Below are 57,671 nucleotides of genomic sequence, written 5' to 3' on the forward strand. Positions count from 1 at the left end.
TATGTGGTTAGGCAGGGGATCACCGAAAAGCCGGAGCTGGATTTTATTTCAAAACTAGCTAATAAAAAGCAGCTGCTGAACCTGCAGATCGTATTCAACGGCGTGAAAGGATCCAAATATGGCTACGGTTATGCCTACGATTACAGCTACTACAGTCCCGGCAAAAAAGAATCTGTTTTTAGTGATTTCTGGCACCGCTTCTAGGCGGCTTCTACGCTTAGGCCGTGCTTCTGCATGGAGCCGTGTCTTCAAATATGTAATTGATTAATGATACATCTGAAAAGTTATAACAGTTTTTTTCGAAACATTCTACTAAGGATCAACCGCAGCGACGAAAGATCGAAGGAGATTATCTTGAATATCGTTAAGTCGCTGGTGGTCAAAATCATAAGTATGGTGGTAACGCTTGCGCTCATTCCGGTTTCGCTGCACTATGTCGAAAAGGAGAGTTACGGCGTCTGGCTGACGATCGCTTCGGTGATCACCTGGTTCAGTGTTTTCGATTTCGGCTTATCAACCGGATTGACTAACCGCCTTACGGAAGCTTTCGCGACAAAAAAGGACGATTTGGTAACCGTTTATTTGTCCACAACTTATTTTATTCTGCTGATTATCACGGCTGTACTCGTGATGGTTTACCTGCTGGTTTCGCCCTGGATTGATTGGAACAGTGTTTTCAGCACAAAAATGGATTCCACGACTCTTCGTTCGACGGTCAACATTGCATTTGCCTCTTTCGGGATGCTTTTTGTTTTGAAACCGGTCTTATCCTTACTGATGGCCCGGCAGAAACATTTCCTTGCCAGCATTATCCTCGTGTCCGGCAATTTGGCTGCGCTGGTATTGGTTTACTTTCTGGGACCCGCGATCACCAATAACAAGCTTATATTTTTTAGCAGCGTACTGGCTTTTTCTTATCCTGTTTTTATTCTTCTTTTTTCGATTTATCTCTTCGCTTTCGAGTACCGGGAATTTTGTCCGCGAATCAGTAAGATCGATATGTCGCACGGCAAGAACCTGTTTGGTCTCAGTGCAAAGTTTTTCATTATACAGGTAAGTGTGATTGTGGTACTTACGGCCAACAATTTCCTGATCGCGCATTTTGTGGACAATGACCATGTCACTTATTACAACATTGCTTTTCGGTTATACAGCATTGTTTCGATTTTTCAATTAATGTTTTTGCAGCCACTCTGGTCAGGTTTTACACATGCATATTCTCTCAAAGATTTTGAATGGATCAGAGGTGTGATTATCAAGATCAATAAAATGAATCTCGGTTTATGCGTAGTTTTGTCTTTGTTTTTCCTGCTTCATAAAACCATTTACGATCTCTGGATCGGTAAGGATATTATCATTCCTTTTGAAATCGATTTGCTGTTGTTTATCTATTTTGCCTGCTATTTGTATATGCAAACTTATGTATATTTTATCAATGGAATCGGCTCGTTGAATTTGCAAACCTTACTCAGCATTCTCATCATCGCTGTTCAGTTTCCCATGGCATATTTGCTTATTGAGAAAATGGATCTCGGAATATCAGGTTTGTTGATGCTGAACATTTTCTGGGTAATCGTGTCGACGATTTTATGGAAGATGCAGTACAAAAAGGTCATGTCCGGGGAAGTGCTAAGAAGAATATGGCAATAATGCTGAACCGGAAGAAATAAAAAATGTTTAAAATACTTTCTGCCCGCATACTGCTTCTGATCTTTTTCGCCAATTTCTTTTATGAAGAGAATGGGCTCTTCATTTACAAAAGAATTATTTATTCCATCCTGACTTACTGGGCGATTTTTGATTTGGGAAGGTTTACGTGGAACTGGATTCAGGAGCGTCGAATGCGTGAAATGCCCTCATTTTATCAGACACATCTTGTTACTATCATCGTTTTCACATTGTTTAATGTGTTTGTTGATCTGCGAAATCCCAGGTTGAACCTCGTCACCCTGATAAATAATCCGCAGGCAATGTTATCGGTTGTGCCTGTATTCCTTTTTCTGATAGGCCGTTATGCCGAGGATTTTACCGGTGTTTTCAAAGTGCTGCGTTTGGCTTGTATCTTCTTTCTCATGACCTGGGTAATCACGCTTCCCGGGCGGCTACCTTTTTATCCGGGATACATTGCCTCGCACGCAATCCTGCCGTTTTTTCTGATCTCTTTCGTCGATAAGAAGAAAATGGCATTTGCCATCACATTGCTGGCGGCCGCTGCTGTTTTTAGTATGTTTTCCAATTACAGGATCGTTCTATTACAACTGCTGTTTTTCTTTGGGTTATTCTTTTCGCTGGGTGCTGTTAAAAATAATAATTATCTGAAATTTCTGATTATCCTGCTGGCGTGTGGGTTGGTTTTTATTGCTTTGAACAATTTACAGGATGTCCTTGCCATGTTCAAAGGGATTCTTGGTAAAAAGGATTTTGACGGAGACGATACGCGCTCATTTCTCTATCAGGAGCTTTTCGCCGATTTCAGTACGACCGAACTGTTCTTTGGCCGTGGATTCTTGGGGACATATTTCAGCGACTATTTTTTAATGCTGATGGAGAACCTGGATGACACCGGAGATTTTTATCAGCGATTTGGAATAGAAGTGGGCGTGTTACAATTGATATTGAAGGGTGGATTTGTCTATTATTTCCTCTACACATTTCCACTCTGGTTCATAGCGGTTCGCGGGATATTCTGGCATTCTGAATTGACGATTGCATTTTATATCAGTATATACATTTTGACAGAGTTGCTTCTCATGTTCTTTGAGAACATACCTTATTTCAATTTTCAATTTTCCTTATTGTTTCTGTTTGCAGGCTTTGCATACAGAGTTATATATTTCAGGAAAAAATCCATTGTTCCAGATACACTTGTAAGTGTTGAATGATAGGTAATAACCTGTCAAAAACCGATTGATAGCATAGTTAATATTTTACGGAATGATTAAGTTAATTTGTGACCTGAACATTTCTCTCCGCGGACATAATGCCGGGTATGTGCAATACATTGTCGATCACGTTCAGGAAAAGGAAGGAGATACTATTTATTTTTTGTTCAATAAACAGGCCAGAGAACTTATCGATATTCAAAAGTCGGCGTTGGATGCTACACATTTCTATTTTTCAGACCGAGATTTCAGTGAGGAACAGTGGTCGAGCCGGCTTAAATTCGATGAATGGAAAGTAATCACTGCGCACGCCGCGCAACTGCGTGTGGAGGAGGTCTTCATCATGGAATTAACCCGGTACGAAATACAGATTGGTTTAAAAAAATCACCATTTCTCATTTCGGGAATTGAGTTTCGTCCTTCGCACCGGATCATTATCAAGGAAGGAAAATTATCAAACCGGTTGTCTGCCAGGTACCAACACTTTAAAAGGTTTTTCTTCGAATCCCTGTTTTTGAGGTCGTCTTCTCTGCATCGCATATTTATTTTAAACGATCCGGAAGGTGCGCAAATATTAAACCACCAATACAAATCCAGCGTATTCCAATATACCCGCGACCCCATATTTGACTACATTGAACCGGGAGGCCAGGAACTTGAAAAGCTTGTGAGGTTTGACAAGAAAAAAGTGGTTTTCACCGTGTTCGGCTCGCTGGACTGGCGGAAAAATATCAACAATATTCTCGCCGCTTTCGGTACGATCGATAAAACCCTGCACAAACATTTCATTCTCCTGATCGTCGGGAAGATACCCAAACATTTTTCGGAACAGTTTGCCGGGCTGGTTCGGAATTTTAAAACGGATAACCCGGACGTTGAGCTGGTCATGATCAATGAATTCGTGACGGACGGGCAAATGGAGTATTATTTTCGGAACACGCACGTATCCCTGGTCATTTATCCAAAATTTTACGGTTCCAGTGGCTTGCTCGGCCGGGCCGCGAAATATAATGTGATATCTTTAACGCCGAATGTGGGGCTGATGTCGGAACTATGCAGGGATTACGGCCTCGGCTACACCTGCGACCCATATTCTCCGGCGGAGATCGGCCGTAAAATGGTTGCGGCGTTTCAGGATGTCAGGGCCGACAGAAAAATAGATGGGAACCGGTTCTACCGTGAACATTCACCGGACTGTTTTCTCACATTGCTTGATTTTTAGATTTTCCATTAAATACTGCATCGTGTCAAAACCCAAAATACTCTTTATTCTGCACCTTCCTCCACCGGTTCATGGCGCCGCAATGATGGGGAGTTTTATCAAAAACAGTGCGCTGGTGAATGAAGAGATAGATTCATTTTTTGTCAATTTATCTACTACTAAAAAGCTCGACGAAACAGGAAAAGGTGGCCTTGGAAAAGCGGTCACATTTCTGAAAATGATCGCCAGCGTTTTCTCCGCATTATCACAAAAGCGGTGGGATGCCTGTTACATGACATTGACTTCCAGCGGGGCAGGGTTTTACAAGGATTTAGTCATTGTGGCGCTGATCAAATTGTTTGGCGTTAAGCTGGTTTATCATTTTCATAATAAAGGTGTGGCCAATGCAAGTGCGAGTGTGATCAATCGATTGCTTTATCAATTTGTTTTTAAGAATACAAAAACAATTCTTTTATCGCCGCATTTATATCCTGATATCCGGAATTTTGTGAAGGAAGAAAATGTGTTTTATTGTCCGAATGGAATTCCTTTGGTGACAAATATCAGGCATAAACAAATGTCGGAGCAAGGTGTGTGCGAATTGCTTTATTTGTCGAATATGTTGCAGGAAAAAGGTGCCTATGTTTTGCTGGATGCACTGATTGAATTGAAAAAGCGCGGCATTCTTTTTAAAGCGAATTTTGTAGGCGGCTGGTCCGACATTACCGAAAGCGAATTTAATAACCGCATTGTAAATGCTGGTTTAACCGACATGGCTATTGCGCACGGCCCTAAATATGGGAGCGATAAAGACCAGTTCTGGAATGCCGCCGACGTATTTATTTTCCCCACTTTTTATCACTATGAAGCTTTCCCGCTTGTACTTCTGGAAGCCATGCAGCACCAGCTGCCTATTATTTCGACAACTGAGGGCGGTATCCCTGACATTGTTTTAAATGGTGAAACCGGCTTTTTGGTGCCGCAAAAAAATGCCGCGGCCCTCGCGGATCAACTTGAAATATTGATCAAAAATCCTGAGCTGAGAATGAAAATGGGCGCGCTCGGAAAAGAACGGTTTAACCAACATTTCACACTGTCACACTTTGAGAAACAGATGGTTAGCATTTTGAAACAAGTCACAATACGGTAAGATCGGTCGGAACATCATGACATTAGGCAGGAAGCGGACAATATTAGTTTTATTCTGCATGTTCATTGCGGAATGCTCCTATGCCTCAACGTTTTACGTCAAGTCGGGCGGCGGATCGGGCAGTGGTCTCGACGATGCCAACGCCTGGAACCTCACAAAACTGAATGCAACCCGACTCGCGCCCGGCGACCGTGTGCTTTTTAAAAGAGGGGATGTTTTTTACGGTATCATTACCTGCAACAGCGGCGGTAACTCAGATAATCCGATTATTTATGATGCTTACGGAAACGGCGAAAATCCGGTCATTTCGGGTTTTTCACAACATTCGGGCTGGAAGCAGCTGCGTGGAAATATTTATTACGTACCGCTTGATGTGCCTTCGTTGAACCTGGTCACGGTAGATGGTGCGGTGAAAGGTATGGGGCGCTTTCCCGATACCGGTTATCTGCCTTACACCTCACATATCGGCAATGAAGCCATTGGCGGCGCGGCCGTCGCGGAGCTGCCATTTGACCCGGCGGGTGGTGAGGTGGTGATCAGAAAGACGCGCTGGATCTTAGACAGGCATTTAGTTAAGTCGCGGAATGCTAGTACCTTAACTTATACTACCAGTAGTGATTATGGCAGCAATGCATCATATAGTCCTGTGGATGGAAACGGCTTTTTTATTCAAAACCACCTGGAAACTTTGAGCAGTGACGGCGAGTGGTTCTATGATAAGGCGGCCAAAAGGCTCTACGTATATTTCGAAGGGGCAGTGGAAAGCCGGGTAGTGAAAGCCAGCGCGCAGATGCAAAATGTGTATCTGAACTACTGGACCAATATTCAGTTCAGGAATCTGGATTTTGAAGGAGGGAATATTCACGGGATTTACCTGATCGGTACGAGTAATGTCAAAATCGATCACTGCAATGTGCGTAACCAGGGCGGAAATGGCATTTGGGGCAGCTACATAACCAATCTCAGCATTACGAATTCGACGATTCATCATAGTCTTAACAATGGTATCCACCTGGAACAGGAAGGAAAATCCATTTTGGTTGACCAGGTAAAGATTAGCGATACGGGCAACATTGCCGGAGCTGCAAAATCGGGCGATGGAGCGCAGGAAGGTATTTTTTTGGTGGGGGAGGGACTTACAGTGACCAATAGTTCCATCGTCAACAGTGGCTATATCGGAATTAATTTTGAAGGAAATAATGTGCTGATCGAGCGAAATTACGTAGATACTTTTTCGAACGTGAAGGACGACGGGGCGGGCATTTACACTTATAATCCGGGCGACCGGTCGTATAATCGGATCGTCAGAAAAAACATTGTTTTGAATGCAAAAGGAGCCTTTGCAGGTGCCGAGGGGCATTTCTGGGAACCGTTTGGCAAGGCGGCGGGCATTTACCTGGACGACCGGAGCCGGGGAACGATCATCGACCAGAATACGGTGGCCAATGGTAACTGGGGCGGAATTTTTCTGCATAACACCGGCGACGTGCAAGTGACGAGCAACCTGGTGTATAATTTTGCGCAGCAACTGCTTTTTGTCGTGGAGTCTGCCGACATAAACCGGAATTTTATAATTACAGGTAACCGGTTTATTGCACGGACAGCTTCGCAGAAAACAGCACAGATCAACCTGGCAGTAAAAGACGATATCAAAAAGATGGGTGTTTTTGATAATAACATTTACGCAAGGCCAATAGATGATAATCAGACATTTACGGTTTTTAAAGGCTACGAAGGCGGGATGGAAACCAACTTATCACTCGATGAATGGAAGGCCGGTTTTGCGATGGATGCCAATTCTGTCAAATCAAAAGTGAAGACCGATCAGGATTCGAACATCCGGTTTGAGTACAATTATTCGGATCAGGAATCGACTGTACCGATCAGCTCGCTTTACTCTGATGTTGCCGTGAAACGTTATTCTTCCAATGTGAAAATCCCCGCGTACAGCGGCGTGGTGCTGGTGAGCATTCCTAAGCTAAGCGTTGTTGAAAGCACGGGTTCAGGCGACTGGGACCAGCCTGGTTTATGGTCGGGCGGGTATGTGCCGGGGCCAGAGGATGCAGTGCGAATTAACAAAGAACACATCATTCAAGTTGACGAAGACATTGTTACCAGAAAAATTGACGTAAGTGCAGGTGCTGAGCTACATTTCCTTGGAAATCACAAGGTTCAGAAAGCCGAATGACGCTTGATCAAAAAATACTAGCCCTTTTCCCGCTAAGCCAAGTATAACTGGTAGCCCCCGGTTGGGCGTGCACCGGTTATATATTACTACTCCCATGAAATTCACATTTTACTGGCTTCTGTTCTGCCCGCTCTACTTGTTTGCGCAACCCGTGGCAGACCAGAAATTTATCCAGGAAACCGCTACGATACATGCGTCCGCTCAGGGCCTTCCGGAGGGTAAAGTTTCGCGTATTACATTTATTGGCAGCTCTCCCGTGGCTGACATTGCGGGAAAATCAGTCCGGCTGGCAGACAGTCGCTGGATTGCGGCTTCGTCCGCAAAACCTGCTGCTGCTCCCGCTTTTCCGAACATTCCGGGTACCAAAATATTGAGCTTTACCAGCTTCCAGGATGGGTATGCGCTGGGTTGCGATGATGGTTTGTATTTGTATAAAGCCGGTTCAAAACCGGTGCGGGTTTTTCCTGAAAATGAGAAATATAGCTGGTCGCTGCGCAATGTTGGTGCGCTGGTAACGGATGCGAAAGGCGGGCTTTGGATTGGCGCGAAAGAGGGGATTGGTTGCCTGAATGCAGGAAAATGGAAGCTGTTCACCGGAAATGAAGGCGTGCCTTATAACAAATTTACCTGCGCCGCGCTCGGGCCTGACGGGGTTATTTGGTTTGGTACAGAAAGGGGCGTAATTGAAGTGGAGAAAGACCAGTTCAGGTACCGGTTTAGCCGACGCTGGCTGCCCGATGATCATGTGAATACGATCGCAGTCCAGGCTGATAATGGTACTGCCTGGATCGGAACCGACAAAGGCATCAGCCAGATCAGTCGCACACCGATTTCTTTGGAACAAAAAGCTGCTTTATTTACCAAACAAGTTGAAGAAAGGCACAACCGCATGGGTTTTGTTGCCCAAAGCCACATGACGGAACAGTTCAACATTGCGACTTCGCAATTGGCGATTTCTGATAATGATGGCATGTACACCTCGATGTACGGCGCTGCGCAGGCATTTCGCTACGCTGCTACCGGCGATCCCGAGGCGAAGATGCTGGCCGACAGAAGTTTCAAAGCGTGCAAATGGCTGGTCGACATTACGCATGAAAAAGGTTTCCCGGCGAGGGTGATCGTCCCGGTCGACTGGCACCAGGATGTGAATGCGGAGAACAGCCACGAAAACAATCTCCGCCGCCAGGAGGAAGACCCGATGTGGAAGGACATTTACCCGCGTTTTCCCAAAAGCAAGGATGGTAAATATTACTGGAAATGCGATACCAGTTCTGATGAGCTGGCAGGCCATTTTTTCTTCTATGGTATTTATTATGACCTGGTTGCAAAAACCGAAGCAGAAAAACAGGCGGTACGCGAAGTGGTTGGCGACATTACTGATCACCTCGTGCGGCATGGATACAAGCTGGTGGACCATGACAGAAAAGTAACCCGCTGGGGCGATTTTTCTCCCGAGTACCTCAATTCAGTTTATGGATATGATCAAAAAGGGCTTAACTCCATGCTGATGCTTTCATTCCTGAATGTGGCAAAGCATGTGACGGGCGACAAAAAGTACGATCGTGAAGCGCAAGTCCTTCGGGATAAGTACAGTTACCACATCAATGCCATGCATCCCAAAGAATTTTTCCCGCCCGAAAATGTGGTTCCCTGGGATAACAATTTGTGCCTGATGAGTTTGTATGGTTTGATCAATTATGAGACGGATCCTTCACTGCTGCTTATGTACCGTCAAGGTCTTGAAGTGGCGTGGCAGCACATCAGCAAACAGAAAAATGCTTTCTGGGATATCATTTATGCGGCGCTTGCAGATGGTTTTACCAAACAAGCCGACCAGAAAATGTTTGATAACAAAGGTCTTTTTCCTGAAAACCGGCTGTACGCATCCAAAGTGGTGAAGGCACATTATAAAGGAAATTACCGGACAGATTTTATTCTCGATAACCTGCAAAAAGTCCCGCTGGACCTGATTGGCTACACGATGGACAACACGCACCGGCTGGATGTGGTATTTGACAGGTCGCCGATGCAGGAAAAAAATATGGGCTGGCGGGTAGACGGATATGCGCTGCCGATTGACGAGCGCGGGCATGTGCGGCAGGACCGCGATGCATTTGCGTTGCTGGCGTCGGAAGGTGACGGGCATGACGAGCATGAGGGTACGTTTTTCCTTTTGCCGTATTACATGGCTTACTACCACGGTTTGCTGGGCAATTCGACCACGGTACCCACCGGTAAGTAGGTTTCACTCCTGCCGGGCAAATTGCAGGTCAAACTTCCGGAGCTCACTTTTTAAGTGTTCCTTCACGATGGGTTTAGTGATGAATGCGTCCATACCCGCCTGAAAACATCTCTCGGCCTCACCGTCGGTAGCATTGGCGGTGACGGCGATGATCGGTACCCGGCGCCCTGCCTTTTCCACATTGCGAATAGCCCGGGTGCAATCGTAGCCGTTCATTTCGGGCATTTGAATGTCCATTAAAATCATGTCCGGAATGTGCTGCCTGTACTTTTCAAAACCATCGATCCCATCTTTCGCCTCGATGATTTGTAAATCAGGATAAAGCAGGCTGATCATTCTTTTCGTCACGATCATATTCACCGGGTTATCCTCCACAATCATAACGGAACGCAGGCTTTTTGGTAGCGATATCGGCTCAGGTTCAGGAATTTGCTTTTTGGTCAAAGTATGAAGATCATTCAGATTATTTCTTTTGATCTTTCCGCCATTTTCAGCTTTCAGGTTTATTATAAAGGAAAATGTACTTCCCGCGCCGGGCCGGCTTTTCAGTTCCAGCTTACTGTTCATCAATCCCAGTAAATGGTTTGAAATGGCCAGTCCCAGTCCGGTACCTTCATAGCGCTTGCTTGCCGAAAGATCTTCCTGGATAAAAGCATCAAAGATCCGTTTCCGATTTTTATAGGCCACGCCAATGCCCGTATCCACCACCGCAAACTGTAATGTTGCCTGGTCGTCACCCGCCGAGATCGTTTCTATCAGCAGCTCAGCTTTTCCGGTATTGGTAAATTTGACTGCATTGCTGAGGAGATTGATCAAAATTTGCTTCAAACGGATTTTGTCCACCCAAACAAAATCGGGCGCCGCAGCCGAAAGATTCAGCAGCAACTGAATGTTCTTTTTCTGCGCCAGCGGCCGGATCACGTCAATACATTGTCCCGCAATTTCTTCCAGATCCGTTTTCTGCTCGGCGAGCTGAATTTTACCTGCTTCGAGTTTGGAAAAATCGAGAATGTCGGTCACAATGTCCAGCAGCAGCTGCGATGAGTTCGAAAGCATCTGGCAATATTCCTTTTGTGTTTTGTCCAGATCCGTACCTTCCAACATTTCCACGATTCCCAAAATACCGTTCAGCGGCGTCCGGATCTCGTGGCTCATATTGGCCATAAAACCCGATTTTGCTTTGCTGGCAGATTCGGCCAGAATGCGTGCTTTTTCGATATTCTGCTCAATTTTCTTCCGGTCGGTCACATCCTGCAAAGTGCCGTAGAGCCGCACACAAATCCCATGTTCGATCTGCGGCTTGCCAATATTCCTGACCCAGCGGTAGTTGCCTTTTGCCGTTTTGATCTGTCCTTCGATATCCCAGGGAATGCCGGTGCGCGCAAGTTGCCCGGCATCGAGCAACCGGTCGCGGTCTTCTTTCGAAATGTACATCTGCATCGCCCAGTCCAGCGAAATGTCCGCGTCGGGCTCCTCTTCATGGATTTCCCGCGCAATTTTCGACCAGTAGAGCTTTTTCTTCAACACGTCATATTCCCAGCCACCTACGCGCGCAATCTCCGAAGTTTGTTCCAGCATCTGACTGGTACGAACCAACTGATTTTGCGTCAGCTTTTTATCTGTAATATCATAACTGTTGAAATGCAGCTCGGACGTCAGTTCATTCTTTTTAATGTGTGTCAAACACCAGATCCACGAACCATTTCCATGCTGTAAACGGTGCTCCACCTGCGAAGTATGGTCTTTGATTGCCCTGCCCACTGCCTGGATAGTCCGCCCGATATCGCCTGCGTGGACGAAATTTTCGAGCATATCACCCGCTATCTGCGGAAAGCTGTGCCCGAGATGGTACTCCCAAGAAGGCGAAACCGATTTGACATTACCATCGAAAGAAATCGTCCACAACATTAAGCCCGCCGAGTGTACCGGCTTGTCGTCCGCCATCCTATTTCCCTGGGACAGCTCGCGGCCCAGGCAGAGAATTTCGTTGACCACGCCATGCACATCTTTCAATCCGCAGAACGTCCATTCCTGTACGTTGGCCGATTCGTGGTTGTTTTTCGGATACAAAATCACCGTATGCGGCCGTTCGGGATTGAGCGTGCAATGTTCGAAGGAGTTCAGCCGTGACGCAATGTCTTTGTCGATAAAGAAAGAATTGGATGATTTTCCAATCAGCTCGGCCTCGGTAATGTTGAGAGATTCCGCGTAAGATTTGTTGATATAAGTAAAATAACCTTCCAGATCGGCCTTGGCCACATAATGCGTTTTGCTGTCGCGGATGCACTTGGAAATGATCGATTCCTGGTGCAGCCTGAATGCATTCCGTTTTTCTTCCGAGATATCTACAAAGCTTACAGCCAGAAACTTATGGCCGTCAATCAGCACATGCAATAACTTGCCTTTACATTTCAGCCAGGCCGTTTCACCTTTTTTGTTTCGCGCCCGGATTAACTGATCAAATCCCGCTTTCGGATCGCGGTCCAGAACTTCCAGTGCCAGTTGGACGGTAGCCACATCTTCTTCAAATATAAATTTCGACCAGTCGGATGTCACGCCCGCAATCTCATTGGTTTGAAATCCGAGGGCCTGCCAGAGGGAAGGATCGGCCCACTGACTGTCGGGGAGATTCAGGTCCCAAAGCCAGATATCAGCCATCTGCAAACATTGCAGGAATGCTTGCGAGTCGCGTGACTCCTCAGATCGCGTGTTTGCGGTCATCTTAATGTATCGATCGTTGAGTATATTGAAGTGCTTAACCGGGCCAGGGCGGCCAGCAGATGAGCATTGCAAATTACTAAAAACAAACAACACATTCATCAGGCCCGTTATTCGGACCGCAATGTTTTGATAGGATTCATCAAAGCCGCCTTCATGCTGCGAAACCCGACCGTCGCCAGCGCTACTACGAAGGTTACCAAAATTGCAACAATAAAAATTCCAGCACCCACTTCAACCCGGTACACAAAGTTGTTCAACCAGCTATTCATGACCCACCATGCCAGCGGGGCAGCCAGCAGAAAAGCGACTACCAGGAGGCGGACAAACTCTTTTCCAAACAGCCAGAGAATACTAGGCATGCTCGCACCCAATACTTTACGGACACCTATCTCCTTGGTTTTTTGGGCGGCCATGAAAGAAACCAGTCCATACAAACCGAGACAGCCAACAAAAATCGCTATGCCCGCAAAAGCCTGAATCAGCCTCAGGAGCATGTTGTCCAGCTTGTAAAAACGCTCGATTTCTTCGTCCATAAAGCGATAGGTGTAAATAGACGACGGGTACATTTTCGTCCACGATTTTTCCAGCCCGGCCAGGGTAGAAGCTAGGTTGGAAAGCCGTACCTTCACCCCGCAGCTTCCATAATTTTCACTTTTGGTTGTAAGGCAAAGCGGCTCTATGGCAGCCCGGAACGATTTGAAATGAAAATCTTTCACTACACCCACGATAGTACCGGGGTATCCGTTAATGCTCGCGGTTTTCCCGAGCGCTTCCTGTGGGGAAGCCAGCCGGAGCGCTTTCACGGTCGTTTCATTTAACAGATATTCGCGGATTGTGTCCGACGGATTGAGGTTGCGGCCGGCTGCGAGCGGTATCTTAAATGTTGGAAGGTATTGGTAGTCAACCGCTTTTACGGAGATATTAAAGTTCTCGTGCTCGGGACGGGAATCATAGGTAATCCCCGTACTGCCGATCGTTTCCGATGCAGGGGGCGTATCAAAAAATGTTACCATTTCCACACCTGCCATTTGAGAAATTTCACTACCTAATGTGCTGATCTTCGCCTTGGTGTTATCTGGCACCGGCAAGATGACCACGGCATCTTTACCAAAACCCATATTAGACTGCTGCGAATACCTGAGTTGATTGGTAATCACCAGCGTGCCGATAATGAGCAGCTGGGAAATGGCAAATTGCGTCACCACCAGCCCTTTCCGGAGCGAAACGCCGCCCACCGTTCGTTGAGGAAGCTTGCCTTTTAATGCTACCAGCGGCTGAAAACGTGCCAGTATCAAACCGGGATAAACACCTGAAAGGAAAATAGTAAAAAGCAGCAGCCCGCCGAGGAAGGTGAGCAAATAGTAGTCTGTAGAAAGATTAATGCTGAGCTGAATCTCAAACCATTGATTTACAACCGGTAAAACCAGGTAAGCTAGTCCGAGCGCAGCCAGCATGGCGAAACAGGCGATGACGGCAGTTTCGATAATGAATTGCCAGAACAACATCCCACGTTCGCTGCCCAGCGCCTTCCGCACCCCGATTTCCTTTGAGCGACCAACCGCCTGGGCAGTCGCCAGATTGACAAAATTTACGCAGGCGGTTACCACCAGGAGAAAGCCGATCACTGCAAAAGTCCGAAGGTTCTTTTTATCTGTTTTACCACGCAGGTCCGTATTAAAATGCACATCGGACAAAGGCTGCAACTTAAACCGGAAATACTGGGCCATCTCCTTGTCATAATGTGTGCTGGAAATCCTGGGTAAGGTTGTTTCGTTTACAAACCTGGCGGTTATGCCTGGTTTCAGGCGGACGTAGCATTGCATTTCCTTGTTGACGCTCATCCACCAATCCTTTTCGACCATCCAGGGACTGTGATCTTCCAGATTGGGATAGGGCAGGAAAATCTGGGACCGAAAGTCACTATTTGGCGGCAAATCGCGCAGCACGCCCGCCACTCGCACCAGCAGCGATTGATCAATGTGCAGCATTTGGCCCACCGGATCCGTATTTCCGAAATATTTTCGCGCGATGCTTTCGGTAATCAGCACCGTGTTTTTATCCTTTAATGCAGTTTGCGGAGTGCCTTCGATCAAAGGGAAATGGAAGATTTTGAAAAACTCAGGGTCAGCAAAGGCAATGTCTTCTTCGAATTTTTTCTCAGGCGAAAGGGATACCACTCTTTTGGGCATCAAGGTGATCCGGGTCAATTTCTCGGCCACGCTGTAACCATTTCGGAGCGCCTCGCCAAAAGGGTTAGGGACGCCGGTATTATAAATGATCTTTTCACTATGCATTTCCGTATAAACCCGGTAAATGCGGTCACGGTCTGCATGGAAATTATCAAAACTCAAATGGTACTTCACCAGTGTAAAGATCAGGATCGCGCAGGCAATGCCGAGGCTAAGGCTCACGGTATTGATCAGGGTGTAGGACTTTTGGCGACTGAGTTTTCTGAATGCAATTTTAAAATGGTTTCGAAGCATGGCTGCTGGGTTTGGTTTTGAATAAAGGGTGGGAGGATGTTGGATGCTTTCAGGCAGTCGTTACCAGAGCCGAGGATGCAGGAGTAGCAACGCGTCAAGCAAGTATATGATGCCTGCGGCAAAGCAGCCGAAGCGCCGCCCGCGCGCCCGGAACAGCTCATGTGGAGCGCCCAGGATTCTTCACGGATGTGCGGATCTGCCACACGCTTCCGCAGCTTTCAACAAAGGTGGCGGCTAATGTTTATGATCGTCCTGCCCGCGATTCGACTGTTTTTATGATTCATTTATTGCCTATCAAAGGTATCCTCTCACTTTGCATAGCAAATCTGACACCAGCTAATGAGAATATAATAAAATGCCTCAAACAGGCACCGGGGCGTATTTTACAATTTTTGCCGCGTCCGTTTCCGAACGCTATTTTGTCCAGATGTGGACGAGGAAAGTCGGTTCACCCAAAATGTCATCTTGTTCACCCACAAAGCCTGATGATCCATTTCTTTTTCAAATTCCGACATTAAAAAAGTGCGGTCATACCGGACCGGGCCGTGATAAATTTGCTTCCCATTAATAATCACGCTTACCGGTTTATTTAGATCGACCATTTCCGGTGAAAAGTATAACGTGATTTTCCCGACCCGTGACGTAGTCAGATCGAATGTATTGCCGGAATATTTCGCCTTGACGGCTCCTGACTGTCGCGGAAAGTGGAAAGCTTGTGAAGTACTGTCCAGCAAAACCGACGGATTCATAGTTTGCCGCCAGCCTTCAATAGTCGCATTCACGGAAACTTGCCAGCTACTTTTTGCGGTCAGTGTATCTAGTTCGTTGATTTCCAGCCAGTCGCATCGGCCGTTTTTGATATCATCACATTCCCAGTAGAGGTTGGGCTGGAAAGGATTTCGTTTTTTGGATAACATATCGGCAAAAAGCCGCTGATACATTTGCCGTATCGTGCTGTCTCTTGTGGAAAGAAGGTAACTATGGTTGCGTTTACCGGTTATTTCAATGTTTTGCCAGTTGATCCCCAGCGTTTTTGCAAGTGCCGTGAACGTTCTGTGACCCTCAATCGGGTAGTAATAATCATAGTCAGTGGCCACATTATAAAATGACCGGTTCGCCGCATTTTTTAAAAAAGTGCCGCCCGTGCGTACTTGCGGCCGATTGTTCACTCCCGAAAATCCTGCAAAAAGTCCGGGTTGCTTCATCAGGTATGAAAACGCGCCTGTCGCGCCATTCGAATACCCGGTCACGTACACCCGGCTATCGTCAATCGGATACATATGTTTGACCTCCCGGATCAGCGTTGGTACCAGCCCGAAACCATCGTCGGGCATCATCCAATTATACCTTTTTGTACTATACGGAAATACAGCGATCGTGCCCGCTTCGTATGCCAGGTTCACAAAATTGTGTCCAAAAAAGCCAGTCGCAGCACTGCTGTCGGCGACGTCCCGCATAGTTTGGTAGGCCACTGCGCCATGCAATATCACCACCAGCGGATAGTTTTTAGCCGCATCAAATCCTTTGGGTAACTGGATCAGATAAGGGAATTCCAGCGAATCAGCCAGTTTCACCCAGGCATATTGATACCGGTCATGACGGGTGTAATTGTGCGCAGGGTACATCGCTTTTAAAGTTTGATAAAGCGCGCGGCCAGATGATTCTCGGGGCAATGCTGCTAGCTGTTGTTTTGTCTCGTCAAGCAACCTTTTCTGATAAAACCGGAATGGTAAACTTTCCTGAATACGCTTTTGCCTAAAATCCTCGACTACCTGTTCCTTCTTTTTCATCAGCTGTTTCCAGCGTGGATCATCCCGCAGCCAATCAAAGTCTTTTCCAAACGCAGCCTTTGGTGCGATGTCGGAATCCAGGACCAGCCCAGCATATTTGATTGCCATATCTGCATTTTTGTCGAGACTGGCGAAATGTGCGGCGTTGAGATATCGCCAATATCTGTCGGCTGAGTCGCTTTCGGCAGCCTTCAAAGCCCAGTGGAAAGCCGCTTTCCAATTTTGTCGGCCCATATTAGCGCCCATGCTATCGACTGCGGGTCGCGATTGCGCGCTGGCGATTTGGGAAGAAAGCGAAGAGAGAATAAAGAGGAGCAGGCGCAACCATGCACTTTGATTTGGAGAAATTTTCATAGAGCGATCGGAATAGTGACTTAGGAACAGCCACGCCGATTTTTCAAAAAGTTCGGGTGACTACTTGGTGACAAAGAGCCGGTTACAACTTAAATGTTGCACGCAGCACGCAGGATCAGCCGTTCCCTCACATTTTCCGTCAGACCAATCTCTCAGTAAGAACCTTCCCAGCTTTTATTTTCGGCGAATTGGCCGTTAATGCCGATCGCTTCGGGAACCGTATAGTCGACGAGTTTGCCGAAACTGTAATCCGGGGCAACCTGGAAACCAAACCGGCGGTATTTGTTGGCGAGCGCCTTGATATAATGTGCCTGATCGAGTGTAGGATTGCCGATGCAAAAATTCCCCTCGTATCCTTCCTTTGCGAGCAAGATGGTCTCGGCCAGACCGGCGTACGATAATCCTTGCGGCAGGCCGATCCCGCCTTTTGTGCATCTCAACTGGTTGACCGTCACCAGCCCGCCGTCGATGACAACTACGTCGGGCCGCTTTTTCAATAGACTGGGATGGGTATTTCTGGGCTGGGTGTCGTCGAGGACGATTACGCCCCGTTTCAAATGTGCGGAAGTGAGTTCGCTTTCGGTGGCGGAGGTAAGCAAAACCACAATGTCAGCGCGTTTTACATCAAGGAGATTTTGAGATACCGACGCCCTGACCTTAGGATTAATGGCTTTCATTTTAGCAGCTAAGTCTCTCGTTCTCTGCTCATTTCGGGCAACCAGCAGAAATTCATTTTGAGAATCTTCTCCTGCGAGCAGCATGCTGAGCAGCGTGCCGACACTGCCAGTGGCGCCAACCAGGGCAATGGTTAGCGGAGAAAAAATATGGTTATTGATCAGTTTCGACAGGCGCTCGTAAGTGACTACCGCCGTGAAAGCGTTTCCATTCGTGATAGCAAGGTAGGGGTTATCGGCGATGAGTTTGCCGCCGAGGCTGATCGGAGAGATCAGTCCGCCCAGGCCCATGATTTGCGCACCTTTCGAATGCGCGAGTTTCATCGCCCCTTCCAGCATCGGGACCATGTGTTTTTGTTGCCGGAGGATCTGCTCGCCGGAGTAGGGCAGCATGATCACGTGGCCTTCTGGCTCGCGGGCGCCCGGGGTAAGTGTTATGTCGCTCCAAATGAAAGGCTTAATAGGGCGGTTACGAAGAAAAAGAGCGTAAATGTTGTCAGGAATCCAGCCGAGCGGCGCGGCTAGTTGACTTAAATCCTTGCTATAATTTTCTCTTAAATGCACTACAAAGGCAAATTTTTTCATGGCTTAATTTTATTTAACTCAAAATCAACGGAAACATTTCTCCCGCGAAAAAAGAGCGGGTATGCGCATTGAATGAAAAAATGAGGTGTAGTTGAGTCTTAGGCAGGTAATAAAAAGAATGTTGTGTGTATAGTGTCCAATATTTTTCAGTGGGTCATTCCAAATATTTTCAACGCTATTAATATGTCAAATCAAAGTGGGTCGGTTGGCAAATATGAATTTGTGATTTTAAATTATCCCAAAGAATTGATTCAAAGGCAGGAATGATCTAACAATCGGCAAAGTAGGGTAGGCGGTACCGTAGAACTTCTCAATCAACCGTCATAAGAAGAAGGTTAAGGCGTAGAAACCGGCAGTCCGTCGCTTTTTAGAGTGAGCTAATGTAGTTTTTACCAAATTCTAAATCCTATGCACCAGTACCTGGCTGATTTTGTGAGTCTGCTTGATGACGACAGCAACAGTTTTTTCAATGTGACCGCCGACGAAGCGCGCGCCGCTATTGTTTCGGGTGATCCTGAGCGCGTCAGAAACATCGGGGGACATTTCGCCCTCGTGGAAAAGGTTGGTCAGCAGGTCTTTATGGCGCGATCGATCGGAAGGCCGATGCGTTATTTTTTGGCAAAACAAACCGCCGGGCCGCTGCTGATCGTGGCCGAGCGTATTGATGAGATCTATGAATTTCTGAAAGGGCGGGGGCTGCACCGGCAGTTTCATCCTTCCTATACGCGGATGGTACCTGCGCACTTCGTTGTGCGCGTGGATGTTATCGGCTGCCCGGATCCAAATCCGGTTTACACCCGTTTCTTTGCTCCACAGCAAAATACATTATCGACCAACCTGGATGAAATCGGTGAAAAATACATTGGCGCACTGGCTTTTGAATGTGAAAAGTGGCTGAGAACGATTCCGGAGACAGAGCCGATCGGCGTACTTTTTTCCGGCGGAATCGACAGCGGATCCGTGTTTTTGGTGCTATATCATGTCATGCTGAAAATGGGCTTGTCGCCGCAGCGGCTGAAAGCATTTACACTTTCCGTGAACAATGGGCCGGATGCAGAGCAGGCCTATCAGTTTGTAGATCAGCTCGGTTTGTCGCTTTTTCTGGAAGTGATGGATGTGGCCGAAGCGAAAATAGACTATAAGGAGACGATTAAAATTATTGAGGATTATAAGCAGCTGGACCTGGAATCGGCCACGATGGCACTTGCGCTTTGCAAGAAAATCAGAAAGGCGTATCCTACCTGGAAATACCTGGCAGACGGCGACGGCGGGGATGAAAACCTGAAAGATTACCAGATCGAGCAAAATGCCGAGCTGACGATCCGCAGCGTGCTGAACAATGTGATGTTATATCAGGAAGGCTGGGGCGTGGACAAGATCAAACATTCGCTCACTTATTCGGGCGGACAGAGTCGCGGAGCTGTGCGTTCTTATGCTCCTTTGAAAGCGCTTGGTTTTAAGGGATTTAGTCCATATTCTTTGCCAAATGTTATCGAGATTGCGGAGGGAATTCCATTTATTGCGCTGACGGATTGGGACGAAGAGGCTTTATATGCATTGAAAGGGGAGATCGTGAGCCGGGGCGTGAAGGCGGTGACCGGCTTTGAGATGCCTGTTTTCGAAAAGCGCAGGTTTCAGCAGGGGGCGGCTTCGGAGAGTAGTTTCCAGCAAATCTTTTCCAATGACGAAATAGGTTATCGAACCTACTTCAATTCATTATATGCCAGGTAACCTGTTGATCGAAAAATTACGGCCTGCCAAGAACGTATTCGACGAGAACATTCCCTATCATTTTTTGCATGAACAGGAGCCCGGCCTGGACGGTGAATTACAGACGGTTAACACGCTCTTTCTCACGGGCAAAGAGTGTGCATTTAAGTGTCTGATGTGCGACTTATGGAAAAATACGCTGGACTTTCCGACACCGCCGGGCGCGATCGTAAAGCAAATTGATTACGCACTTTCCCAGCTGCCGAAGGCCGATGCTATCAAGCTGTACAATGCCAGTAACTTTTTTGATCCCAAGGCCGTACCATTCTCTGATCACGCTGCGATTGCCGCGCGATTACAGGGTTTTTCGCGGGTGATCGTCGAAAATCATCCCAAACTTTGCGAGCAGCGGGTGGTTGATTTTGCCAAAAGATTATCGGGCAGACTGGAAGTGGCGATGGGTCTGGAAACGATTTACCCGGAATCTTCGCAGCAGCTCAACAAACATATGACGCCCGACGATTTCAAGCGGGCAGCCACATTTTTGCGGAACCACGACATGGATATCCGCACTTTTGTTTTACTAAATCCGCCGTACCTGACCGACCAGCGGGAGAACATTGAATGGGCGGTAAAATCCGTGCAGTTCGCATTTGAATGCGGCGCGGACCGCTGTACGATAATCCCGACGCGGTCTGGGAATGGTGTGATGGAGTTGCTGCAAGCGCAGGGCCACTACCGTCCGCCAACATTGTCGGCGCTGGAAGAAGTTTTCGATCGATGCCTTCAACACAATAAGGGTCAGGTGTTTGTGGATACCTGGGACATTGGTTTTCTCAGCGATTGCCCCAAATGTTTCGAGGCCCGAACCCAGCGGCTCGATCGCATGAACCTTCACCAGCAAATTGAACTTCCTGTTTTGTGTACGTGTCACTGATTCATGTCTAAAGAATACGATATTTTAATCGCCGGCTCCGGTTTTGCCGGATCGCTGGCCGCGCTCATTTTACATAGCAAAGGTTTCCAGGTTTGTCTGGTCGAAAAAGGTGAACATCCGCGGTTCGCGATCGGGGAGTCTTCCACGCCGATCGCCAACATGCTCCTGCGCGATCTGGCCGCGGAATATGGTTTGGACTGGCTGGCAGATTTTTCAAAGTACGGAAGTTGGCAACGTACACATCCTGAGGTAGTTTGTGGTTTGAAAAGGGGTTTTAGTTATTTTAAACATTATCCGGAAAAACCGTTTTCTACCGACGAAGATCATTCCGATGAACTGCTGGTGGCCGCAAGCATCAATGACGAGCGCTCCGACACCAACTGGCTCCGGGCCGATTTTGACGCTTTTTTGGTTGGTAAAGTGCAGGAAATCGGCATCGATTATTTTGACCATACTGACATTCAATCCGCCGCGCGCGAAAATGGAAAATGGCAAATGAGGACTTCGCGATTGGAAGAAGCCAGGCACTTGGAGGCAAAATTTTTCATTGATGCGACGGGCGGCGACGTGCTGCTCAAAAACTTTTTTTCGGTGAGCTCGTCATCAGAAAGCTTTCTCACAAATTCTTTCGCAGTGTTTTCACATTTTGATCACCTTCGCAAATGGTCTGATATGTTGGCTGAAAAGAATATTTCTACGGCAGGGTATCCCTATAATCCCGACAATTCAGCACTTCACCATTTGCTGGATGAGGGCTGGGTTTGGGTGCTGCGGTTTAATAATGCTGTGACAAGCTGGGGATTTGCGCTGGATGGTTCGGATAAGTTGCTATCGGAAAGATCATCAGAGGAAATCTGGGATTCGATGATGGCTAAATACCCTGACATTCAACACATTCTAAAAGACGCCAGGCACGCTGCAATTCCGGGAAAAACACTTCGCTTCGGACGTTTGCAGCGAAAAGCCGACAAATGCTTCGGCGACGGCTGGCTGGCATTACCGCATACCGCAGGTTTTGTCGATCCGCTTTTCAGCAGTGGCATTGCACATTCATTAATTGGCCTGGAAAAGATTTGCAGGTTATTTTATGAACATTTCGATGATCAGGAAAAGCTTTATGCGGAGCTTCAAAAATATGAATATGCCGTTTTTGATGAGCTGAAACTGATCGATATGTTGGTTGCAGGATGTTATAAAACGATGCCCTATTTCGGGCTTTTCCGGTCGTGGTCGATGTTGTATTTCACGTGTACGATCACGTACGAGAAAAGGCGATTACAGAAATTGCCGGTAGATCATTTCCTCTGCGCCGGTGAAGAAGCCGTCAAAGCCATCGTCACGGAAACTTATCAGGATTTGATGGATATACTTGCTCGTCCGGTTATATCAGGAGCTGACATTGAGGCATTTACAAACCGGGTGAGAGAACGAATTCAGCCGTTTAACACGGTCGGATTACTCGATCCTGCTGCAAAGAATATGTACTGGCACTACGAATAAGATGCTTGCTCAGGGTTTTAATGTGTTCTTAAAAAGCTCGGTATCAACCGTCCGTGTGTTGTATTGCCGCTGATATTGCTCGTGTTTTTCGTCAGCCGGATAAGCGACATTCTTGCTGTAAGGGTATGATGGCATTGCATGAAAAGGCAGCGGCGCGACGGTTTGTCCGTTTGCGGTGTTCAAATCGCCATCTTTGACCCAGCCTTCACTGTAAATCAGGAAGTTCCTTTTCCAGCCTTTTTGTAATATCGGGAGCTTTTTGGCGTCGAAATCAATCGTAATCTCATCACCTGAATTTGCGATAATGTATTCGTCATCAGCGTATTGTAGCAAAGGCAGGACATCACCATAGCGGGTATAATTTCCTGTCAGGTCCCGCCATTTTTGTCCTTTTGAAGGATTTTCATATTTAAACCAATGTGGTCCGAAAGGCCCGCCTTTGGTGAAAGACTGCGAGTAGCCGCGGAATGCCAGGTTAGCGCTAGTCATATTCAAGGTCGTCATGCTGACAGGCGCTTTGGAAATGCTGTTGGCGAAGAAGATTTCGTCCCAATAAATCTGCATATTCGTTTTAATCCGCACTTTCCGGTTGTCAGTCGTCAGGAATTTTCCGGTCAGATCAAGGATCATCATTTTGTCCTTGCCCATCGGGAAACCCATAAACGGGATCACCGTTTCCCATTCACCTTTTTGGTTGATCACCTGCAAGCTTGGCGGCGAACTTTTAATGTCATCCGACTGCGTCATGGATAGATTGATGCTGGCATCGGAAGGAAAAATCCAGCCTCTCAAAAATAGGAAAAGACTATCTTTCAATGCCTTATCCCCCAAATCCAGCACAATGTCGTGATCATGCACCACACCCTGGAAACTCCCGGGCTCCAAATTGGAAACATAATTGAAGTCGTAAGATTTGATCTTCGGCAAGACGTCATTTCCCTCTTCATCCACCGCAGATACCGGTAAATTTTTGGCTGCCAGTGGATAAACTTTCTTACCTGGAAAAGGCGGCGCTACAAAACGCTCGTCGGCGAAAACGTCCACAGAATCAGGATGATCGATGGCGATCAGCTCAGCTTTGTCGAAATACACTGCCTCCCACAATTCCTCTGTGATTTTTATGGTATACTTGTCGTCCTTCGGCTTGATTTTTTCGCCGGGGATCAGCAGGTATTCTTTGGAAGGATCTGAGAATGCGTAAGTTGTATCATTTCCTTTGACCGCAAACGGCATCCCGAGCGCACTCCGCCACATCATATCTTTCAGGAATTCGTAGTTCGTCCCGTTCCAGACAAACAAAAAGGGGCAGGAACCTTTCAGCATTTCATTTTCGACAATCCGCTGGTTGCTCGACGGATCGTTGATTATTTGCGGGGTACCGTTTGGCCAAATAATCCTGACAGCATCCAACGTCTTGCGCTTCCCGACGCCAAATGTCGTCACCGCCCTCGTCACTGTTTTCAATTGATACAGGTCGCCCGCTTTCAGTTCCAGTTGTGCCCCGATGCCCAGCCGGTTGTTTTTATTGTTCCCGTAACCCAGCCCGCTCAGCTTGACAATCATGAAGTTATTCGAATTTCCACTGTCATTCCGGAGCATCTTCGGCCCATCGGAAGTGTCCAGGAAAATGTCATCATCCCCATCCTCATTAAAATCGGCGATGCCGATCCTATAAGCTTCTGCAATATTCTGCGGCAGCAGGTTGGTGACATTCGTAAATTTCTTACCATTCTCATTATGAAAAAGATAAAGGCTTTTCGTTGACACATTTGCAAGAACTTCGGCCACCAGCAAATCCAGATAACCATCGTTGTCGAAATCAAAAAATACCGCGTCCCGCACTTTCAGGTTTTGAAGCGCATTGTCTATCACTTCCGTTGCCGCATCAGCATTAAATGTGCGTCCCTTTGTATTTTTCAACAACTGACTTTTCCCGGCGCCCGCGACGAAAACATCCGTCAAACCATCATTATTATAGTCTCCAAATGCGGAAACTTCCCCTTTCACGTTTTCCAGCCCAGCCGACGAACTAGCATCTGTAAACCGCGAGTGACGGTTATTATTAAATAGTTTCAAGCCTGTTGACCCGCTGGACGCAAGGATATCGAGGTCTCCATCGACGTCATAATCAGCAAATTTCAAATCGTAGGTCCCGCCCGCAGCAGTCAGTCCCATCGCACTTGCCTGCTCAGTGAAAGTCCCGTTATTATTGTTTCTAAAAAACAAATTTGAGGTACCGGTAGCAGCGTATAAGTCAAGATCACCATCCTGATCAAGGTCGGCAAATAGCATTTTCCGCACATTTACAGCCTTACCAAGACCGATGTTATCCTTCTGAAAAATAAAACCATCCCCTTTGTTTTTGATCACCAAAATCCCTTTGGATGTAGCGATAAACAAGTCCTGATAGCCATCATTATCATAATCGCAAAAAGCCGCATCCTGATCTTTCTCATTGTGCATCAGTGGATTAGCGATTTCCCGGAAGCTACCAATCCCGCTGACGAGCAGCCTGCACCGCTGATTTCCACCCGTGACGGAACTGGTATACACATACATTTCGCCACCCTCGGAATAATCGGTCACCGCCAAAATCGGGTTGCTGATTTCTCCCACTTTTTTGGGTTCTGTGCCAAATAAATCGGCGGCATCCGTAAACCGGAAACCTTGTAATCCTTCCTGCCGGCCCGTGGGCATGGGCGTATTCATAAACTCACTCGACGTAAATTCGGCGTAACCGATGGGTAATTTCGGCTCCTGCAAAACGGAGAGGCTCTTAATGTATGTATTGGTGATCTTAAAAAGGTCGCGGAAATGTTCGAGGCTGGGCAATGCTTTTGCAAACTGATTTTTCTTCAACTCGCTGATAATCTTGGCATATTGGCTGTTTAAAACAGGCGAGAGGGCAGGGGATACCTTCTTAATTCCCTGCAAATAAAATGTTGCCGAATCCGATTTCTTTTCCTGGATAAACAACTGCGCCAAATCCAGCCTGACGACCACGCTCGCCGGGTCATACCTCAAAGTAGCAAACAGATATTTTTTCTTTTCCGCCTTATTGATGTTGGCCAGTTTATAATACGCAAAGGCACTTTTCGGGCTTCTTTTAACGATGTCATTCAATTGCAAAATCGCATTCTGCTTGTCATTTTTTCCTGCGTAAGCAGCCGCGAGAATTGTCCGCAATTCAATGCTGGCCGGTTTCACCTTCAAGCCTGTTTTGGCAATGTTCTCCGCCTTGACAAAATTCTTCTGCGAGAGATACAATTCCCCCAGGTCCGCATAACTCGCCGGATCCTTCGGCTCAACCTTAATCGCCTTCAAAAACGCCATCTCCGCTTCCTTAGGCTGGTTTTTCTGAATGTGTTTATAGCCAGTGATCCGCAGCGGCAGGCTGTTTTTTTGTGCGCTTGCACCCACAAAAGCCAGCGTCAAAATGATTGGTAAGATCAGTGTGAACTTGCAGAGAAAGCATGTTTCTTGGTAGAATTTTACTGATATCATCAAATCGAAAAGCCTAAAAAGGGTAGGTTAGTGGCAGTACGGCAAGCTACAAAGTTACCCTAAATGATGAAAGTACTTTTCGAGAGGTTTTTGCTGAGGGGCTTATATTCGAGTGACTAGTGAAACAACTCCCGCTGCGCCCTGACAAATCCATAAGGTGCAAGCAAAGTTTCATATTCATTTATGGGTTTGCTGACAGTAATTTGGCCCACGCTTTTGATATAAAAAGTCGTGTAACTATTATCGGAGCGACAGAAAATAATTTCATTGATCGGCACATATCGAATTTCAGAAGCTTCCGGTAATGCAATTTTCTTCTGACCCTGATTTTGTATATTCTCAAAAGACTGAATGAGCATATCAATCTGCATTTCCCGGTGCCGCTCCTTTTTCTTTACAGCGGCTTTTTCAACAGCAAGCAATAATTCCTGTGTGTCCAAAGGTTTGAGCAGGTAATCGGTAGCGGAAAATTTAATTGCCTGAATACCATATTCGTCAAACGCCGTTACAAAAATAATGCTGCCACGATAGTTGCGAATTTGTTTAAGCAGATCAAAACCAGTTTCATTCTGTAACCGGATATCCAGGAATAATATTTCAATATTTTCGGACATTAAAGTTTCAATCGCTTGCCGCGAATTTCGAGCAGATGCAATTACATTTACCAGATACTATTCCTTCATCAGTAACTCTTCTTTCAAGGAAACAAAGTCTTTTTTATTGCAGTCCATGATGGTGCGCAAAAAGGTCGCCACTTCACTGATATATTCGCTAGCCGCCTCAGCGTCGTTTTTGCGGATCAAACCCTGAGCTGCATTGAGCGAGTTAAAAAGAAAATGGGGGTTGAGCTGGCCGTTTAGCAGTTGTAGTTGGTTTTCAACCTCCCGCTTCTTGCGGTTTAGCAGACGGAGTTTCCTGGCATAAAGTCGTTTTTGCATGAAATACACTATTAAAATAAGAAATGTCAACACGACAAATCCCGTTGCCCAATAAATCCATTTGGCCATGCCAGGCGCTTTTTTAACCCGTATCGTCACGGTGTGTCTATTTTCACGCTGGTGCTTGTATCTCAAAAATACTTTTATTGTTTGATCTGCTTTTGGATTATGAATGTAGATATAAGAGTATTCACTAATAAGCCTTGTATTTTTCCCACCCAGGTCACGCCAATCGTTCGGATTATAGCTTGTCGCATATTCGATTCCACTATTTCTTTGCGTTTGTCCAAAGAATTGAAACTGGTAATCTTTATCAAATCTCAAAAAAGCAGAGTTTCCCGCTTCCATTTCAAGCGAGTCGCTTACACGCGTCCGCTCGGTTCGCCGCTTATTTACTTCATTATTTAAAATGTCTTCAAAGCTGGCGGTTGATGAAAATTGTATAAAGTCAAAACTATCCGGAACGCTTTTGACCCGATGTGTTGAAAATTGATACGATTTCTCCTTCTCAATTTTACTGCGAATAAAAACAACGATTGAGTCGCCGACCGCTAGTGTAAATTGCCCAGCATGAAAGTTCTGTACAGGAATAGTTTTAGGCTGATCCTCAAATTGCGAAAGATCACCCAGTTTCGAATTACCAATGTAAAATTCATGGTCTGGATCCAAGCTCGTGATATCAGTCCAATCGTCATGGGATTTGCCATTTACTGCGATCCGGAATTGCAGGTCGGTAAGGTCTGATTTTACGCTTCTTTGCTTTGAATTAAGTAATTGCTGTTGCTGAATAAATGAATAGAAATCCAGCGAGAACTTTGCTACTGAGATATAAAAGCGGGAGGCAGAAGTACCCAAAAAGTTTTTTGTTAGCGCAGAATCTGTATAAAGAAATTGATTCTCATGGTTCAGAGTAAGAAAAGAAACCTGCTTATTGCTACCCAGCAAATCCAGATTCCCAGCCCTGCTAACCAAACAGGAATCACAAACCTTCCCATTTATTATTTTTTTGACAACCATTATCGGCTGGTCATTTTGCGCAAGTAATGCAAACGGCAAAAACAGGAAAAAACAAATTATCAACTTCATCATACGCCAGGATCGTTTAAATTCTCCGCAAGTAAAGCAGTCGACCCTCGACGAAAATAAAGAAAAATGAATTCGGTAGGTTTTGGATTGAATTGGTGTTGGGGGTTTGATGAGTGAAATTCGCTGGTCTATTGACTCACCAGATAAGTCACCAGCAATTTATGGAAAATTGAATCTTTCAGTACAATCCGGCAAACAAAAAAGCCTGCTAATCTATTGATTTGCAGGCTTTTGATGCTTTTTATTATTTCTTCTAGTGATCCCGCTGGGATTCGAACCCAGGACCCATACATTAAAAGTGTATTGCTCTACCAGCTGAGCTACGGAATCGTCGACAACCGTTTCGTTTATCGTGGTGCAAAAGTACAATTTTAATGTAACGAACCAAATTTCTGGACGATGATTTTTAGTGTTTTTAAGCCGCTAGCGGGCAATGTGGCTGTAAACTAGAATTTTATATTCTGAAAAAAAGCGAAAAATAATCCGGAGATAAAAGGAGGGAAAAACAAAAACCCGGCTGCATCAGCGCAAGCCGGGTTTTATATGCATTATCTAATTTAAAAGCTATAACGTAAACCGATCTGTACCTGGTAAGGGTTTCCTGACGGCGTAACTACACCGGCCGTATTTACGCGGTAGACGAACTGGTTTTTGGTTCTGTCGAATGCTGGCTGCGCGGGGTTGCCGTTTGCTGCTGGTACGCCGAGTGCGTACAATGCCTGCGTCCCCAATGTTTTGGTGCGGCCCCATTCCTTGTTCAGGAAGTTCGCGAAGTTGAATATGTCAGCGGAAATTTCGATGGCGTGGGTTCCGGCGATGCGGATGCGCTTTGATGCGCGGATGTCGAAAATACCGTAGAAGCCGTTGATACCACCGTTTCTTTCCGCGATTTTGCCTGAATTTTTTGTAATGTAATCTTTGATGCTCTGGCTTGCGTTTGGATTATCGAGGATAGCTTGAAGCCCTGCTCTAACGTTCTCGGGTACGCTTGGATCGTTTTTGTCAAATACAAATGCCAGGTCGTTGGTGCCTACAAAGTCACCATTGGTATTACCGCCCGAAAGCAGCGTGTAGCGCGTACCGCCGATGCCGGAGTAGCGAACACCCACATTTACGCCCCAGAAGCTTGGTGCTGAGCCGTAGAACACGATTTTGTTGCGGAACTGGTTGTCGGAGTACGACATCAGGCTAAGGTTACGCGGATCGTCACGAACCGGCAGCGAAAGCGTCGCACTGTTGGCTACGTTACCATTGAAGGAAGTGTTATCCTTGATATCGTTGTACGTGTAACTCAAAGTAATTTCGCCATCGCGGAAGTACTGGTATTTCACATCAGCCACGAAAGAGAACGAATTTACTTTACCCTGGCTGTTCAGTTCCAGGACGCGGCCAAACTGCGTGCTTTTGCGACCTTTCAGCCAGTCACCTGCACCGTTGGTTGGCATTTGATCGCCACCCGGTACAAATACGCCCCGGCTACCTTCGTTTGCGAGGCGGAAAAAAGGCTCGTCCACCATGTTTCTGTCCACATACATATAGTTGTTGCGGCCCAAAGTCATGTAACCGGCAACCCCCACTTTCAGCTTATCAGTCAAATATTTATTGTAGGAAATGTTGGCCTTGTACATGATGGGTACGCGGGCATCCTTACCATTTGTGTTGATCGTAGGCAATTGGAACTGAGCCAGTGACGGAATGCTGTTGTAATTAGCGCGATACGCTGCAAAGTCCGGCGTAGGAATGTTCGGGCTGCGTACGTCCACGGTCGCCAGGTGTTTTCCGTCAAATGTGAGGTTGTTGATCACCACATAGTTGTTGATATCCGACGCGAACACACCGCCGCCAAGACGGAAAATATCTTTATGCTGGTCGTTCACATCCCAGGTAAACTGCGCGCGCGGCTGTACCACAAACGATTTGATTTTGTTGTCGGTACGGATCTGCAAGGCATCGTACAAGGTTTGGTTCAAAGGCGAGCTTGGATAATGTGCGTAATCCAGACGAACACCCGCTACCAGATCAAGACCAGTTGCCAAAGTTGTTTTTAACTGACCGTAAATACCTGCATTCCAGATCGTTCCTTTTACCGACCAGTCGTCCATCAAAGGTACCTCGCGGTAATAACGATATGGTTTCAGCTCGTTGAACTGGTCGAGGGCAGTTTTGCCTGCAGTTGCATCCGCCGTGTAGTGAAAACGACCGTTAACCTCCGAACCATAAGTGGAATGTGAGCGCGTCATCATAATGTCCGCACCAAATGTGTACTCGACTTTATCTGTATTAAAATACAGGTTATCAACCACTTGAAGTACATTGTTGGTAAAACGCTCCTGTGCAAAGCGGTGACCACCCATCTGAATGTTCGTCGAGCGGGAAGAACCGTCGCTGAGTACCGAGTTAATGTTTTCCACGATCGCTCTTGGAATGTTATCGGCTGGGAGCTGGTCGCCGGGTGCGCTTCTTTGTTTTGTGAACAAATGCTGCACTTTCAATTCATTGGTCACTTTCGGGTTCAATGTCGAGCGAAGTGACGCGAGCAGGCTGTTATCCTGGTTAAAATCGTTTCCGTAAGATTCGTAAATGTTGATCGTGGTATTGTCCGCCAGACCCAGTTTGTTGCGGTCATTGGTATAGTTGTTACGGATCGTCAAAAGGTTACGGTTGTTCAACTGCCAGTCGATACGTGCGAATGCTGCATCAGAACCGCGTTTTTTGTCAAAAGAACCAAACTGCGGATCATTGGAAACACCGTATTTACTGCGGGCAATGCTTACAAACTGATCAAGCGTATTGCGGGTAACATTGAAACGGTTTTCATCCACAGGGCTCAACACGTCCGCAATGATCAATGGACGGCTGTCCTGCTGGTGATCCCAGGCCACAAAGAAATGCAGCTTGTCTTTCAAAATCGGCCCGCCAAGCGAGAAACCAAACTGGTTCGTTGAGAAATTGTTGTTTTGTTTGTTACCACGGATATCATAAGGGCTTGATAACCAGTCAGCGCGCGTATAATTAAATGCACTTCCGCTCAGTTGGTTGGTACCCGATTTGGTAACCGCGCTGATGGTACCACCACCGCTGCGACCGTAAGTAACATCGTATTGGTTGGTAACTACCTGAAATTCGCGCACTGCTTCAATCGAGATTGAGTACGGAGCACCGCTTCGGCTGGTTGTGGCACCGGCAGAAGTCGGGTTTTTTGCACTCATACCGTCAATCGTATAGCCCGTAGAAGAACCCAGCTGACCCGAAATGTTACCACCGCGGCTCAACGGAGAAAGGTCCATGAGAGAGGTAAAGTTACGACCGTTCACCGGCAGACGCGTAATGTCACGAGCCGAGATCGAGGTAGAAGCGCCCAGGTTTTCAATTTTGTTTTTGATACCAGAAGCCACTACGCTCACTACTTCCAGTGTTTGACCGGCATCTTTCATGCTCATTTTCACCTTAATAGCATCGCCTTGGTGCAAAATGTAGCCTGTCTGTTTTTGTTCACCAAAACCAACATAAGTAGCGGTTACTGTATAAGGTCCGCCCAGGGGAAGCTCCTTAAAAGCATATTCGCCTTTTGCATTGGAAACAGTACCTGTCGTAAAACCTGTCGATTCGTTTTTCACCTGGACGGTAGCGCCGGCGAGTTCGGTATTCTGGTCGTCGGTGACGATACCGGAAATAGACGCCTGGGTAGTTTGAGCAATCACCGCTGAGAAACTCAGCAGGGTCAGGATCAAAGTTGCGTTGATGAGTAGTAAAAACTTTTTGCGCATGGATAAATATTTATTGTGATAAAAATTAGGCGCAAAAGAAGCCTTCCATGTTTTCCTGAATGTTACTACGACGTTATCGAATTGTTAAGGAGTAGTATGCTAAAAGAATTTTGAAGTAGGGTGCAAAAATCCCCTTGATTAATGCTAGATGTAGTAGCCGACACGACTCATTTATCTACCGGTCAATATGGGTTAATTAAGGGAAATGATGTACCAAGCCTTCCAAGATAGCTTTGTCCTGATTTTTAAAACTTAAAACTGTTTGACCTATGAAGACAAAGTTTATCGCTTTACTGTTGCTGCTAACGCTAATTGGCCAGTTGGGGACCGCGCAGAACCGACTTAAGACTAAGCCAGAAGCCTTCTGTGGATATGTTTCCCAAAGAGGAAATGCCACCATACTAGGAATGTGTGACAAACTCGACAAATGCGAAATTAAATATTTCATCAAGAACGGCACGGATGATGTTATTGATGAGAATGCCGCAATAGCGCAAGCATTTGACGCATGGGCTGCTGTAATTGACCGCAAGTTTACGAAGACAAATTACGAAGCTGAGGCTGATATAACGTTTCAGTGGGGCGGAACTGTCGGCAGTAGTGCTGTCGGCCAAACAGCTCCCTGCGCTGTGCCAATACCTATCTATTTCAGCTCAACAGTAAAATGGGTTACCAGCTATTTTCCAATTACAGTTGGAACGTATAATGTATTCCGCATTGCGATCCATGAGATAGGACATGCATTGGGATTGGATCACTCAGATTCTATTAACTCGATTATGTATCACTCTCCTACAGACAATAATTCTTTAAGCGACCAGGACATCTCTGCCGTAAGAATTTTACATGGCGCGAACACAGGGCCAATTACTGGCCCCAAATATCTTTGCGTTGGTAGCACCGCCACTTATTCAAGAGGACAATTTGGTTTTTGGAATAGCACAGGAGGAGTCACTATCAACTCGTCTAAGACTGAACAAATGGTAAGCGTCACTGCAACTAGTCCAGTACCTGGTAAATTGAGCACTTCTCAATGTTTATCTTTCGATGTTTTTACTTCAATAAATCAGCCAGGCGCTATACTGGGTACCTCGCAAATCTGTCCTGGTGAAGGCGATGGGTACTTTACTATCAATGCTGTCCCGAGTGCCGCCAGTTACGTTTGGTCTGCCAGTGATCCTTCGGTTGTGTTGCACCCTAATGCTTCGGGTACTACGTGCACTGCTACTGGCATTACAAAAACATTTACCTTATCAGTCAAAGCGAAAAATCCGTGTGGAATTAGCCCTGCTACAACCAAGACTGTTACTGTCAAGAAAACGTACGGGCCTCCATGCAACGGTGAAGATTTGGTATCAACAGGAAAAGAAATGCTGATGGATATTAATAGCGAAACGCTAGAGGCGACTATTTATCCCAACCCAACTACCGAAAATTTGAATCTAAATATTCAGGAAACGGATCAGCATGTATCAGTAAGTATCTATAATGCTGTCAATGGAGCAAAACTTCTTACCAAAGAGGTTTCCGGAGGCAAATCAGTCCTGGATGTTACCTCCCTGCCAAAGGGGAATTATATCATGATAATAGAAAATGACAAAAATATAACCAGAAAGAAATTCAGTCGTAATTAGCAAAACCTCTGAAAACAAAAAAACCTGACCGAAAAGTCAGGTTTTTTTGTTTCAAGAGCCCCCAGTCGGGATCGAACCAACGACCTACTGATTACAAGTCAGTTGCTCTACCAGCTGAGCTATGGAGGCCTTTATTCTGATAGCGTTTGTTATTCCGTTATCGTGGTGCAAAAGTAGCGCGTCAGGTTATACGATGCAACTTATTCAAAGTATTTTTTCCGCACTTTTTAACAGGTTTTAGATAGCTTCCTGAATAATAGTTAGTTGATGTTTCAATTCATCCAGCTGAGCCAGGGCTGCATTGATCTTTCTTTCAAAATCCGCTTTCAGTTTATCCGAAGTTTTTGATTTCGCGAAGAATTCAATATTGTTTTGCCAAAGCGCAATGTCATTTTCAAGCTGTGTGATCTTGCGTCTGATATCGCTCTCCTTACGATAAAGATTACGATTGTTGTCTCCGCCATCGCGAACCAATTCCACTTCACTTGCCAAAACAGCCTGCTCTTTCTCCTTGCTGGAAAGCTGGCCGATTGCGCTGACATACGTATTGATTGCACCGATGTAGCGTTTCTGAACCGTCTGCATGTCCTTCTTAGGAACAAAACCGATCGAAGACCACTCACTCTTAAATGCATTAAGCAAGTTCAGTGACGATTCATCCTTGCTTTTCGCAGCGGCTTCAATGCGCTCGATCAGGTCGATTTTCCGTTTCAGGTTGTTTTCAAACTCTTCCTCAACCTCCTTGTTTTTCGAACGTTTTTGATCGAAATAAGCGTCACAGGCTTTTTTGAAACGGTCGTAAATGGTATCCTTATATTTCTCAGGAACCTGCCCGATACCCTTCCATCTTTTCTGCAACTCGATCACTTTCTGCGTGGTAGCAGGATTATCTTCGCCGGTTGTCAGGATCGCTTCTGCTTCCGCGCAAAGTTCATTTTTCAATGTCAGGTTCTGCTCTCTTTTCGATTCCAGCTGACGGAAAAACTCGCCTTTATTATTGAAAAACGTTTTCAGCGCAGCCCAGAATTTCTTGCTCAGCTCTTTACCCTCTTCACGCGGCATAATGCCTTTCAAAGCAACCCACTGATCCTGGAAAGCCATGATTTCCTTGGTCTTGCCATTCCATTCTTTAATGCTGCCAGAGTTATAGGTTGTGAATGGTACAATCGCTTCATAGATTTTCAGCTTCTGATCGTAGTTTTCCTGCATCGATTTTTTCTGCTCGGCAAACTGCCCTCTCTGTGCATCATAAAGCACATCCAATGCTTCTTTGAAACGCTGCCAAAGTTTTTCCTGATCTTCTTTCGGTGCAGGACCTAAATGTTTGTAGTCTTCGAAAATGTGGTTGGCTTCATTCAGGATCTCTTTGGTCATCGGCCTGTCCGCGAGGGATTTACCCAATTCTTCGACCTTCTCGCAAAGCTCCGCTTTCAATTCGGCATTCCGGCGTCGGTCCAGTTCTTTCAGCTCAAAATAGATATTCCGGTTGCTGAAATAGCGGTCGATCAAAGCATTATAAGTAGCCCAAAGTGTACCATTATGCGGCGAAGCAATGTTACCCGCCAGCTTCCACTCGTCTTGTATCTTTTTAAATTCCTCCCAGCTGGATTTCAGATTTGAAGCATCCGTCTCTTTTCCCTCATCGTCCAGTAAAGCCCGCAATCGTTGCAGCAGGGCGGTTTTTACATTAAAATTCTTCTCTTTTTCTTTTTCCTGACTTTGGTAAAAAGAGTTTTTCAGCCCGCGGATCTCACGGCTCAGCGAATCGATTTTCTGGGTTTCGGCGTCATACTTAAACTCGAAGCCCTCTTCATCGCCATTATCGGCCACAAACGCCTTCAATGCTGCCTCGCGTTCCTTCAATTTAATTTGATCCAGAACAGGCCGGATTTCGCGGGAAACTGCTTCGGCTTTTTTCAGAAGAGCAGGCTTCTGGCCCTCGGTTTGAATCGACGCAAGTTCGTTTTCTAACAAGTTAATCAGCTGTTCCTTTGATAGTTGGCTGTAATCCACGTCAGGCGTTTCCTCCTCATGCTCTTCCGTCAACTCGCTGTTAAGATCAATTTCGAGGGTGTCAACCGTCTTTTGTTCCAGGTCGTCCTGCTCTTCGCCTTTGACCCCTTCTTGTTGTTCTTGTGCCATCGTGATTTTTGTTTCGTACGTACGTCTCCTCTGGAATTACAAATCTAATAATCTTTCCCTTGAAATGGCTACTTTTGAAATCCTAACATTGAACATATTCGCACCGGATGGACCATAATATTGCAAAAATACGTCACGACTATCAGCTCAAAGGACTACATGAAGATGATCTGAATGCTGATCCCCTGATACAGTTTAAGTTATGGTTTGACGAAGTGGTTAAATCCGGTATTTCCGAGTTAAATGCGATGCTATTGAGCACTGTTTCCGCGTCACGTCCTTCTGCCAGGATCGTACTTTTGAAAGACCTAGATCAGCGCGGATTTTCCTTTTTTACCAATTACGAAAGTAAGAAGGGAGCGGAAATGGCAGCCAACCCGCAAGTGGCGCTGACATTCTTCTGGAAGGAGTTTGAAAGACAAGTGCGAGTCGAAGGATTGGTAGAAAAAGTATCGCCGGAAGAATCCAGCGAATATTTTGCGGTGAGACCAAGAGGCAGTCAGATCGGCGCATGGGCTTCTGCGCAGAGCGAGCACATTCCAAATCGTGCATTTTTGGAAAACAAAACGAGAGAACTGGAACAGAAATTCGAAGGCCAGGAAGTACCCAGGCCGCCGCATTGGGGAGGTTACCGGGTGATACCGGATTACATGGAGTTCTGGCAGGGCCGGCCGAGCCGGTTACATGACCGGCTGGCATACTCAAAACAGGCAGACGGAAGCTGGAAAATTGAAAGGTTATCACCATAAATAGAAAAAGCCGGACAAGCCGGCTTTTTCTCGTTTGTAACTATTTTTTAACGATCACTCATCGCAACAAAGTCGCGTTTGGGAGCACCTACATAAATCTGACGCGGACGGCCGATCGGCTCTTTATTCGCACGCATTTCTTTCCACTGCGCGATCCATCCTGGCAGACGGCCAATCGCGAACATTACTGTAAACATATTGGTAGGAATGCCCAGCGCGCGGTAAATGATACCTGAGTAGAAATCCACATTCGGGTAAAGTTTGCGTTGCACGAAGTATTCGTCTTCCAAAGCCGCTTTTTCCAGTTTCTGCGCGATTTCCAAAACCGGGTCATTGATACCCAGCTTGTTAAGCACATCGTCAGCCGCTTTTTTAATGATACGCGCTCTTGGGTCAAAGTTTTTATAAACCCGGTGACCAAAACCGAACAGACGGAAACCGCTGGTTTTGTCTTTGGCCATGTTAATGTATTTCTGCGTATCTCCGCCGTCATTTTTGATGGCTTCCAGCATCTCGATCACTTCCTGGTTGGCGCCCCCGTGAAGCGGGCCCCACAATGCGCTGATACCGGAGGAAATCGAAGAGTAAATGTTGGCATGGGAAGAACCTACCAGTCTCACTGTCGAAGTCGAGCAGTTTTGCTCGTGATCAGCGTGGAGAATCAGCAGTTTGTTCAATGCTGCCGAAACCACCGGATCAACATTGTATTTCGCTACGGGTAGCGAAAACATCATATTCAGGAAGTTGGAGCAATAATCCAGGTCATTTTGCGGATAATTTACCGGGTGTCCCTGCGATTTTTTGTAAGACCAGGTTGCTATGGTTGGCAACTTGGAAAGCAGGCGAATGATATGCAGCTGCACAACTTCCTCCGTATTTGATTCCGCAGTTTCAGGATAAAAAGAGCTCATCGCGCTCACCAGCGAGGAAAGTACGCCCATCGGGTGCGCATTCACCGGAAACCCTTCAAAAATCTTGCGCATATCCTCATTTACAAGGGTATGCGTTCTGATTTCATGTTCAAAATCCGCGAATTGTTTCTCGGTTGGCAGCTCTCCGTAGATCAGCAAATAAGCAACTTCCAAGAAAGAAGCTTTTTCGGCCAGATCCTCAATCGAATAGCCCCTGTAATTCAGTATTCCTTCCTCACCGTCCAAAAAAGTGATCGCACTCTTTGTAGCACCGGTATTTTTGTAACCTGCATCAATCGTAATGTACCCCGTCTGGTCACGTAACTTGGCAATATCTATCGCTTTTTCTTGCTCACTTCCTTCTATTATAGGGAACTCGTACTTCTTACCATCAAGGGTTAATTCAGCTATTTCGGACATAGAAATTAAGAATAAAATTAAAAAGGTTAATGACAAGATATTGTAAATCAGGCCAATTCGAATCAAAGATTTTACGAACAACTGTTTTACTTATCCAACAAATTAATTTTGTGTTAAACCACCCGAGATTAACCATTTCCCAGGCCAACACAAGCCGCAATATCCTAAAAAATGCGTGTACTTTCTATTATAATCTGTGTTTTATTTGTGAAAATTCCGGCTTAAAACAATAATATTTCACAATATGAAGGAATAATGATAATATTCTACTGTTTAGGTAGATTGTTCAAAAAAAGCATTTTTCAACCACCTAAATCCGGGACTTTTCCGCACTTTCACCCAGCGCAACAGCCGTATTTTTATCCTCTTTTATCAAAATCCTCTTGAGAAAATAACGCGTATACAAACCCATCAAAATCACCGGCAGCAAATGTGCGCCATAGATAAAAGCTTTGCCCGTGATCCGGTACGAAAAACTCGAAAAAGTAATGTACACGTACATAAACCAGACGAGCGCCACAGCCGTCAGCGTGCCATAAATCCCGAGCGAAATCCGTCTGCTCAGAAACCGGTAGCTGCCTTCGCAGATTAGCAGGGAAACCGCTACCACCAGCGCCACGGTCACCAAAGCTCTCGGGAAATTTTGAATGTAGGAATGCTTATAAACCAATATTCCGATTTTCCCGATCAGATTCGGATGCGCCAGCAAATACGCGTCCGTTACACTTAATACCAGCAGCAGGATCAGGCTGGTCAACTTTCTGTTCATTGATACGACGTCATTTTTAACCTAATACACCTACTATATACCCGTCGTTTAGCTTTTAAATTCCCTGTAAGCCGAGATAATGTGCGTGATTTTTTGCTCCTCCGGCAACGCATCCGGCAGCCAGTGGATCGCCAGCCCATCTTTTTCCATTTTTCGGAAAAAGGTCATCTGACGTTTGGCAAAACGATGGATTTCAGTTTCCAGCCGGGTTTTCATTTCGTCAAAGCTGGTTTCTCCGGTCAGGTATTGCGTAATGTATTTATATTCAAGACCATAGTATATCAGCTGCTCCTTCGTCAGCCGGGTCAGCAGCGAGGCAACTTCTTCGATCAACCCATTTTCGAGCCGATCTTTCAACCTTTTGCTGATCCTTTCCCGCCGGACTTCTACGGCCGGGTTCAGTCCGAAAATGATCGCGTCGTAGTTTTTATCATTAGTATTAAATGCAAGTTCATTCTCAGGGTTTTCTGTCAAAAACTGGGCAATTTCAATCGCGCGGATCAAGCGTTTTCTGGTGGAAGTATCTGCAAATTCATGGTAGGCTGTATGCATCTGACCAAATTTTTCCAGCAGCATTTCGGATGATAATGTTTCCAGACTGGCCCTCAGGCTGTCATTGACCGGGACCGATGCAAATGCATGACCTTTTAACAAGGCATAAATGTAAAATCCGGTACCACCGCAAACGATGGGAATGTGACCGCGCGAAATGATCAGATCATACGCCTTTTGAAAATCATGCTGGAAATTGTTGACATTATACTGCGCGCCGGCATTCAGAATATCGATCAAATGATAAGGAATCGCTTGTCCCTCAACTTGATACTCCTCCAAATCTTTCCCGGTACCAATGTTCATATCGCGGTAAACCTGCCGGGAATCTGCGCTGATGATTTCGCCGCCGATCTGCGATGCAACTTTGGTAGCTAATCGGGTTTTTCCGGAAGCAGTAGGGCCGAGAATAATCAGCAAAGGCAGTTTGGATGGTTCTTTTTCCATATTCAATAACCGATGCGCTTTACGAATTTCAGGCTGCCCATATTGTAAACCAATGTTTCGTCAGCGTCTGAATGTTCTGGCTGAGCTAATGTTCTTTTCAATGTTGCGGGTTCCAGGCGGTAAGTTTCTGGTTCTCTTTTTCCTGTCAAGTGAAAACCCAACTTGGTGTAACTCGCGCCGTCCGACCAGTCCAGGTCCGCATAAGTCATGATGTCCCCTGGACTTTTTTCTTCGATAAATGCATGTAAAAGTTTATCCAGCCCGCCAACGACATTGGTATGCAACAAACTCGCAAAACGGATCAGCTCGTAAGATTTGTAAGGTAGAGTATCGCTTTGAAATACACGCGGACTACTAAACGTCGCGACGGCCACAAGTAGCTCGTCCGTGTGTTGATCATATTCAAAATATTCGCTTAAAATGCGGTAATACCGTTTTGGCAAGAATAAACCAAAGCGAATCCTGGAAGATACCGCGCCATTTAAATGATTGGCTTCCAAGAAGCTGTTTGTTAATTCTTTGTTAATTCTTCGCACCTGCGTAAGTCGCCCCGGAATTTTTTGTGACTTACCCAGCATGGCTAAAATGCGGGATTTGACAATGTCTCTTTTTGTAATCCAATAATCTTCCCAGATCACAATGCTCTTAACTCCTGATGTCCGGTTTGACTGCGTTTGTTGGAAATAAATGTTTAATTCTTCTAGCGTAACGTTTGGCGCAGAAATTTGGACGGTAACTATATCAAGCACGATTTTGGCATCAGCAACCACTTTTATCGTACTGATCTTTTCCCTTTCTCCCCACAAAAGATTACCAAATCCGCTCGCGGCCAGCCAGTCGCATACCTCGTCGGGGAAAGAATTTTTGCGCGTCAAAGTGATCACATTTTTGGCGGCAAGTTAGGTCGGGCGTAGTTTAGGAACAAAAAAACGCGCTTGTTCAGCGCGTTCTCTCCATGTTAGTTCAGGCAAAAATTATTTTCCTCCAAGCCCAAAAATCACTCCGACATTCACACCGCCGAATTTAGAAGTCGACTCAAAGTCAATGTTATTAGCGCTACCTGTGGTAGAATCGTGGTTTTTATTGCCAAATACAAAGTGGTAAATACCCTCTACCTGGATACCGATATTTCCAAAAGCGAAAACCAGACCGGCACGCGGCGCAGCACCGAAATTGCTATGTTTGGAAGATTCCAGGACTGTATTTCCATTAAACTTGGCGTCATATTTTGAAAAATAAACACCTGCATCACCACCCACGTATGGGCGGATTATGCCGTCTGCAAAATAATAATCGACGGTACCAGTCACGGGCATCAATGTTCCCTTGGTGCTCAATGTTTGTCCAGCCACGCGGTAATCGCTGCCGTCCGCATAAATTTTACCAGCTACACCGACCGCAAATTGCGAAGAAGTAAATACTCTTAAATTAACGCCGCCACCCGCTACCGTTTTAGAATCTTTCACGTCGGATTTCGCTATACCTCCCTGAAGCCCCAAAGAAAACTGGGCAAAACTTGCCGAACTCATCGTCGCAACTAATGCTACGACCGCCATCAAACGAAATACTGTTTTTTTCATGTCTGTACTAATGTTTTGGTAATGTTTTCGGCATCACCAATATTAGTCCATCCCGGGAATAATACATTCTGATTTTAATCTTTTTTGCTCATTATCAATACATTAACGCATTAGCTAATGATAATTGTGCTAAAACTGTTAGAAAGTTGTTGTGCAAATTATTCCTCACGTTGCTGTGCTGCCTCCCAGCCGATGAGCGCTTTTTTGCGGAGGCTGCCCCAGCGATATTCGCCCAAAACACCTTCTTTCCGGATCACGCGGTGACAGGGGATTAGGTACGCAATCGGATTATCACCCACCGCCGAGCCTACCGCCCGCACCGCTGCCGGGTTACCAATACTTTTGGCGATTTGCTGGTAAGTCGTCACGGCACCTTTTGGAATGTTGAGCAGCGCCTCCCATACTTTTACCTGGAAATTGGTCCCCTGAACAAGCAGCGGAAGTTTTTCCAGTGATTTTTTAGCCGGATTAAAGATGCGGTCAATGTAAGCAGCGGTCACGGACTGATCGGCGCTGATTTTGGCATAGTACCATTTTTTCGCTAACAAAATCAGTTGCTCGTCGCGCGAGGTATCGTCGATAAATGCCATAGCGCAAATGCCACGCTCGGTTACCGCGATAAAACAATCTCCAAAAGGCGTGTTATGGATGCCGTAACTAATGTCGAGCCCTTTTCCTGCGCTTTTGAACTCCTGCGGCGTCACGGCCTCGATGGCCGTAAAATGATCGTACACGCGGCTCTGGCTGGAAAGTCCGGCTTGCTCTGCCAGCTCTATCAGATTCGACGATTCCCGGATCTTTTCTTTCAGGTAACCCGCGGTAATGTATTGCAGGAATTTCTTAGGACTCACGCCCGCCCACTCAGTGAAAACCCTTTGAAAATGAAACTGGCTGATACTCACCTCGTCCGCAACATCCAGCAGAGACGGCTGGGTCTTTGCGTTGGCAACAATGTATTCGATTGCCCGGGCGATTTTTTCGTAATTATAAGTTTGCTGGTCCATTGGATGATTAATTTGATGAACAAATTTGGCCTATAATTTGAAGGTCGTCAACCTGAAACTTGCTCATAACTATGACCAGAAACTAAATCTTCCTGGGTAACAAAACCACTGACGAAAGAACAGATCCACTCGAAGATCATCAAGTCGAAAAAGCGGTTTGCGAAGTATAAAACCAACCGCGAGATATACTAACTAAAAGAGCTCCGGGTGGAGCTCTTTTTTTATCGGATCAGTAATCCTTTTTGCTGTCTTTTTTCGCCTTCTTGTCGGCGCGTTTTTCTTTCAGGGATTTTTCAGCTTCCTTTTTCGTGCTGCCTTTGTCCAGATTTTTACCTTTTGCCATGACTATCGGGTTTTGAGATTGGTGTTTTACAAATAAACTGAAATCGTATTGAAAACCGTATCCAGGTAAGTGAATTATTGTTTTTGCGTAATCCAGTCCATGATGTGACTGGCTCTTGCACCCGTTTCGCCGCTGCTCACGCACTTACCTTCGCCCCGCAATTCCTTCACGATCGAATCGATCAGCTGCTGCTGCACATGTTTGGGATACGGAATGTGAAAAACTTCTGTACCTTCGGCAGTCTCCACCTTAATATCAAATTTTTCAAAAAACGAAAAAGATATCCGGCCTTTTGACCCGACAATTTGCGCGCTGTCTTCGCGCTGCTCTTTATTAATGGTATAGCACCAGCTCCCTTTGCCTAATATACCCGATTCAAATTCGAAATTGGCGACCACAATGTCGTCGGCTTCATATAAACCGGCCTGGTTTCTTGCAAAGCCGGTTGCAGTTTTTATCGGTCCGAAAACATATTCCAGAAAATCAAATTGGTGGGAAGCAAGATCATGAAAATGTCCGCCGCCGGAAATTGCAGGATCGACACGCCAGCGCGGTTTCGGATTTTCGCCCACTTCTTCATCATAAGGCTGCCACTGCAAACAAATGTCCACAAACCGCACATCGCCGATCACCTTATTATCGATTAACGCCTTCACTTTCAGGAAGTAGTCGAGCGCGCGGCGGTAATACGCAACAAAAACCGGGATGCCAGTTCTTTTACTTTCCGCATTGATCCGGTCACATTCGGCGCCTGTCCTGGCCATCGGTTTTTCAATGTAAACCGGCTTACCGGCCGCCATCGCTTTAAAAGCCAGCTCTTCGTGGGCATCGGGCGGCGTGGCAATGTATATCGCATTGGTTTCAGGATCATTGATCAGCTCGTCGGCATTGGCGTACCACTTCGGGACACCGTGGCGGGAAGCGTAATCGGCAGCCAGTTCCGCGTCCCTGCGCATCACGGCAACAAGGCTCGAATTGTCCACCAGATTGAATGCAGGGCCACTTTTGACTTCGGTAACATTGCCGCAGCCAATGATTCCCCATTTGATTTGATCCATGATAAGCTTGTAAAATTTTGAACTAAACAATCTGCTTAATAATTATTTATTGCAGGAAATCTACTTTCTTCAACACGCAAACATTTTGAACGGCGATATGCAAACGCAACCCAATAATCCGTTGCACGGAAAGACACTCGAAGCCATTTTGACCGAACTGCTGGACTATTATGGCTGGGAACAAATGAGTTATCATGTTAATATCAATAGTTTTCAAAATGATCCCAGCATTAAATCGAGTCTCAAATTTTTGCGGAAAACGCCCTGGGCGCGACAGAAAGTAGAGGACCTTTACATTAAAATGCAGGAACGAAAATAGTAACCGTAAAATCACACTGATACATTAATCAAGTCGAACATTATGCCTTTTGTAGATTACTATCAGATACTGGGCCTGGATAAAAGCGCTGACGAAAAAGCGATTAAAAATGCTTACAGAAAACTGGCCAGGAAATACCACCCCGACCTCAATCCGAATGATAAGGAGGCCGAGAAAAAATTTCAGCAGCTGAACGAAGCAAACGAAGTTTTGAGCGATCCTGAAAAACGGAAAAAATACGACAAGTACGGCGAAAACTGGCAGCATAGCGAAGAATATGAAAGGGCCCGCCAGGCACGCGGTAGTGCCGGACAGCAGCAGGGACAATGGTATTCTGGCGGCGACGCCGGTGGTTTTTCAGATTTTTTCGAATCAATGTTTGGATCTTCAAGTGGCTTTGGCGGAGGCGGCAGTCGCCAGGCGCGTTTTCGTGGTCAGGATTACCAGGCCGAGGCAAACTTAACTTTACGTGATGCCTACGAAACACATAAGCAAACGTTGACAGTGAATGGTAAAAACATTCGCATCACGGTGCCTGCGGGGATTGAAAACGGACAGACGATCAAGATTGCGGGTCACGGTGGAAAAGGCTCAAACGGTGGTCCCGACGGTGATTTATTTCTGACATTCACGATTCAGCCCGACGAAAAATTCAGGAGATCGGGCAATGATCTGCATTATAAAGTGGACCTGGACTTATATACGGCCATTTTGGGCGGGGAGCTGGTGATCGAAACATTGAGTGGAAAAGTGAAACTTCCCATAAAGCCCGAAACGCAAAATGGCAGCATGGTAAGGCTGAAAGGAAAAGGTTTTCCGGTTTACAAAAAAGAAGGTCAGTTCGGCGACCTATATGTCACATTCGACATCAAAATCCCGACAAACCTGACCGACCGGCAAAAAGAATTGTTTACAGAATTATCTAAATCCTAATCCATGAAGCGATGGAAAATGATCAGTTGATAGCGGTTGAAACATTCTGCACTTACTATAATGTGGAATATTCTTTTGTCGAATCATTGCAGCATAATGATTTGATAGAAACAGTTTTTGTAAACGAAAGTCAGTTTATCCAGCTCCCGCAGCTTCAAAAAATAGAGCGTATGGTGCGGCTTCATCACGATCTGGACATTAACCCGGAAGGCCTCGGCGCCATCCATACCTTGCTCGATCGCATCGATTCGCTCGATCGGGAAATCGTTTTGCTTCGTAACAAACTCCGCTTCTACGAGGCGCCGCAGTAAGACGGGCCGCTTTTTCGGAAATAACGGATGTATCTTTGTTTTTTTAATGATGGCAAAACCGGCGGAATGTCGGTTAGCCAAACCAATTATTTATGAAATTCGAAGATTATCACATTGCCCCTGAAATAAAACGAGGCCTGGATTCCCTCGGCTTTAAACGCCCGACGGATATTCAGTTCAAAGCCATTCCCGCAATTTTAAAGGGTGAAGACGTGCTGGCAATCGCGCAAACGGGGACTGGAAAAACGGCTGCATTTGCGATCCCCGTCATTGATCAACTACATAAAAAGAAATCATCCAGCCGCTCAGAAGGCATCAAATGCCTGGTGATGGTCCCGACCCGCGAGCTCGCAATCCAGATCACCGAAGTTTTCAATAAGCTATCCGAACATACCCGCGTCAAGGCATTTGCGCTTTTTGGCGGTGTGGAGCAAGACCCGCAGATTGCACGGGTAGAAAAAGGAATCGATATACTGGTCTCGACGCCGGGAAGAATGTTTGACCTGGTAAGTCAGGGACACATTAATTTCAATAGAATTGAAGTATTGATCCTGGACGAAGCGGATCACATGCTGGACCTTGGTTTTATCAAAGACATCCAGGACTTGATCAAATTCCTTCCCAAAAACCGGCAGACGCTTTTTTTCTCAGCAACAATCAATGAGAAGATCAAGAAATTGGCTTATTCACTGGTCAGGAATGCGATCCGAATCCAGATCTCTCCAAAAAATCCGGTTGCGAAGAACATTAACCATTCCGTCGCATTTGTCTCGATGGATGATAAACGCTTTTTCCTGGAAAGGGTGATCAAGGAAAATCCGGACAGCAAGATCCTGGTTTTTGTCCGGACAAAAGTCAGGGCAGAGCGGGTTTTCAATGCGCTGGAAAGGATGGAAATCAAAAGCATTACCATTCACGGCGACAAAGAACAGGCCGACAGACTGATCGCGATGAATGAATTTAAAAAAGGCAATGTCAAAGTGCTGATCGCCACTGATGTAAGTGCCCGCGGCATTGATATTCCAAGTGTAGATTACGTAGTTAATTACGATCTGCCCGAACAACCAGAAAATTATGTCCACCGCGTTGGCCGGACAGGGCGAGGCACGCAGAAAGGTTTGGCCGTATCATTTTGCAGTCCAGAAGAAAAACCGGTGCTCGACGAAATCCAGACTTACCTCGACAAACCCATCGACGTACTGACGATCAGCCCAACCGACTACTCTCAAACGCTCGACTTTACGTCTGACACGAGCGATGATCTGAAAGCCCTGATGCAGGAAGTGGCGGATTTTGAAAGTATTAAAAGGAAAAAGAAGAAGAAATAAAACGGCTTGCAGAATATTCTGCAAGCCGTTTTTTTTGCGCCGATCGGGAATGTTATTCCTCAAACGGATCTGCCAGGATCTGGCCACGGATTTCACCGTAAATATTTACCGCGGTTGGAATGTTCACATACAGCAAACCTTCGATCAACATCGTTTGTTGTTCAAGGTTCAATTTCTGCGTGCCCTGAACCTGCGTTCCAGTAGGCATATCTGCCAGATTGAATAATATCGGACCTGCTTCCCAAGCCGGATTAGCGCTGTTGATGGTGACCGACGTAGGCGTAATATTCTGATAAGTAATGTTGTATTTCAGCTCCATGGTCGTTTTGTTGTATTCGAAAACCCCGGTGCCCTGTCCTGATGACGTTGCTTTTGGAATAGTCGGACCACTATTTATAACGGCCGAGAATTTCACAATGTCATCTTTGTGAGGACCTTCCTCTTTGCAGGAAGTGACAAAACCTAACATTAAAACCCCCGCGATCAATAGTAAAAAACTTTTCATTGGCTTCTTCATACAGCGTTTAATTTAAAAATTTGACCATTAAATATAGATTATAAACTTATACCCAGCAAAAATAATACCACCTTCCGGCTAAATATTCCAAAGGTCACTTTTGCGAATGTAAACGATTTTGTTGCCCCAGATCACACGGTTCCAGTGATCCACAGAGCCTACAATCGTGAGTTTGTGACCTTTACCAACCCGCTCCACTACCGAAGAGGAGGAGGAAGGTTCCTCGCGCAAAAATGTATTTTCGTTGACGATAATACAAGTCCGGTAGAGTGACGGAATGTTCAGTATCCCCAGCAACAGCAGCAAATACACGACGATGGATATCTTGTGAATTTGCAGGATCGGCTCCATGCGCCGCGCCTTCGTCACCATGATTACAACAATGTAGGTGCCCAAAGTTAGGAGCAATATTGGAATGTAATCGCCATATCTTCTATAAAAAATGATGAAGTAGTTGTAATCATCAAATTCATAGCCGGTTAAGTTTTGCTCTTGGGCAAGCTTATCCATTTTCTCAAAAAGCCGTCTGGACGGGTTTGTGAGGGCCAGTTTGCTAAGATAAAAGAGGCAATCCGTATAATTATTTGTCTTTTCAGAGAGGAATGCGAGTTTGAGCAGGAGGTTCGGGCTATTTTTTTCGCCCATGCTGAAATTTTTTTTATAGAGCGCCAGCGACTCGGGGTACTTTGATATAGCGAACAGAGAATCAGCCGTTTTTAGCTCCCGCTTATTAGCCGAAAAGGCGGGTTGAAAGCACAAAGCCAGCACAGACACGATCCAAGGCAACAGGTATTTCTTCCGCAAGGCTTGCATTATACTATTAAGAATTCTACTTTTGCATCGCAATTACGGAAAAGCCCCCGGTTAATCCAACAAATTGCCCTTTTCAAACCCGGTCACCGGAAATGAAATTGATTCCGTAGCTCAGCTGGTAGAGCAATCGCTTCGGCGAACCGACACCGCGCGGCGGACCGCTTTTAATGTATGGGTCCTGGGCGGACGGCCGCTGCCGTTCGAATCCCAGCTAGTAGGTGAAGATAGCAGCAAACAAGATTCCGTAGCTCAGCTGGTAGAGCAATACACTTTTAATGTATGGGTCCTGGGTTCGAATCCCAGCGGGATCACTTGAAGAAATAACAAAAAGGATCAGAAGCCTGCAAATCAACAGATTAGCAGGCCTTTTTGTTTGCCGTTTGTGCCAAAAGATTCAATTTTCTACAAATTTTTGGTGAGTAATTCGGTGAGTTCTCAGATCTGCAAATTTTACTCACCAGAATCGCTACAACTCATTGTTTAACAACCTGTTTACGACGTAAACATCTTGTGCTGATTAGGCTTGCAAGACTACTTTTGTTCAACCTTTTAACCTGAAAAAGGGTGTGAAAACAAAGACCAGTCTGCTTTTCTATTTGAAGAAGCCGAAGAATTATCAAAAAGGGCCTGTACCGATTTACCTGCGGATTACGGTTGAAAGTAAAAGAGCTGAGTTCATAACCGGGCGCGAATGTGAGCCCGGTCGGTGGAATGCGGTCGCGGGAAGGGTTACTGGTGCAAAGGAGGCTGTGAAGTCCGTCAATGTTTATCTCGGCAACTTAGAACAGCAACTATTGGATAACGGCAGAGACAATCAAAAACAAGTTTCTGAGCGTCGGTCCTAAAAAGCGGCTATTGATGGAGGTGATTGCCGATCACAATGAGCGGATGAAGGCTTTGGTGGGACAAGAATATGCTATCGGCACAATTAACCGCTACAAAGTGCTTGAACGTCATACACTGGCATTCTTGAAAGGTCACTTCAATACGAGCGATTTTGACATCGGCCGCATCGATTTCGCTTTCATCGCCGATTATGATTTCCACCTACGTTCCGTTCGCAAGATGGGCAATAATGCTGTAGTGAAGCACATGAGATGTTTCGCAAAATCGTCAACATCTGCCTGGGCAACAGCTGGATGAACCTTGATCCTTATTTGAACTTCAAAGGCAACTTTAAGAAGGTTGACAAAGCGATCCTTAGCCGCGCTGAACTTGACTAATGGCTAGCAAAGAATTCGCCAGTGACCGGCTCTCACAGGTGCGGGACACCTTTCTTCTTTGTTGTTTCACCGGCCTGGCCTACTCCGATGTCCAAAAGATCGAAAAAAGCCAGATAGCCCAAGGGATTGACGGTGAGCAGTAGATTTTCAGCGAGCGGACTAAAACAAATGTCAGGTCGCATATTCCGTTGCTTCCGGAGGCACTTCGAATCATCGACAGATACAAAGACCATCCGCTATATGAATCTCGCGGCCTCGTGTTGCCTGTGCCGAGTAATCAGAAGATGAATGACTATTTGAAAGAGATTGCTGTGATCTGCGGGATTAACAAAATTCTCACTTCACATGTAGCCAGGCATACGTTCGCCACGACTATAACTTTGCAGAATGGCGTTCCTATTGAAAGTGTTTCTAAAATGCTTGGGCATACGAACATTCGTACGACACAGATTTATGCGAAGATTCTGGATACAAAGGTCAGTGAAGATATGCAGGCTCTGAAAGGGCGGCTTTCCAAACGATCGGGCACGGAAGGTTAGTGCCGCACCTTCTCTCTCACGACCCCTACTATTTGTGAGAGGGGATCGCGAGAGAGAAGGTGAAAAAATTTAGCCAAATTTGCATTATTAACGTCTGCAAACATAATCGAACCATTGAGGTTCCGGCCCCTGCTTCTTTTCTTTTTCGACATAATTTGAAATCGCACGATATTGCCATAATCGAAACGAATGGAATGAATTTGGCGATACATGTACCTAAGCAAAAGAATTCTTGACTGCGTTTCTCGAGATTCTTGTTAAGAGAAAGAAGTTCTATATCTTACGACATGTCTTAAAAGGATATCTAAGGATCATCTATGAAACAAGTTGGTTTTAAAATAATTGTACTCAGACCTCACGAGGGCTGCAATACAAAATACTTTAAGTCATTACGGCCAGGAACTTTATATCGATTTATACAAGATTATGAATTTGACATGGCAAGTGGCGAGGAAAGTATCCTTTACAAGCAAACAATGCCTGACGGGTTTTCGGTGAAAGACCTTACATCAATATCTCAGCTGTGGTAAGAAAGAATGGCTCTGGTAAGAGCACACTGATGGAGCTGATCTACGTTGGATTTTATAATCTTTCTAGGTCCCTCAAGCTTTTAGAGAAACGTGATGAAAATGGCAACTACTTTCAATTTGAAAAGGATATGAAGTTTGATTTATATGTTTCAGTGGAGGGAATCAATTACAAGATACAATTTGACGATGTCATTCCTACTGTTTATGAGTTCGCCGAAAATGGCATTGGCTTCAAAAAGGCAATAAGGATAACTGGAAAAAGCCGTCTGACATACTTGTTTTATAACATCATCATCAATTACTCACAATACTCCATAAACTCAGAAGAAGTAGGACCTTGGGTAAACGCTATTTTTCATAAGAACGATGCATATCAAGTACCAATAGTTCTAAACCCATATCGAAAGAAAGGCATTATAGATATCAATAACGAGAGTTATCTAGTTCGCTCACGGATGATGGCTAATATCTTAGTCTATAATTATCAAAACAAGGATATAATACTGCGTCTTTTTAATTACCATGAAGCAGCTGAGTTCTCCTTTAACGTAGATTTATCGAAATTTCAACTCAAGCGTAATGGAGATGTAAATCTAGAATTTTTTAATTCATATGCCCACCGAGTATTTCCTACGCTCTTCAAAACCTTTTTCGACGATGAATCTTTTACTCCTTCAAGCACCCGTCTAGCCATTCTGACTCAGGAGTATATTCTCCAAAAAAAGAGAAATATTATTGTCAATTATCCTTACTATTTACAATTCCGATTTTTTATGGAAGAAAGTCAGAGTCTAGGCTTAAGAAATACGTAGATACATTAAAGGAGGATCGTAGCCATATTACGTATAAATTACGACAGGCCCTTAATTTTTTACGTTTTTCGGAATTACAGGAAGCTTGTAGCCAGTCGACTGTTTCTATCAACAAGCTAGCCAATGTGATCCAAGAAATTTTAAGTAGCCATAGAGGTTTGAATGTTATTGAAGCTATACCACCCTCTTTTTTATCCATGGACATTATTTTCAAGAATTCAAATCATACATTCAATACTTTAAACTCTGGCGAACGCCAAAAAGTCTACAGCACTTCGTCACTCTTATATCATTTGAATAATCTTGAATCAGCATATTCGACTAAACGAACCAGTGCCACCTACCACTCAAAAGAGCTTATTCGATACAAGTATGTTAATATTATTTTTGACGAAATAGAATTATACTATCACCCAGAATTTCAACGAAACTTTATCGAAGAGACGCTGGCATATATCTCTGCCTTAAAACTACAACATATAGAAGCAATCAATTTAATTTTTATAACACACTCACCGTTTATCTTGTCGGATATTCCTAAACAAGCAGTAATGTTCCTGGAAACGCATAATGGTCTAACTGAGCAAGTTGACCCAATCAGCAAAAATACATTTGCCGGGAACATACACGAGCTACTATCTACAAGTTTCTTTCTAACGCCGGAAAAAGCAGCCCGAATTTTTTTCTGGTCAACAGTGAGGATTCACTTATTTCACTCGACCAATTTAAAGGAAAGTAGTATACTTGAGTTTCTGGTTTGTTGGTTGTAAGGGATGCATTATGGAGTTTCCATTCGAAAATGAACTTGTAGAAACCTTTAAAGATAAGCGCGTTCAAATCATCAGTATTTGCACACGAAGTCCAAAGGGAAAGTGGATGGAAATGATCAACGGCCATGGTCTTAAAACACTCAATCTATACGCCAACTCATCTTGGGGACGAAAGTTAGAGCAGAAATTCGGAATTAATGTTTATCCTCACTATGTGCTTATAGCGCCCGATGGTACTATTGCGGAGAATTTTACCAGTCGTCCTAGTAGTGGGGCTGCTGCTAAAATAAAGGAGATACTTTCCACAACCGATAAGAACTAGCAACAGTCTAGCAAATTGTCTCAAAAAACGTCCGAAACATATGGCTGGTCTAGACAACAGATCCACGCAAAACAGTCGTCTCACGTTCGAGCGTTTTGTGAGACTGATAATATATTACTGTTTCGCCGTTTTATGAGCAGCCGGAGCATACATAAAGGTGCAGTTTTATTAAATTCATGAAAATTTTTGGCAGTAATCATGAGTGTTTATGAGTTAGGTGAAGAAGAAGACAAGCTGCTTCTTAAAATCAACGGCATGGAGGGTACAATCGAAGAAAAGTCAAACCAAATGACAGCTGCAGGGATACTCGATAGGTATAGCCGAATACATAACTGTTATGCAGCTCTTGCTGAATATGACAGTGAAGCTCTAAAACGAGGTTTGTTTCTTCAATGGTATTCTATGGTAGAACCTCCTTTTTTAAGTGGTATACATGTTAACCCACTATCAGAGAAGCGAATCATAGATATCTTAGATCACCGAATTTCTGTAAATGAATTTGATGCTGAACTTCGCTCGATGGTCAGTTACTATTCCGCTTGGAAGTTTGTTTTTGATAGATTTCACGCTTCAAGGAACCTTATGAGGCTGCTCAATAGTCCTCTAACCCACGATGCCGTCATGTGGCAGCTTAGGCACAGTGACTTTGCTGGCCGAGGTCAGATGGGAGAGTATTGGCTGTCGATTATTTCTCTTGACTAACAGCAGACACCCATCGGTGCCCAAAGCCAAAGTTGATTACTAGTTGGTCCTAAGCGCTTTGTCTCAAAAATCGCTCGAACGTGAGACGCTCACCCTAACAACTTACCCTGCTTCAAATTAGTCGCGCCGATCAGACGTTTTTGTGAGACTTCATAAATGTGAAGTAAAACAGATAAATCCTATTTTACCAAAGATATAGCAATGTATCCGTCTATGTATTATGTATAACATAGTACCTTGTATAGTATTTAGTTTGGGAAATTATTTTTATGGAAGACATCTCTATGAACAAAACCGAATTTTGGTTTCCCGGCAGGTGGATAGGTGGCACGTCAATGATAGTCGCGCCAATTTTAATGTTAGTCTCCCAAGTCCTTCTTGTGAAATTCGATTTTTTCTACCCCTATCAGCTGAAAGCGTATTACGACCATCCCAATTTGCTCATAACTGCATACAGCCTGTACCTGGCAGGCAACATTTTGCTTTGGCCGGCAGCCGCAACTATCGCTCGATATGTAGGTCAGAAGGAGCCTATGTTGGGCTTAGTGGGCGGAACCCTGGTGATGTTCGGGTTGTTCGCACGTACTTTTCACTACGGGATAAATCACATGGCATTTCAACTTGTTAATGTGCAAAATCTCCAATCTGCCACGAAGGCTATTGGAGATTCATACGGTGCCTTCCACGTCGTTTCTACCCTATCTGCTGCAATTATGTTCGGCTGGATCATTCTGGCAATGGGCACGTATCGATCCGGAATGTTAAATTTAATCCAATCTATTTGTTTGGGCTTAATGTCGGGCTTGATGCTCGGTGTACTTAAAGGCGCTTCGCCATTCTCAATTATTTGTTCAATAGGACTCTTAATCGCAATGCTTGCATTAGGAAAAAAGGTTTTGACAGACGGGCAAAAGCCTAGCACGAAGAATTTAGTGTTTTGGCCGCTCGCAATTATAGTAATTATCACAGCAATGTATTTATTTGGACAAGCAGGTTAGTAGTTCTTCAACTATCTTATTGCAAAATTGAATAAGTCTCAAATAACCCTCCGATTGTTGCGACTGGTTTGGATGTATTTAATAAGTGGCTACGTGTCTCAGCATCGAGTTTAGAGACGTTTCCCCAAACGCCCGATCTGTGAGAGCCTACTAGCTGTCCGCGAGAACTTTAGCATCTGTCTCAGCTTGGAGCTACTGTGAGATAATCTTCAATGCTGATCCTGGTCATGTAATGTCGGATCCGAGGAGCGATCCGGAAATAAATATAAAAATCTTTTGAGAAACCGCCTGGTTGCGCTTATATTAGCAACCAGATGGTTTCTAATATAAACAGCTGCGGTTATGAAGAATAAAATCCTGTTCGTTTTATGTCTGTTGTCAGGCCTGATGTTCATCAATTCAGGACTTGATAAATTCTTCCATTACATTCCGGTGCCAAAAGATTTGCCAGAAAAGATGGTGAAGGTGGGCGCTGCGTTTGAGGTGATCGGTTGGTTATTACCACTAGTTGGCGCAGTAGAAATTCTGGGTGGATTATTGCTGATATTTCCAAAAACCAGGGCGCTGGGGGCGGTCGTTCTCGTACCTGTATTAGCAGGCATCCTGCTGACCCACATCACCATGGCCCCGGCAGGGCTTCCTGTAGCCATTATTTTGGTCGCGATTATTCTTTGGGTAATGATTGAAAACAGGAAAAAGTATCTGCCCATGATTGACGAATGACTTTCAAACATCAGAAACCTAAGGGTAGAAAGCACAGCTCGCATTAGGTTCAACGGATTAGTCCTTCATAAACCTTTCAACTGTACCGTCAGCGAATTTCAGCATGTACAGGCCACTCGGCAGCGACTTTGTCTGGAGTAGCTGTTTGTTGCTGGTGATCATGACGTTTTGGATGCGCCGGCCTGTTATATCGTAAAGAATAGCTGTTGTTTTTAGCAGCGCATTATTTACCTGGAAAGTGACACTTTCTCCTGCCGGGTTTGGATAAATAGCCACGAAATTGCCTTCGCCAGCAAGAGAAATAATCTTGCTGAATGTAAATGTTCCGTCAATACCGTCCGCGGCCCGATCAGACATTTTCAAACGGTAATAAATCGTGCCTTTGTAACCTGATTCATCCTTGTAACTATATTGATGGTCCCCGCTGCCACTGGCAGCTACCGTCGCTATTTTGACAAATTTCCGGGCATCTCCGCTACGCTGGACCTCGAAATTATCCGTATTCACTTCCGCTGCTGTGCTCCATTCTAGCAAGTTGCTACCCGTTTCTTTGGTTGCTGTAAAGCTGATCAAATTCAGCGGCAGGGCGGACTGAGTTGTCTTTACAAAAAATCCACTGAAACCAGTTACGTCAAAAGTCACTTCCCAATAACTGCCGTCAGCATTCCATTCTACCTTTCCATTCCTTTCCGAGGGTTTGAATGTGGAGACGGGGCCGACGTATGAGTTGGGCAGCCCGGATCCGTCCGTACTGTAACCCGGACGTTTTTCTATGCGCAGGTTCGCTTTGAAATTTTCCGGGTCGGTTGCGTTTAAAGGAAGTTTGGTAGAATTTACTGCATTGAAATCATCGAATTCCTGTTGGGTAAAAAACAGGGTAACTTTCGCGGTGGCGCTGGCCGCATTGTCGCCAGGCGTGATCTGGTAATGTCTTTTCACGAAGTCTTCGGGTTGGGAGTTTGCTACCCACACTTTCGCGGAAATTGGTCCTGATACTGCATTCAGGCCATTCACGACGCCACTCGGATTGATGTAGGCCACTAACCGGCAGTTTGAATTAAAAGAAGTCAGCACATAATCCCTGGTAATGTTGGCGGACGCTTCATCCAGATCAGTCGCCAGCCCGCGGGATGCGCCGCTGAACTCGTAGGCGCCCATATCGACGATGTACTCACGAAGCCTCGACTCATTGTCCAAATCAGTCATAATGTCGGAGAGATCCGGGGTCAGGCCAGATTTGAAATAGTTAAACCCTGCATTCACGGCGGGGCTGCAAGGCCGCAGCCGGTAATCCCCACCGTCAGCATTTACAAAAAGCGGATCAACATTCACAGGAGCAGGCCGGCCTGGGACTGGGTCTTTCTGTACGAGGCTGTACTGGATGTCCAGCCTGGAGCCGGGATCGAAAATACCGGTATTGTTGCCAGACACAATGCTGTTATAAAGTTTGGGAGAAACATTGCCCTCATTGAATATACCGCCTCCCAGACCGGAAGCTTCATTGTCGACGATCGTGCAATTGATCATGCTGGTGACCGAATTGGAAAGGAAAACCCCTCCACCATTACCGCTGGTCATGTTACCGCTGATCAGGCAGTTGATCAGCGTTGGAGATGCATCTGATACCAGGATTCCGCCGCCAACCGAGCCGGACGTGTTGCCACTAAAAGTACAATTGACCAAAACGGGTGAGGAATTGTAAATGTACATACCCGTATACTGGTTATCGCGGATCGTCAAATTGACGTATTTCGGCGAGGATCCGGTGGTGTTTTGGATTGCAGGTCCGTTGTTGACACCTGTAATGGTGAAGCCGTCGAGTACCGCAGCATTGGTAAGTGTAAGACTATTGATCAGCACGCTGGGGCCGTTATTGGCATCAAGGATACTTTTATTGGCAGTAATAGAAAGATCGCGCTGGGTCAGGCTTGTTTCATTTCCGGCAAACCCGCCATAAATTTTCACACCTTCCTTCATGCTGTAACGCGGGCCGGTGCCCGGAGAGTAGGTGCCGCCCGTCACCCAAACCTGCTCGCCGCGGGAAGCAGAATTGATTGCCAGTTGCAAATCTCCGAGCGGACAATCCCAGCTCTTGCCCAAGCCGGTTCCGCCTGGCTTTACATACCAGACACCCGCAATACCTGAAGTTGAGAGTTCGGCCTGGAATTCGTAAGCGCCCAAATCTACTATACCATTGTTATAAAATCGGGCTCTACCCAGCAAATCTTCGGTAACAGCCGACAGGTCAGTAGTTTGACCACTTGCATAGTAGGCGTTGTCGCCCGTGTTGATAGCGGGACTGCACGCCGACAACTGCAAATTTCCTCCGTTCTCGTCAACAAAAAGCGGGTTGGCACTACCTGGCAAATTGTGATGGGTTGGATCGAAGTCATTTGTTCCTGTAACGAGGCTGTACCGAATTTCCGGAACAGAGCCTGCTTCATTCACGATGCCATTTGCATCCCCCGTAACGATACTGTTCCGAATTATGGGAGCAGAATTGGCCACATTGGTGATCCCGATCCTTTCTATCGAAGATGGACTATTGCCACCGATGGTGCAGTTGGTAAGGATCGGTGAAGATGCTGTATTGTAAATGCCATTACCTCCCTGGTTAACAATCGTACAGTTTGCCAAAACCGGAGATGCATTGTCGTTGTTCATGGCAGTACCGCCGCCAGATCGCCCGATGATTAATATATTGACAAACATGGGAGATGAAGCCGTATTTCTGACGACAAATGCGCCGCCCGTCACCGTAAAGCCATTCAGCACGGCCGCGCTCGTAAGTCCGGTGTTCAGGTTACTTACCACAGAGCCAGTCGCATCGCGTCCCGACAAGGTGCTGGCATTGGCAGTAATTGACAAATCACGTCCCGTAAGCGTTGATTCCGTTCCCGCAAAGCCACCATAGATCTTCACTCCTTCCTTCATTTTGAAACTCCGGTTGAAGTTTTCATCCAGCTCAGCGGTGTAAGTGCCGCCGGCTACCCAAACCTGGTCACCGCTTGAGGCCGCATTAATCGTGATCTGCAAACTGCCCGAAGCACAGGCCCAGCTTACTCCCGAGCCTGTTCCGCCTTCTTTTACATACCACACACCTGCAACACCAGCGGGTGTTTCGTTTTGAAATTCATAAGCGCCCATATCTACTACACCATCGTAAAGGCGGCTATGGCTGTCCATATCGGTGGTAATGCCAGATAAATCAGGTGTTTGGCCGCTGGCATAGTAGGAATTGCTGCCCATATTAATCCCGGGGCTGCATGCCAGAAGCCGGAAATTTCCATTTGCTACGTCAACAAAAAGCGGGGTGGCAGTGCCAGTAAAATTATGATGAGTCGGATCGGTGTCATTTAATCCTTTAACCAGGCTATACCGAATAACCGGAACAGAACCTGCTTCATTGACGATGCCATTTTTATTGCCGAAAATGATACTGTTGCGAATTTGCGGAGCAGAATTGGAAACGTTTTCGATCCCGATCCTGTCTATCGAGGATGTGGTTGA

General features: G+C 45.7%; 44 protein-coding genes and 3 tRNA genes (2 of these 47 cut by a window edge). 26 read left to right on the forward strand and 21 right to left on the reverse strand.

Annotated elements, in window-relative coordinates:
- The 7 genes from FEN17_RS04250 to FEN17_RS04280 all read left to right on the forward strand — a co-directional run.
- Positions 1-204 carry the final stretch of a GumC family protein gene (locus FEN17_RS04250; RefSeq protein WP_171037836.1) on the forward strand. The gene continues 1,992 nt to the left of window position 1, outside the view, so the window shows 204 of its 2,196 coding nt (coding positions 1,993-2,196); its start codon lies off the left edge, out of view; the stop codon is at positions 202-204.
- A 63-nt stretch (positions 205-267) separates the two neighbouring features.
- Complete coding sequence (locus FEN17_RS04255) at positions 268-1,650, forward strand: lipopolysaccharide biosynthesis protein (RefSeq protein WP_138364044.1); 1,383 nt, start codon at positions 268-270, stop codon at positions 1,648-1,650.
- 23 nt (positions 1,651-1,673) lie between these two features.
- Entirely contained in the window at positions 1,674-2,882 is a 1,209-nt protein-coding gene (locus FEN17_RS04260; RefSeq protein WP_138364045.1) for a hypothetical protein, read from the forward strand.
- Between the two features lie 52 nt (positions 2,883-2,934).
- On the forward strand, positions 2,935-4,104 hold the full coding sequence (locus FEN17_RS04265; protein WP_138364046.1) for a glycosyltransferase: 1,170 nt from the start codon (positions 2,935-2,937) through the stop codon (positions 4,102-4,104).
- 22 nt (positions 4,105-4,126) lie between these two features.
- The gene (locus FEN17_RS04270) at positions 4,127-5,233 is read left to right on the forward strand and encodes a glycosyltransferase family 4 protein (protein WP_205748097.1); all 1,107 of its coding nucleotides are present in this window, start codon (positions 4,127-4,129) and stop codon (positions 5,231-5,233) included.
- A 58-nt stretch (positions 5,234-5,291) separates the two neighbouring features.
- Positions 5,292-7,421: a right-handed parallel beta-helix repeat-containing protein gene (locus tag FEN17_RS04275; protein WP_171037837.1), complete on the forward strand. Its 2,130-nt coding sequence runs from the start codon at positions 5,292-5,294 to the stop codon at positions 7,419-7,421.
- 94 nt (positions 7,422-7,515) lie between these two features.
- Positions 7,516-9,663, forward strand: coding sequence for a hypothetical protein (locus FEN17_RS04280; RefSeq protein WP_138364049.1), 2,148 nt, complete (start codon positions 7,516-7,518; stop codon positions 9,661-9,663).
- A gap of 3 nt (positions 9,664-9,666) precedes the next feature.
- Here FEN17_RS04280 and FEN17_RS04285 read toward each other — a convergent pair whose 3' ends face one another.
- The 4 genes from FEN17_RS04285 to FEN17_RS04300 form a co-directional block, all read right to left on the reverse strand.
- Positions 9,667-12,384, reverse strand: a complete 2,718-nt coding sequence (locus FEN17_RS04285) for a response regulator (protein WP_171037838.1) — start codon at positions 12,382-12,384, stop codon at positions 9,667-9,669.
- Positions 12,385-12,491: 107 nt separating this feature from the next.
- A complete protein-coding gene (locus tag FEN17_RS04290; protein ID WP_138364051.1) occupies positions 12,492-14,867 on the reverse strand; it encodes an ABC transporter permease in 2,376 nt (791 codons plus the stop codon).
- A 383-nt stretch (positions 14,868-15,250) separates the two neighbouring features.
- The gene (locus tag FEN17_RS04295; RefSeq protein ID WP_138364052.1) at positions 15,251-17,011 is read right to left on the reverse strand and encodes an alpha/beta hydrolase family protein; all 1,761 of its coding nucleotides are present in this window, start codon (positions 17,009-17,011) and stop codon (positions 15,251-15,253) included.
- Between the two features lie 152 nt (positions 17,012-17,163).
- Positions 17,164-18,270, reverse strand: a complete 1,107-nt coding sequence (locus tag FEN17_RS04300) for a shikimate dehydrogenase (protein ID WP_138364053.1) — start codon at positions 18,268-18,270, stop codon at positions 17,164-17,166.
- 408 nt (positions 18,271-18,678) lie between these two features.
- Between FEN17_RS04300 and FEN17_RS04305 the strand changes: the two genes are divergently transcribed.
- From FEN17_RS04305 to FEN17_RS04315, 3 genes are read left to right on the forward strand one after another with little or no spacing between them, the layout of a single operon-like run.
- The gene (locus FEN17_RS04305; protein WP_138364054.1) at positions 18,679-20,001 is read left to right on the forward strand and encodes an asparagine synthase-related protein; all 1,323 of its coding nucleotides are present in this window, start codon (positions 18,679-18,681) and stop codon (positions 19,999-20,001) included.
- Entirely contained in the window at positions 19,991-20,917 is a 927-nt protein-coding gene (locus FEN17_RS04310; protein ID WP_138364055.1) for an archaeosine biosynthesis radical SAM protein RaSEA, read from the forward strand. The genes FEN17_RS04305 and FEN17_RS04310 overlap by 11 nt, the downstream gene beginning before the upstream one ends.
- A gap of 3 nt (positions 20,918-20,920) precedes the next feature.
- Positions 20,921-22,417 (forward strand): NAD(P)/FAD-dependent oxidoreductase, encoded by a 1,497-nt coding sequence (locus tag FEN17_RS04315; RefSeq protein ID WP_138364056.1) that lies wholly within the window; start codon positions 20,921-20,923, stop codon positions 22,415-22,417.
- 9 nt (positions 22,418-22,426) lie between these two features.
- On the opposite strand, the gene FEN17_RS04320 is transcribed toward FEN17_RS04315, so the two are convergent.
- The 5 genes from FEN17_RS04320 to FEN17_RS04340 all read right to left on the reverse strand — a co-directional run bounded on the left by FEN17_RS04320 (position 22,427) and on the right by FEN17_RS04340 (position 31,712).
- Positions 22,427-25,852, reverse strand: coding sequence for a CRTAC1 family protein (locus FEN17_RS04320; protein ID WP_171037839.1), 3,426 nt, complete (start codon positions 25,850-25,852; stop codon positions 22,427-22,429).
- Positions 25,853-26,037: 185 nt separating this feature from the next.
- A complete protein-coding gene (locus FEN17_RS04325) occupies positions 26,038-26,589 on the reverse strand; it encodes a LytR/AlgR family response regulator transcription factor (protein ID WP_310589756.1) in 552 nt (183 codons plus the stop codon).
- Positions 26,590-26,592: 3 nt separating this feature from the next.
- Positions 26,593-27,948, reverse strand: a complete 1,356-nt coding sequence (locus tag FEN17_RS04330) for a histidine kinase (RefSeq protein ID WP_138364058.1) — start codon at positions 27,946-27,948, stop codon at positions 26,593-26,595.
- Between the two features lie 254 nt (positions 27,949-28,202).
- Positions 28,203-28,275: transfer RNA gene (locus FEN17_RS04335), tRNA-Lys, on the reverse strand.
- A gap of 227 nt (positions 28,276-28,502) precedes the next feature.
- Positions 28,503-31,712, reverse strand: coding sequence for a TonB-dependent receptor (locus FEN17_RS04340; RefSeq protein ID WP_138364059.1), 3,210 nt, complete (start codon positions 31,710-31,712; stop codon positions 28,503-28,505).
- A gap of 269 nt (positions 31,713-31,981) precedes the next feature.
- Here FEN17_RS04340 and FEN17_RS04345 point away from each other — a divergent pair, with 269 nt between their 5' ends.
- On the forward strand, positions 31,982-33,346 hold the full coding sequence (locus tag FEN17_RS04345) for a matrixin family metalloprotease (RefSeq protein ID WP_138364060.1): 1,365 nt from the start codon (positions 31,982-31,984) through the stop codon (positions 33,344-33,346).
- Between the two features lie 56 nt (positions 33,347-33,402).
- Here FEN17_RS04345 and FEN17_RS04350 read toward each other — a convergent pair.
- Together FEN17_RS04350 and FEN17_RS04355 are read right to left on the reverse strand one after the other, a co-directional pair.
- Positions 33,403-33,475 (reverse strand) — tRNA-Thr (locus tag FEN17_RS04350).
- A gap of 108 nt (positions 33,476-33,583) precedes the next feature.
- Complete coding sequence (locus tag FEN17_RS04355; protein WP_138364061.1) at positions 33,584-35,488, reverse strand: DUF349 domain-containing protein; 1,905 nt, start codon at positions 35,486-35,488, stop codon at positions 33,584-33,586.
- 107 nt (positions 35,489-35,595) lie between these two features.
- Here FEN17_RS04355 and pdxH point away from each other — a divergent pair, with 107 nt between their 5' ends.
- Positions 35,596-36,237, forward strand: a complete 642-nt coding sequence (gene pdxH, locus FEN17_RS04360) for a pyridoxamine 5'-phosphate oxidase (RefSeq protein ID WP_138364062.1) — start codon at positions 35,596-35,598, stop codon at positions 36,235-36,237.
- 47 nt (positions 36,238-36,284) lie between these two features.
- On the opposite strand, the gene FEN17_RS04365 is transcribed toward pdxH, so the two are convergent.
- From FEN17_RS04365 to FEN17_RS04395, 7 genes are all read right to left on the reverse strand, one after another.
- Complete coding sequence (locus tag FEN17_RS04365; protein ID WP_138364063.1) at positions 36,285-37,568, reverse strand: citrate synthase; 1,284 nt, start codon at positions 37,566-37,568, stop codon at positions 36,285-36,287.
- 310 nt (positions 37,569-37,878) lie between these two features.
- Positions 37,879-38,337 (reverse strand): hypothetical protein, encoded by a 459-nt coding sequence (locus tag FEN17_RS04370; RefSeq protein ID WP_138364064.1) that lies wholly within the window; start codon positions 38,335-38,337, stop codon positions 37,879-37,881.
- Between the two features lie 48 nt (positions 38,338-38,385).
- Positions 38,386-39,336, reverse strand: coding sequence for a tRNA (adenosine(37)-N6)-dimethylallyltransferase MiaA (gene miaA / locus FEN17_RS04375; protein WP_138364065.1), 951 nt, complete (start codon positions 39,334-39,336; stop codon positions 38,386-38,388).
- 2 nt (positions 39,337-39,338) lie between these two features.
- Positions 39,339-40,211, reverse strand: coding sequence for a PDDEXK family nuclease (locus tag FEN17_RS04380; RefSeq protein WP_138364066.1), 873 nt, complete (start codon positions 40,209-40,211; stop codon positions 39,339-39,341).
- 99 nt (positions 40,212-40,310) lie between these two features.
- Positions 40,311-40,916, reverse strand: a complete 606-nt coding sequence (locus tag FEN17_RS04385) for an outer membrane beta-barrel protein (RefSeq protein ID WP_138364067.1) — start codon at positions 40,914-40,916, stop codon at positions 40,311-40,313.
- 158 nt (positions 40,917-41,074) lie between these two features.
- Complete coding sequence (locus FEN17_RS04390) at positions 41,075-41,920, reverse strand: methylated-DNA--[protein]-cysteine S-methyltransferase (protein WP_138364068.1); 846 nt, start codon at positions 41,918-41,920, stop codon at positions 41,075-41,077.
- A 417-nt stretch (positions 41,921-42,337) separates the two neighbouring features.
- The gene (locus tag FEN17_RS04395; protein ID WP_138364069.1) at positions 42,338-43,321 is read right to left on the reverse strand and encodes a Gfo/Idh/MocA family protein; all 984 of its coding nucleotides are present in this window, start codon (positions 43,319-43,321) and stop codon (positions 42,338-42,340) included.
- Positions 43,322-43,418: 97 nt separating this feature from the next.
- On the opposite strand from FEN17_RS04395, the gene FEN17_RS04400 reads away from it, so the two are divergent.
- The 4 genes from FEN17_RS04400 (at position 43,419) to FEN17_RS04415 (ending at position 46,212) form a co-directional block, all read left to right on the forward strand.
- Positions 43,419-43,640 carry a VF530 family protein gene (locus tag FEN17_RS04400; RefSeq protein WP_138364070.1) on the forward strand — a complete coding sequence of 74 codons (222 nt, stop codon included), beginning with the start codon at positions 43,419-43,421 and terminating at the stop codon, positions 43,638-43,640.
- A gap of 42 nt (positions 43,641-43,682) precedes the next feature.
- Positions 43,683-44,573 (forward strand): DnaJ C-terminal domain-containing protein, encoded by an 891-nt coding sequence (locus FEN17_RS04405; RefSeq protein ID WP_138364071.1) that lies wholly within the window; start codon positions 43,683-43,685, stop codon positions 44,571-44,573.
- Between the two features lie 11 nt (positions 44,574-44,584).
- On the forward strand, positions 44,585-44,884 hold the full coding sequence (locus FEN17_RS04410) for a chaperone modulator CbpM (RefSeq protein ID WP_138364072.1): 300 nt from the start codon (positions 44,585-44,587) through the stop codon (positions 44,882-44,884).
- A 92-nt stretch (positions 44,885-44,976) separates the two neighbouring features.
- Positions 44,977-46,212, forward strand: a complete 1,236-nt coding sequence (locus FEN17_RS04415) for a DEAD/DEAH box helicase (RefSeq protein ID WP_138364073.1) — start codon at positions 44,977-44,979, stop codon at positions 46,210-46,212.
- 52 nt (positions 46,213-46,264) lie between these two features.
- On the opposite strand, the gene FEN17_RS04420 is transcribed toward FEN17_RS04415, so the two are convergent.
- Both FEN17_RS04420 and FEN17_RS04425 read right to left on the reverse strand, forming a co-directional pair.
- The gene (locus FEN17_RS04420) at positions 46,265-46,729 is read right to left on the reverse strand and encodes a CHRD domain-containing protein (RefSeq protein WP_138364074.1); all 465 of its coding nucleotides are present in this window, start codon (positions 46,727-46,729) and stop codon (positions 46,265-46,267) included.
- 78 nt (positions 46,730-46,807) lie between these two features.
- Positions 46,808-47,374: an SH3 domain-containing protein gene (locus tag FEN17_RS04425; protein WP_229208686.1), complete on the reverse strand. Its 567-nt coding sequence runs from the start codon at positions 47,372-47,374 to the stop codon at positions 46,808-46,810.
- A gap of 406 nt (positions 47,375-47,780) precedes the next feature.
- Between FEN17_RS04425 and FEN17_RS04430 the strand changes: the two genes are divergently transcribed.
- The 10 genes from FEN17_RS04430 (at position 47,781) to FEN17_RS04465 (ending at position 54,161) form a co-directional block, all read left to right on the forward strand.
- Positions 47,781-47,853, forward strand: a tRNA-Lys gene (locus FEN17_RS04430).
- A 255-nt stretch (positions 47,854-48,108) separates the two neighbouring features.
- Positions 48,109-48,387 carry an Arm DNA-binding domain-containing protein gene (locus FEN17_RS27620; RefSeq protein WP_229208687.1) on the forward strand — a complete coding sequence of 93 codons (279 nt, stop codon included), beginning with the start codon at positions 48,109-48,111 and terminating at the stop codon, positions 48,385-48,387.
- A 13-nt stretch (positions 48,388-48,400) separates the two neighbouring features.
- Positions 48,401-48,685: a phage integrase SAM-like domain-containing protein gene (locus tag FEN17_RS27625; protein WP_229208688.1), complete on the forward strand. Its 285-nt coding sequence runs from the start codon at positions 48,401-48,403 to the stop codon at positions 48,683-48,685.
- Between the two features lie 268 nt (positions 48,686-48,953).
- Positions 48,954-49,304 carry a site-specific integrase gene (locus FEN17_RS27630; protein ID WP_229208689.1) on the forward strand — a complete coding sequence of 117 codons (351 nt, stop codon included), beginning with the start codon at positions 48,954-48,956 and terminating at the stop codon, positions 49,302-49,304.
- 523 nt (positions 49,305-49,827) lie between these two features.
- Positions 49,828-50,646, forward strand: a complete 819-nt coding sequence (locus FEN17_RS04440) for a hypothetical protein (RefSeq protein WP_205748098.1) — start codon at positions 49,828-49,830, stop codon at positions 50,644-50,646.
- 125 nt (positions 50,647-50,771) lie between these two features.
- Positions 50,772-51,416 carry an ATP-binding cassette domain-containing protein gene (locus FEN17_RS04445; protein ID WP_138364076.1) on the forward strand — a complete coding sequence of 215 codons (645 nt, stop codon included), beginning with the start codon at positions 50,772-50,774 and terminating at the stop codon, positions 51,414-51,416.
- A 10-nt stretch (positions 51,417-51,426) separates the two neighbouring features.
- On the forward strand, positions 51,427-51,738 hold the full coding sequence (locus FEN17_RS04450; protein ID WP_229208690.1) for a TlpA family protein disulfide reductase: 312 nt from the start codon (positions 51,427-51,429) through the stop codon (positions 51,736-51,738).
- Positions 51,739-51,924: 186 nt separating this feature from the next.
- Positions 51,925-52,440 carry a hypothetical protein gene (locus tag FEN17_RS04455; protein WP_138364078.1) on the forward strand — a complete coding sequence of 172 codons (516 nt, stop codon included), beginning with the start codon at positions 51,925-51,927 and terminating at the stop codon, positions 52,438-52,440.
- A 269-nt stretch (positions 52,441-52,709) separates the two neighbouring features.
- Positions 52,710-53,438 (forward strand): hypothetical protein, encoded by a 729-nt coding sequence (locus FEN17_RS04460; RefSeq protein ID WP_138364079.1) that lies wholly within the window; start codon positions 52,710-52,712, stop codon positions 53,436-53,438.
- 342 nt (positions 53,439-53,780) lie between these two features.
- Positions 53,781-54,161 carry a DoxX family protein gene (locus FEN17_RS04465; protein WP_138364080.1) on the forward strand — a complete coding sequence of 127 codons (381 nt, stop codon included), beginning with the start codon at positions 53,781-53,783 and terminating at the stop codon, positions 54,159-54,161.
- A gap of 57 nt (positions 54,162-54,218) precedes the next feature.
- On the opposite strand, the gene FEN17_RS04470 is transcribed toward FEN17_RS04465, so the two are convergent.
- Positions 54,219-57,671, reverse strand: partial view of a choice-of-anchor Q domain-containing protein gene (locus tag FEN17_RS04470; protein ID WP_138364081.1) — the 3' portion only. It continues 666 nt past the right edge of the window; the window shows 3,453 of its 4,119 coding nt (coding positions 667-4,119); its start codon lies beyond the right edge, outside the window; its stop codon occupies positions 54,219-54,221.

Source organism: Dyadobacter luticola, assembly GCF_005860805.1.
GTDB lineage: Bacteria > Bacteroidota > Bacteroidia > Cytophagales > Spirosomataceae > Dyadobacter > Dyadobacter luticola.

What these genes read in the sequence shown, in the direction of transcription:
- FEN17_RS04255 (WP_138364044.1), top strand. Translation starts at nt 268, where the DNA reads ATGATACATCTGAAAAGTTATAACAGTTTTTTTCGAAACATTCTACTA.
- FEN17_RS04260 (WP_138364045.1), top strand. Translation starts at nt 1,674, where the DNA reads ATGTTTAAAATACTTTCTGCCCGCATACTGCTTCTGATCTTTTTCGCC.
- FEN17_RS04265 (WP_138364046.1), top strand. Translation starts at nt 2,935, where the DNA reads ATGATTAAGTTAATTTGTGACCTGAACATTTCTCTCCGCGGACATAAT.
- FEN17_RS04275 (WP_171037837.1), top strand. Translation starts at nt 5,292, where the DNA reads ATGTTCATTGCGGAATGCTCCTATGCCTCAACGTTTTACGTCAAGTCG.
- FEN17_RS04280 (WP_138364049.1), top strand. Translation starts at nt 7,516, where the DNA reads ATGAAATTCACATTTTACTGGCTTCTGTTCTGCCCGCTCTACTTGTTT.
- FEN17_RS04285 (WP_171037838.1), bottom strand. Translation starts at nt 12,384, where the DNA reads ATGACCGCAAACACGCGATCTGAGGAGTCACGCGACTCGCAAGCATTC.
- FEN17_RS04290 (WP_138364051.1), bottom strand. Translation starts at nt 14,867, where the DNA reads ATGCTTCGAAACCATTTTAAAATTGCATTCAGAAAACTCAGTCGCCAA.
- FEN17_RS04295 (WP_138364052.1), bottom strand. Translation starts at nt 17,011, where the DNA reads ATGAAAATTTCTCCAAATCAAAGTGCATGGTTGCGCCTGCTCCTCTTT.
- FEN17_RS04300 (WP_138364053.1), bottom strand. Translation starts at nt 18,270, where the DNA reads ATGAAAAAATTTGCCTTTGTAGTGCATTTAAGAGAAAATTATAGCAAG.
- FEN17_RS04305 (WP_138364054.1), top strand. Translation starts at nt 18,679, where the DNA reads ATGCACCAGTACCTGGCTGATTTTGTGAGTCTGCTTGATGACGACAGC.
- FEN17_RS04310 (WP_138364055.1), top strand. Translation starts at nt 19,991, where the DNA reads ATGCCAGGTAACCTGTTGATCGAAAAATTACGGCCTGCCAAGAACGTA.
- FEN17_RS04315 (WP_138364056.1), top strand. Translation starts at nt 20,921, where the DNA reads ATGTCTAAAGAATACGATATTTTAATCGCCGGCTCCGGTTTTGCCGGA.
- FEN17_RS04330 (WP_138364058.1), bottom strand. Translation starts at nt 27,948, where the DNA reads ATGATGAAGTTGATAATTTGTTTTTTCCTGTTTTTGCCGTTTGCATTA.
- FEN17_RS04340 (WP_138364059.1), bottom strand. Translation starts at nt 31,712, where the DNA reads ATGCGCAAAAAGTTTTTACTACTCATCAACGCAACTTTGATCCTGACC.
- FEN17_RS04345 (WP_138364060.1), top strand. Translation starts at nt 31,982, where the DNA reads ATGAAGACAAAGTTTATCGCTTTACTGTTGCTGCTAACGCTAATTGGC.
- FEN17_RS04355 (WP_138364061.1), bottom strand. Translation starts at nt 35,488, where the DNA reads ATGGCACAAGAACAACAAGAAGGGGTCAAAGGCGAAGAGCAGGACGAC.
- pdxH (WP_138364062.1), top strand. Translation starts at nt 35,596, where the DNA reads ATGGACCATAATATTGCAAAAATACGTCACGACTATCAGCTCAAAGGA.
- FEN17_RS04365 (WP_138364063.1), bottom strand. Translation starts at nt 37,568, where the DNA reads ATGTCCGAAATAGCTGAATTAACCCTTGATGGTAAGAAGTACGAGTTC.
- FEN17_RS04370 (WP_138364064.1), bottom strand. Translation starts at nt 38,337, where the DNA reads ATGAACAGAAAGTTGACCAGCCTGATCCTGCTGCTGGTATTAAGTGTA.
- miaA (WP_138364065.1), bottom strand. Translation starts at nt 39,336, where the DNA reads ATGGAAAAAGAACCATCCAAACTGCCTTTGCTGATTATTCTCGGCCCT.
- FEN17_RS04385 (WP_138364067.1), bottom strand. Translation starts at nt 40,916, where the DNA reads ATGAAAAAAACAGTATTTCGTTTGATGGCGGTCGTAGCATTAGTTGCG.
- FEN17_RS04390 (WP_138364068.1), bottom strand. Translation starts at nt 41,920, where the DNA reads ATGGACCAGCAAACTTATAATTACGAAAAAATCGCCCGGGCAATCGAA.
- FEN17_RS04395 (WP_138364069.1), bottom strand. Translation starts at nt 43,321, where the DNA reads ATGGATCAAATCAAATGGGGAATCATTGGCTGCGGCAATGTTACCGAA.
- FEN17_RS04400 (WP_138364070.1), top strand. Translation starts at nt 43,419, where the DNA reads ATGCAAACGCAACCCAATAATCCGTTGCACGGAAAGACACTCGAAGCC.
- FEN17_RS04405 (WP_138364071.1), top strand. Translation starts at nt 43,683, where the DNA reads ATGCCTTTTGTAGATTACTATCAGATACTGGGCCTGGATAAAAGCGCT.
- FEN17_RS04410 (WP_138364072.1), top strand. Translation starts at nt 44,585, where the DNA reads ATGGAAAATGATCAGTTGATAGCGGTTGAAACATTCTGCACTTACTAT.
- FEN17_RS04415 (WP_138364073.1), top strand. Translation starts at nt 44,977, where the DNA reads ATGAAATTCGAAGATTATCACATTGCCCCTGAAATAAAACGAGGCCTG.
- FEN17_RS04420 (WP_138364074.1), bottom strand. Translation starts at nt 46,729, where the DNA reads ATGAAGAAGCCAATGAAAAGTTTTTTACTATTGATCGCGGGGGTTTTA.
- FEN17_RS04425 (WP_229208686.1), bottom strand. Translation starts at nt 47,374, where the DNA reads ATGGGCGAAAAAAATAGCCCGAACCTCCTGCTCAAACTCGCATTCCTC.
- FEN17_RS27625 (WP_229208688.1), top strand. Translation starts at nt 48,401, where the DNA reads ATGGAGGTGATTGCCGATCACAATGAGCGGATGAAGGCTTTGGTGGGA.
- FEN17_RS04450 (WP_229208690.1), top strand. Translation starts at nt 51,427, where the DNA reads ATGGAGTTTCCATTCGAAAATGAACTTGTAGAAACCTTTAAAGATAAG.
- FEN17_RS04460 (WP_138364079.1), top strand. Translation starts at nt 52,710, where the DNA reads ATGGAAGACATCTCTATGAACAAAACCGAATTTTGGTTTCCCGGCAGG.
- FEN17_RS04465 (WP_138364080.1), top strand. Translation starts at nt 53,781, where the DNA reads ATGAAGAATAAAATCCTGTTCGTTTTATGTCTGTTGTCAGGCCTGATG.